This window comes from uncultured Polaribacter sp., assembly GCF_947503855.1.
Lineage (GTDB): Bacteria > Bacteroidota > Bacteroidia > Flavobacteriales > Flavobacteriaceae > Polaribacter.
This window is the reverse complement of record NZ_CANNFF010000003.1, coordinates 172059-229729: the sequence shown is the minus strand read 5'-3', so window position 1 is coordinate 229729 and position 57671 is coordinate 172059. Positions and strand designations below refer to the sequence as shown.

General features: G+C 31.1%; 47 protein-coding genes (2 of these 47 cut by a window edge). 29 read left to right on the top strand and 18 right to left on the bottom strand.

Annotation, left to right across the window (positions count from 1 at the left end; genetic code table 11):
- Together Q0662_RS04025 and Q0662_RS04020 are read left to right on the top strand one after the other, a co-directional pair.
- Positions 1–505, top strand: partial view of a sulfatase gene (locus Q0662_RS04025; RefSeq protein WP_298947379.1) — the end only. It extends 1085 nt beyond the left edge of the window; 505 of the gene's 1590 nt are visible here — the last part of the coding sequence; its start codon lies beyond the left edge, outside the window; it ends in the stop codon at positions 503–505.
- Between the two features lie 4 nt (positions 506–509).
- Complete coding sequence (locus tag Q0662_RS04020) at positions 510–1262, top strand: DUF1080 domain-containing protein (RefSeq protein ID WP_298947377.1); 753 nt, start codon at positions 510–512, stop codon at positions 1260–1262.
- 4 nt (positions 1263–1266) lie between these two features.
- On the opposite strand, the gene Q0662_RS04015 is transcribed toward Q0662_RS04020, so the two are convergent.
- Complete coding sequence (locus tag Q0662_RS04015; RefSeq protein ID WP_298947375.1) at positions 1267–2151, bottom strand: hypothetical protein; 885 nt, start codon at positions 2149–2151, stop codon at positions 1267–1269.
- Between the two features lie 185 nt (positions 2152–2336).
- Between Q0662_RS04015 and Q0662_RS04010 the strand changes: the two genes are divergently transcribed.
- Positions 2337–4055, top strand: coding sequence for a sulfatase-like hydrolase/transferase (locus Q0662_RS04010; protein ID WP_298947372.1), 1719 nt, complete (start codon positions 2337–2339; stop codon positions 4053–4055).
- 134 nt (positions 4056–4189) lie between these two features.
- Positions 4190–5101, top strand: a complete 912-nt coding sequence (locus Q0662_RS04005) for an IS1595 family transposase (RefSeq protein ID WP_298947370.1) — start codon at positions 4190–4192, stop codon at positions 5099–5101.
- 76 nt (positions 5102–5177) lie between these two features.
- On the opposite strand, the gene Q0662_RS04000 is transcribed toward Q0662_RS04005, so the two are convergent.
- Complete coding sequence (locus tag Q0662_RS04000; protein WP_298947367.1) at positions 5178–6056, bottom strand: IS982 family transposase; 879 nt, start codon at positions 6054–6056, stop codon at positions 5178–5180.
- Positions 6057–6118: 62 nt separating this feature from the next.
- Positions 6119–7090: a chemotaxis protein CheB gene (locus Q0662_RS03995; protein ID WP_298947462.1), complete on the bottom strand. Its 972-nt coding sequence runs from the start codon at positions 7088–7090 to the stop codon at positions 6119–6121.
- A 721-nt stretch (positions 7091–7811) separates the two neighbouring features.
- Here Q0662_RS03995 and rimP point away from each other — a divergent pair.
- The 3 genes from rimP (at position 7812) to infB (ending at position 12394) form a co-directional block, all read left to right on the top strand.
- On the top strand, positions 7812–8273 hold the full coding sequence (rimP, locus tag Q0662_RS03990; RefSeq protein WP_298947365.1) for a ribosome assembly cofactor RimP: 462 nt from the start codon (positions 7812–7814) through the stop codon (positions 8271–8273).
- Between the two features lie 12 nt (positions 8274–8285).
- Positions 8286–9542 (top strand): transcription termination factor NusA, encoded by a 1257-nt coding sequence (nusA, locus tag Q0662_RS03985; protein WP_298947363.1) that lies wholly within the window; start codon positions 8286–8288, stop codon positions 9540–9542.
- 68 nt (positions 9543–9610) lie between these two features.
- Positions 9611–12394, top strand: coding sequence for a translation initiation factor IF-2 (gene infB / locus Q0662_RS03980; RefSeq protein WP_298947361.1), 2784 nt, complete (start codon positions 9611–9613; stop codon positions 12392–12394).
- Positions 12395–12487: 93 nt separating this feature from the next.
- Here infB and Q0662_RS03975 read toward each other — a convergent pair whose 3' ends face one another.
- Positions 12488–12775: an SPOR domain-containing protein gene (locus Q0662_RS03975; protein WP_298947359.1), complete on the bottom strand. Its 288-nt coding sequence runs from the start codon at positions 12773–12775 to the stop codon at positions 12488–12490.
- Positions 12776–13080: 305 nt separating this feature from the next.
- Here Q0662_RS03975 and Q0662_RS03970 point away from each other — a divergent pair, with 305 nt between their 5' ends.
- The 13 genes from Q0662_RS03970 (at position 13081) to Q0662_RS03910 (ending at position 29405) form a co-directional block, all read left to right on the top strand.
- Positions 13081–14382, top strand: coding sequence for a c-type cytochrome (locus Q0662_RS03970; protein ID WP_298947357.1), 1302 nt, complete (start codon positions 13081–13083; stop codon positions 14380–14382).
- Positions 14383–14453: 71 nt separating this feature from the next.
- Positions 14454–17522: a TAT-variant-translocated molybdopterin oxidoreductase gene (locus Q0662_RS03965; RefSeq protein ID WP_298947355.1), complete on the top strand. Its 3069-nt coding sequence runs from the start codon at positions 14454–14456 to the stop codon at positions 17520–17522.
- Positions 17523–17544: 22 nt separating this feature from the next.
- On the top strand, positions 17545–19005 hold the full coding sequence (nrfD, locus tag Q0662_RS03960; RefSeq protein WP_298947353.1) for an NrfD/PsrC family molybdoenzyme membrane anchor subunit: 1461 nt from the start codon (positions 17545–17547) through the stop codon (positions 19003–19005).
- Positions 19006–19007: 2 nt separating this feature from the next.
- Positions 19008–19535, top strand: coding sequence for a DUF3341 domain-containing protein (locus Q0662_RS03955; RefSeq protein ID WP_298947351.1), 528 nt, complete (start codon positions 19008–19010; stop codon positions 19533–19535).
- 9 nt (positions 19536–19544) lie between these two features.
- Positions 19545–20093 carry a cytochrome c gene (locus Q0662_RS03950; protein ID WP_298947348.1) on the top strand — a complete coding sequence of 183 codons (549 nt, stop codon included), beginning with the start codon at positions 19545–19547 and terminating at the stop codon, positions 20091–20093.
- A 27-nt stretch (positions 20094–20120) separates the two neighbouring features.
- Positions 20121–21560, top strand: a complete 1440-nt coding sequence (locus Q0662_RS03945) for a quinol:cytochrome C oxidoreductase (protein WP_298947346.1) — start codon at positions 20121–20123, stop codon at positions 21558–21560.
- A gap of 35 nt (positions 21561–21595) precedes the next feature.
- Positions 21596–22603 carry a cytochrome c oxidase subunit II gene (locus tag Q0662_RS03940; protein ID WP_298947344.1) on the top strand — a complete coding sequence of 336 codons (1008 nt, stop codon included), beginning with the start codon at positions 21596–21598 and terminating at the stop codon, positions 22601–22603.
- 32 nt (positions 22604–22635) lie between these two features.
- Complete coding sequence (locus Q0662_RS03935; protein ID WP_298947342.1) at positions 22636–24417, top strand: cbb3-type cytochrome c oxidase subunit I; 1782 nt, start codon at positions 22636–22638, stop codon at positions 24415–24417.
- Between the two features lie 103 nt (positions 24418–24520).
- Positions 24521–25543, top strand: coding sequence for a Holliday junction branch migration DNA helicase RuvB (gene ruvB, locus Q0662_RS03930; protein WP_298947340.1), 1023 nt, complete (start codon positions 24521–24523; stop codon positions 25541–25543).
- Positions 25544–25546: 3 nt separating this feature from the next.
- A complete protein-coding gene (locus tag Q0662_RS03925) occupies positions 25547–27271 on the top strand; it encodes a SulP family inorganic anion transporter (protein WP_298947338.1) in 1725 nt (574 codons plus the stop codon).
- Between the two features lie 86 nt (positions 27272–27357).
- Positions 27358–28764, top strand: coding sequence for an MBL fold metallo-hydrolase (locus Q0662_RS03920; RefSeq protein ID WP_298947336.1), 1407 nt, complete (start codon positions 27358–27360; stop codon positions 28762–28764).
- A complete protein-coding gene (locus Q0662_RS03915; protein WP_298947334.1) occupies positions 28765–29133 on the top strand; it encodes a rhodanese-like domain-containing protein in 369 nt (122 codons plus the stop codon). It begins immediately after the preceding gene.
- 2 nt (positions 29134–29135) lie between these two features.
- Positions 29136–29405: a heavy-metal-associated domain-containing protein gene (locus Q0662_RS03910; RefSeq protein WP_298947332.1), complete on the top strand. Its 270-nt coding sequence runs from the start codon at positions 29136–29138 to the stop codon at positions 29403–29405.
- Between the two features lie 40 nt (positions 29406–29445).
- Here the strand turns inward: Q0662_RS03910 and Q0662_RS03905 are convergent, their stop codons facing one another.
- From Q0662_RS03905 to pnuC, 5 genes are all read right to left on the bottom strand, one after another.
- Entirely contained in the window at positions 29446–30309 is an 864-nt protein-coding gene (locus tag Q0662_RS03905) for an RNA polymerase sigma factor RpoD/SigA (protein ID WP_298947330.1), read from the bottom strand.
- A gap of 245 nt (positions 30310–30554) precedes the next feature.
- Positions 30555–32897 carry a TonB-dependent receptor gene (locus tag Q0662_RS03900; protein ID WP_298947328.1) on the bottom strand — a complete coding sequence of 781 codons (2343 nt, stop codon included), beginning with the start codon at positions 32895–32897 and terminating at the stop codon, positions 30555–30557.
- Positions 32898–33328: 431 nt separating this feature from the next.
- Positions 33329–33733, bottom strand: coding sequence for an alternative ribosome rescue aminoacyl-tRNA hydrolase ArfB (gene arfB / locus Q0662_RS03895; protein ID WP_298947326.1), 405 nt, complete (start codon positions 33731–33733; stop codon positions 33329–33331).
- 19 nt (positions 33734–33752) lie between these two features.
- The gene (locus Q0662_RS03890) at positions 33753–34349 is read right to left on the bottom strand and encodes an ATP-binding protein (RefSeq protein ID WP_298947324.1); all 597 of its coding nucleotides are present in this window, start codon (positions 34347–34349) and stop codon (positions 33753–33755) included.
- Complete coding sequence (gene pnuC / locus Q0662_RS03885; RefSeq protein ID WP_298947322.1) at positions 34310–34942, bottom strand: nicotinamide riboside transporter PnuC; 633 nt, start codon at positions 34940–34942, stop codon at positions 34310–34312. Before pnuC ends, Q0662_RS03890 begins: the two co-directional genes overlap by 40 nt.
- A gap of 305 nt (positions 34943–35247) precedes the next feature.
- Between pnuC and Q0662_RS03880 the strand changes: the two genes are divergently transcribed.
- Together Q0662_RS03880 and Q0662_RS03875 are read left to right on the top strand one after the other, a co-directional pair.
- Complete coding sequence (locus tag Q0662_RS03880) at positions 35248–35967, top strand: tRNA threonylcarbamoyladenosine dehydratase (protein WP_298947321.1); 720 nt, start codon at positions 35248–35250, stop codon at positions 35965–35967.
- A 62-nt stretch (positions 35968–36029) separates the two neighbouring features.
- Complete coding sequence (locus Q0662_RS03875) at positions 36030–36665, top strand: YceI family protein (RefSeq protein WP_298947319.1); 636 nt, start codon at positions 36030–36032, stop codon at positions 36663–36665.
- Between the two features lie 518 nt (positions 36666–37183).
- On the opposite strand, the gene Q0662_RS03870 is transcribed toward Q0662_RS03875, so the two are convergent.
- Positions 37184–37645, bottom strand: coding sequence for an Lrp/AsnC family transcriptional regulator (locus tag Q0662_RS03870; RefSeq protein WP_298947317.1), 462 nt, complete (start codon positions 37643–37645; stop codon positions 37184–37186).
- Between the two features lie 157 nt (positions 37646–37802).
- On the opposite strand from Q0662_RS03870, the gene Q0662_RS03865 reads away from it, so the two are divergent.
- Positions 37803–39002 (top strand): aminotransferase class I/II-fold pyridoxal phosphate-dependent enzyme, encoded by a 1200-nt coding sequence (locus Q0662_RS03865; RefSeq protein ID WP_298947314.1) that lies wholly within the window; start codon positions 37803–37805, stop codon positions 39000–39002.
- 221 nt (positions 39003–39223) lie between these two features.
- On the opposite strand, the gene Q0662_RS03860 is transcribed toward Q0662_RS03865, so the two are convergent.
- The gene (locus Q0662_RS03860) at positions 39224–40246 is read right to left on the bottom strand and encodes a metal-dependent hydrolase (protein WP_298947313.1); all 1023 of its coding nucleotides are present in this window, start codon (positions 40244–40246) and stop codon (positions 39224–39226) included.
- Positions 40247–40325: 79 nt separating this feature from the next.
- Between Q0662_RS03860 and nhaC the strand changes: the two genes are divergently transcribed.
- On the top strand, positions 40326–41795 hold the full coding sequence (gene nhaC / locus Q0662_RS03855) for a Na+/H+ antiporter NhaC (protein ID WP_298947311.1): 1470 nt from the start codon (positions 40326–40328) through the stop codon (positions 41793–41795).
- Between the two features lie 14 nt (positions 41796–41809).
- On the opposite strand, the gene Q0662_RS03850 is transcribed toward nhaC, so the two are convergent.
- Together Q0662_RS03850 and Q0662_RS03845 are read right to left on the bottom strand one after the other, a co-directional pair.
- Positions 41810–42052 (bottom strand): hypothetical protein, encoded by a 243-nt coding sequence (locus Q0662_RS03850; RefSeq protein WP_298947309.1) that lies wholly within the window; start codon positions 42050–42052, stop codon positions 41810–41812.
- 73 nt (positions 42053–42125) lie between these two features.
- Positions 42126–44033: a putative porin gene (locus tag Q0662_RS03845; protein ID WP_298947307.1), complete on the bottom strand. Its 1908-nt coding sequence runs from the start codon at positions 44031–44033 to the stop codon at positions 42126–42128.
- 136 nt (positions 44034–44169) lie between these two features.
- Here Q0662_RS03845 and Q0662_RS03840 point away from each other — a divergent pair, with 136 nt between their 5' ends.
- Together Q0662_RS03840 and Q0662_RS03835 are read left to right on the top strand one after the other, a co-directional pair.
- The gene (locus Q0662_RS03840) at positions 44170–44769 is read left to right on the top strand and encodes a ribonuclease HII (RefSeq protein WP_298947305.1); all 600 of its coding nucleotides are present in this window, start codon (positions 44170–44172) and stop codon (positions 44767–44769) included.
- Positions 44770–45030: 261 nt separating this feature from the next.
- Positions 45031–46083 carry a nucleoid-associated protein gene (locus tag Q0662_RS03835; RefSeq protein WP_298947303.1) on the top strand — a complete coding sequence of 351 codons (1053 nt, stop codon included), beginning with the start codon at positions 45031–45033 and terminating at the stop codon, positions 46081–46083.
- A 116-nt stretch (positions 46084–46199) separates the two neighbouring features.
- Here Q0662_RS03835 and lipB read toward each other — a convergent pair whose 3' ends face one another.
- Positions 46200–46901 carry a lipoyl(octanoyl) transferase LipB gene (gene lipB, locus Q0662_RS03830; RefSeq protein WP_298947301.1) on the bottom strand — a complete coding sequence of 234 codons (702 nt, stop codon included), beginning with the start codon at positions 46899–46901 and terminating at the stop codon, positions 46200–46202.
- 66 nt (positions 46902–46967) lie between these two features.
- Between lipB and Q0662_RS03825 the strand changes: the two genes are divergently transcribed.
- Entirely contained in the window at positions 46968–50255 is a 3288-nt protein-coding gene (locus Q0662_RS03825; RefSeq protein WP_298947299.1) for a reprolysin-like metallopeptidase, read from the top strand.
- A 69-nt stretch (positions 50256–50324) separates the two neighbouring features.
- Here Q0662_RS03825 and pruA read toward each other — a convergent pair whose 3' ends face one another.
- From pruA to Q0662_RS03805, 4 genes are all read right to left on the bottom strand, one after another.
- Positions 50325–51950 carry an L-glutamate gamma-semialdehyde dehydrogenase gene (gene pruA / locus Q0662_RS03820; RefSeq protein ID WP_298947297.1) on the bottom strand — a complete coding sequence of 542 codons (1626 nt, stop codon included), beginning with the start codon at positions 51948–51950 and terminating at the stop codon, positions 50325–50327.
- A 657-nt stretch (positions 51951–52607) separates the two neighbouring features.
- On the bottom strand, positions 52608–53603 hold the full coding sequence (locus Q0662_RS03815) for a DUF3667 domain-containing protein (RefSeq protein WP_298947460.1): 996 nt from the start codon (positions 53601–53603) through the stop codon (positions 52608–52610).
- A 137-nt stretch (positions 53604–53740) separates the two neighbouring features.
- On the bottom strand, positions 53741–54127 hold the full coding sequence (gene apaG, locus Q0662_RS03810) for a Co2+/Mg2+ efflux protein ApaG (RefSeq protein WP_298947295.1): 387 nt from the start codon (positions 54125–54127) through the stop codon (positions 53741–53743).
- A gap of 49 nt (positions 54128–54176) precedes the next feature.
- Positions 54177–55394, bottom strand: a complete 1218-nt coding sequence (locus tag Q0662_RS03805; RefSeq protein ID WP_298947293.1) for a DUF5103 domain-containing protein — start codon at positions 55392–55394, stop codon at positions 54177–54179.
- Positions 55395–55598: 204 nt separating this feature from the next.
- Here Q0662_RS03805 and Q0662_RS03800 point away from each other — a divergent pair, with 204 nt between their 5' ends.
- A complete protein-coding gene (locus tag Q0662_RS03800; protein WP_298947291.1) occupies positions 55599–56948 on the top strand; it encodes a Na(+)-translocating NADH-quinone reductase subunit A in 1350 nt (449 codons plus the stop codon).
- Between the two features lie 4 nt (positions 56949–56952).
- A protein-coding gene (locus tag Q0662_RS03795) for an NADH:ubiquinone reductase (Na(+)-transporting) subunit B (RefSeq protein ID WP_298947289.1) crosses the window boundary here: on the top strand, positions 56953–57671 show its 5' portion. The gene runs 481 nt beyond the window's last position; 719 of the gene's 1200 nt are visible here — the first part of the coding sequence; the start codon lies at positions 56953–56955; the stop codon falls past the right edge of the window.

Genomic DNA, 57671 nt, shown 5'->3' with positions numbered 1-57671 from the left:
TTTTTATCCCACGTTATTAGATTTAGCAGGTGTTCCCTTACAACCAGAACAACATATAGATGGCATTAGTTTAAAACCTATTTTAGAAGGTAAACACATCAATTTAGAGAGACCATTATATTGGCATTATCCACATTATGGCAATCAAGGAGGAGAACCTTCTTCTATCATTCAACAAAATGGCTGGAAATTAATACATTATTGGGAAGATAATAGAGAGGAATTATTCAAATTACCCTCTACAGAAAAAGACGAATTAAACGTAATTACAAAACATCCAAAAATTGCTCAAAAATTAAGCAATCAACTAAGATCTTGGTTACATGAAGTTGGTGCAAAATATCCTAAAAAGGATATAGAATTTGATAGTATTAAACGTCAAAAAAGACTAATAAACATCAAAACTAAAAAGTTAGAGTCTTTAGAAAAAAACAGGTTAAAAGTATTATCTAAAGATTTTAAACCCAATGAGAATTGGTGGAAAAGTAAAATTACTAAAGACTAAAAAAATGAGACAAATAATTTACTTGGTAATATTTAATATTACCTTTTGTTTTTTTTCTTGCCAGAACCAAAAAAAAGATGATTTTACATCTATTTTTAATGGAAAAAACCAAGAAGGTTGGAGTGGAGATGAAACCTATTGGTCTGTAAAAGATGGTATTTTAATTGGAGAAGTTACTCCAGAAACCATTCTAAAAAGAAACTCTTTTATCATTTATGAAAAAGAACAACCTCAAAATTTTGAATTAAAATTAGAATACAGAATTTCAAAATCAGGCAATAGTGGAGTCAATTATAGGAGTGAAAAGATAAAAAATAAACCATTTGCTTTAAGAGGGTATCAGTCAGATATTGACGGGAAAAATAAATATACTGGTCAAAACTACGAAGAAAAAAAACGAACTACTTTAGCCTATATTGGCGAGAAAGTGATTATTGAAGCAATGCCAGATAGTATTCCACCAACCAATATCAGAAAAAATGTAAAAAGGAATTGTTGGCAAACAAGAACTATTGTGGCTACTTTAGGTGATAAAAAAACATTAAAAACATCTATAAAAAATGAGGATTGGAATACCATGCATATCATTGTAAATGGTAATCGTATGCAACATTTTGTTAACGGTGTTTTAATGAGTGATGTTACAGATTTAGATACCAAAAACAGAAGTAAAAAAAGCTTTATTGGTGTGCAAGTACATGTTGGCCCACCAATGAAAGTAGAGTACAAAAATATATTACTAAAAAAAATAAAATAGCAACTTACTTCTTTTTTTTCCTTTTTGGGCCTCTTTTAGGTTCAGGATTTAATTTTATAAAATATAAAAGTATTTTTTTTACCACTTCAAGACCTCCAGCTTTTAAACCATTGTTAACGTTAGCACCAGTAATCCAATATAAAATCATACCAGCATCAGAACAATCCCATTTTCCTTTTTGAAATCGTACAACATTATCAACTTCTGCTAATTTTCCAATCGTCCATAGTAGTTGAATTCTAGAATCAGCGTGATTTTTAGCCCAATCCCAGTCTGAAATAGGTAATTTTAAATTTATATTTTGATCTGGAATTCGCACTTCCTCAATACCAAAATCTAAGATCTGTTGCCATGTATAAAAATCACCAGCATTATCATTTGCAGGATGATGCGTAATCACTTTTATAAATTTGTGTTTTTCTTTTGGTGTTTTTTGTAACGCCATTCCTATAATGTCAGGTTCACCCGCTTCAATTATCCATAAAGGGTTCTCTTTTGTAGAAGTATTTATTGCCCAACACAAATCGTTAATGGTTGCTTCTTTTTGCCAAACTGCATCAAAAAAAGTTAGGTGATTAAAAGCATCCCAACGTCTTGCTGTCATATCACAAGCAACTTGCATTAAATGATGACGTTCTTTTTCTGCTTTTTCAGAGATTCTATCATCTCTAACCAAATCGCAACTATGAGAATAATGTACCAATCTATCTTCTAAACCAGCAGCTTTAAGTAATGCAATAGTAATTGCTGTGCCTCCCAAATCATCTGGATCAGGTGAGTTTCCATCTGCAACTATGGCTATTCTTCCTTTTGGAGGGTTAATGGTTTGCGAAATACTTTGGTAAAAAGAAAATAATAGTAAAAATATAACGAGTACATTTTTTTTCATTTGATTATTTGTTTTGATATTCAAAAATAAAAATAAGACGATTTAACTAATTTGATACCCTGTGGTATCCTGCCAGAGAAAGTGTTTTTATAAACATTATCTTAACAATCGGTACAGTACAAGATACGTAAGTTTAAGTTAATATATATTTTGCAATAACTCACAATATCATAAATAAAGCGAATATGAAACAGTATATTTTTTTAATTTTAGTTATAATTCTTTTTGTCAGCAGTTGTAAACAAGAAAAAATAGCGCCTAAGAAACCTAATATATTGTGGTTGGTCACAGAAGATATGGGACATTACATCCCTTCTTTTGGAGATTCTACCATAGTTACTCCTCATTTAAGCAAATTAGCAAATGAAGGTGTAATTTATCCCAATTTATATTCTACATCTGGTGTTTGTGCCCCAAGTAGAGCTGCAATTGCAACTGGAATGTATCCATCTAGTATTGGTGCAAACCACATGCGTACTACTTCTTATAGTGAGGTAACTGGATTGCCTAAATATGGGGCAGTTCCTCCTCCAGAAGTAAAAATGATTAGTGAATTACTTCGAAAACAAGGGTATTATTGTACTAATAATTACAAAACAGATTATCAATTTAAACCTCCTGTTACTGCTTGGGATGAGAGTAGTCCTTATGCACATTGGAGAAATAGAGATAAAGACCAGCCATTTTTTGCTGTATTTAACTTTACTGAAACACATGAATCTGGTTTGTTTGAACCTTATGGATTTCGAGAAATTGAAACAAGACATTATCATGCTGGAGATAAATCGTACAATTGGAAAAACAAAGGAAAATCTCATGCTAAAAATAGAATGACAGAAGCAGAAACTCCTGTTCATATTCCAAAAGACACTAAATTTAAAGTGCCTCCATATTTACCAGATACTGATATTGTACAAAGAGATCTTTGGAAATTATACAACAATATTGCAGAAATGGACAGACAAGTTGGAGCGGTTTTAAAACAATTAGAAGAAGATGGGCTACTAGAAAATACTATAATTATGTTTTACGGTGATCATGGAGGGCCAATGCCTAGAGAAAAAAGACTGATTTATGATTCTGGTTTAAAAACCCCAATGATTGTACGTTTTCCAGGAAAAATACAAGCAGGAACAAAATTTAATCAATTGGTTAGTTTTGTAGATTTTGCACCAACATTACTTTCTCTAACGCATCAAAAACCGCCAGCATACATGCAAGGGCAAGCTTTTTTAGGAAAGTATCAATCAAAAAAACAACGAAATTATATACATGCAGCAGCAGATCGATTTGATGGTTTTACAGATGCAATTAGAGCTGTAAAAGACAAGCAATTTAAATATATTAGAAATTATAGGCCAGAGCAAGGATATTATTTGCCAATAACGTACCGCGAAAAAATTCCGACAATGCAAGAATTAATAAGGTTAAAAGATAAGGGTAAATTAAATGATGTTCAGATGCAATGGTTTAGAGATAAAAAGCCAAAAGAAGAATTATTCGATTGTATAAATGATCCTTTTGAACTGAATAACTTAGCAGAAAAGCCTAAGTATAAAGATAAATTAGCAGAATTAAGCAATGAAATGGATAGATGGCTTGCAGAAATTGGGGATGTACCTAACTTGCCAGAAAAAGAATTGGTAGCCAAACTTTGGGATGGAAAAAAAACAAAACCCAAAACAGCAAATCCAGTACCAGTTATAAAAAATGGTAAAATTGCAATTAGTTGCGATACAAAAGGAGCTTCTATAGGCTATAAAACAAACCCTAAAGCCAAGAGTTGGTCAGTTTATTCTGGGCCTTTTAAGATAAAATCTACAGAAATGCTAGTAGTTAAAGCACATAGAATTGGCTATGAGCCAAGTAAAGATGTAAAAGTTAAAATAACTATGTTAAAGTAGAATCAACTAAATTTTATCAATAAATAAAATATATATTCCTTTTTTTGATTTTTTCATAAAATATTAACTTTTTTCTGAATGTCCGTAATCACCCATAATTTTGTATATTTAAAAGAACGTAAAGTATATAGGAAATGAATCTTTTTACATTTAGTGCACATTTTGGAGATGAAGAAGCTTGTAGGCTTCATTTTAAACAAGAGCGTGATGAAATTGGAGTAAAATGCCGTAGATGTGGTCACGACCAGCATTATTTGATAAAGAGTGTATGGAGTTATGAGTGTAAATCATGTCGTAGTAGAACTTCACTATGTAGTGGTACAATTATGCAAGGTTCTAATTTGTCTTTTTTGATTTGGTATAGAGCTATGTTCTTGATGAGCGCAACAAAAAAAGGTTTTTCTGCAAAAGAGATGCAACGCCAGTTAGGTTTAAAGCGCTATGAGCCTGTATGGTCTTTAGTTCATAAACTGCGTAAAGCTATGGGCAAAAGAGATGCTCGTTATACTCTTGAAGGAATGATTGAATTTGATGAAGGTTATTTTACTGTTGAATCTAGTAAGGTAGAACAAAACAAAGCTAAAAGAGGTCGTGGTGCTGCTGGTAAAAGAAATGTTGCAGTAATGGCAGAAAGTACACCACTAGAAGATGTAGATAGTGGTAATAAAAGCAATCAAGTACGATATTTTAAAGCCAAAGTATTGAACACACATCTAGCAGATGAAATTAACGAAACTATACAGGAAGAACTAGATAATAAGACCATAGTCTTTTCAGATCAAAGCACATCTTATGTTAATATTGCCGATTTTATAGAATTACACGTCACTGAGAAGTCTACTAAAGAGTCTACCGAAGAAACTTTAAAATGGGTGCATATATTTATTAGTAATGCAAAACGTAATCTGATAGGGAACTACCATAAAATCAAAGGAAAGTACCTACAACTATATCTAGATGAGTTCGTTTATAAACTCAATAGACGCTATTTTGGAGACAGACTCTTTGAAAGAGTTGTTATTGCTAATATTACAGGTTATGAGTGATAACGGATATACAGTACTTTTTTTAATAAAAAAATATTTTTTAAACAATTAATACTGTAATAACCCGTTGTGCATTTTAAATAATGCTAATTTTAATATTATTAATATTCCTATCGAATATAAATTTATTGATGTACTGAACCGTTGTTAACGCTGTAATTTTTGATAATATTCTAGTTTTAAACCCTTGAAAAGTCTTTGCATAATTTCGTCTTATCATAAACTGATCGCAAAGTTGAGAAAATAATGTCTCTATCCTTTTTCTTTTTTTTCTAAAAACATAAGGCTGTTTTTTGTACTCTTTTTGATTACTTCTCATTGGTGTATTTAACTTTATATTGCAGGATTCAAACAAGTTAAGTTGAATCTCTGATGATAAGTAACCTCTATCTCCAATTAATGTACAATCACTTATTTGCAGTTTAATGTCTTTTAGATAATTGATATCATGTACCGAAGCTGGGCTCAAATCTATACTTTGAAAAACACCATTTACAGAGCAAACAGCGTGTAGCTTATAACCATAATAATTAGAACCTTGCGCAGCACAATAACCCTTGTCTGGAAACGCATAAGTATCTTCTTTACAGATTTTTGAACGGGAACTCCTTGATAATTTACAAACTTCTAAAGGCATACTATCTACAACAAAATAATTTTCAAACTCATTGAAAGATGATGCTAATTTTAATCGAATATCATTCAGCGAATTAGTGAGTCTTCTTCGTCTTCTATTGTAAACACTGCGTTCAATTTTTGATAAAATATGTTTTGGAAGTTTTCTAAACAAGTCATTTTCACTATCAATTCCCATAAATTCAGCAGTTAAACTCAAACTAATAAGTTCTAAATCACTAAATTTTGGTTGACGCCTTTGATAACTTAAAAGCTGTTCTTTTGATATTTTTCTTAATACTTCCAAAATTCTTTCGTAATTTGCATTTAAGTTGTTCATATTTAATGATTTGTGGTTAAATCAATTTACTGATTTTCAGTAATATGAACAACTTTTTTTTCTTAAATCATAATGCACAACGGGTTAATATAATCTTTAAATAGAATAGTCCATGTATAGGCTTCTTCTCCAGTGGCACAAGCAGGCACCCATATTCTAAGATTATTATTTTCGGTATTTGAAACGACTTTCTGAATTATATTTTTTTGAATATAATCAAAAGTGTCTTTATCCCTAAAAAAGCTAGTAACACTTATTAAAAATTCTTTGCACAGTGTATTCACCTCTGTACTATCATCTTCCAGTAATTTTACGTATTCTTCGAGGTTGTTTAATTTTTTCACTGTCAGTCGTCTATCAATACGCCGAAATATAGTATTTCTCTTATAGTCATTAAAATCGTTTCCGGTTTGGCCTTTTACAATATTAAAAATTTTAGTTAGTAATGTTTCCGACTGTTCATTAAAACTTATTTTTTTGAGTTCTTTAAATTCGTTTTCAATATAATTTAAAATTACATTGGGCATTTCCTCCACAGGAATTATATAGTCTATTAGTTTGGTATGTACTGCGCTTAAAGGCATTCCGTCGTATTCAGCAGTATTAGGTTCTTGTACAATTGTTAGTCCTCCTGCTTCTTTTACTTCTTTTATGCCATGCGTTCCATCAGAACCGGTGCCAGAAAGTATTACAGCTACTGACTTTTCAGCTAAACTGTTTTTCATCGACTTGAAAAATACATCGATAGGTAAGTTAATGCCTTTTTTTTCGGGTAGTTTTTTAAGGATAAGTTTATTATTTTCTAAAAGCACAAAATTTTTAGGAGGAATAATATATACATTTCCAGCCTGAACCCTCATATTGTTTTTGATTTGGCAAACATCCATTTTTGTATACCGTTTCACAATTTCTGCTAAAATACTTTTGTAGTTTGGTGATAAATGCTGAATAATTACGAAAGCGATTTTTTGGGTGCTTGGCATGTTTTTAAAAAAATTTTCAAATTCTTTTAAACCGCCGGCGGAAGCTCCTATACCTACTATTGGGGTTTTTTCATACTAATTAAATTAAAGTATTTTGCTATAGAAAGTTACGTATTCTTTCTGTAATACAAGTGTTTTTTATAACACTATTATAGGGATACCTTTTTTTTGGTGTAATTTATCTAGTTCAAAAGATTTTTTTAAGCCATTTTAGGAGGCGAAAAATAGTTTAAACTACTTCTTGTTTAAATCTTGAGTTCAGTAAAATTTACATAATTTTTTTTAACAATTTTTTTATATTCGTATTAAGATGTATTTTATTTGGTTTTCTAAAATCAAGGCTAAAATACATTTTTAAATTACTGTAAATATACAGTTTGTTTCCTTATTTTTCTAAGCTATCTCTTTGTTTTGATGGTTTCTAAAAGCCATATTTATATTTTAAATTTCTGCATATTCTTTTAGTGGTAACATTTTATAAAGGTTATATTGTTTCGTCATACTCATTATAACGTCATTGTTCTTTGCAATTTACGTAGCTATTTTACAGCAAATTCAAATGGTTTAGAAAAATCTGTAGCAATTAGTTTTTTTCAAACAGCAGTATTTTAAATAAAGATTTCTAACATAAATTAATATACAAAAAAATAATGAATGGCACTTGCTTTGGTAAATCGTAAACAATTCGTATATTTGCACCGAAAATAATGGTAAATGAAGAAAGAAGGGGACTTAAAGTCCCCTCTTTTTATACTTTATTTTAAGAATTAAAATGGATAAGAAAAAGGTACAAGATTTAGTAGATGAAGCTTTAGAGCTTAATAAATCGTTGTTTTTAATAGAGCTTTCTATCTCTGTAAATAACAAAATACAAGTGGTTGTAGATGGTGATAATGGAGTGCCTTTAAGCGAGTGTATTAGAATTAGTAGAAATGTAGAGCATAACTTAGATCGAGAAGAAGAAGATTTTTCACTAGAAGTTACCACTCCAGATATTGCACATCCACTAACAGAAAAAAGGCAGTATATTAAAAATATTGGCAGAATTTTAAAAGTAAAAACTGTAGAACAAGAATTTGAAGGAACTTTGGCAGAAGCAGACCAAGATAAAATTATCTTACAATGGAAAGCAAGAGAGCCAAAACCAATAGGTAAAGGTAAAATTACTGTAGAAAAAACAGTAACTATAGCGTATAAAGATATTAAAGAAGCAAAAGTGAAAATTGTATTTTAAGCAAAAAATGTAATGGAAAATATAGCATTAATTGATTCGTTTTCAGAATTTAAAGATAACAAAAGTATAGACAGAGTAACACTTATGTCTATTTTAGAAGAAGTATTTAGAGCAGCCTTAAAACGCAAGTTTGGTTCTGATGATAATTTTGATATTATTATAAATCCAGATAAAGGAGATTTAGAAATTTGGAGAAACAGAGTAGTCGTTGCAGATGGTTTTTCTGAAGATGATAACGAAGAAATAGAACTTTCTGAAGCAAGAAAAATTGAGCCAGATTTTGAAATTGGCGAGGACGTTTCTGAAGAAGTAAAGTTAATAGATTTAGGAAGAAGAGCTATTTTAGCATTACGCCAAAACTTAATTTCTAAAATTTACGAGCACGATAGTACAAATATATTTAAGCAATTTAAAGATTTAGAAGGCGATTTATATAGTGCAGAAGTACATCACATTCGTCATAATGCAATTATTTTGTTAGATGATGAAGGTAATGAAATTGTATTGCCTAAAAGTGAACAAATAAGATCTGACTTTTTTAGAAAAGGAGACTCTGTGAGAGGTGTAATAAAAACCGTAGAATTAAGAGGTAACAAACCCGCCATTATTTTATCTAGAACATCGCCCTTGTTTTTAACAAAATTATTTGAACAAGAAATACCAGAAGTTTTCGACGGTTTAATTACAGTAGAAGGCGTTGCAAGAATACCAGGAGAAAAAGCAAAAGTAGCTGTAGATTCTTATGATGATAGAATCGACCCAGTTGGAGCTTGTGTAGGTGTTAAAGGATCTAGAATACATGGTATTGTTAGAGAACTTGGTAATGAGAATATAGATGTTATCAATTATACAAAAAACGAACAATTATTCATCTCAAGAGCTTTAAGCCCTGCAAAAGTAACTTCAATGGAGATTGAAATGTTCGAAGAAGAAAAAAATGGTAAAAAAGGTCGTGTAAATGTACTTTTAAAGCCAGAAGAAGTTTCTAAAGCTATTGGTAGAGGTGGTGTTAATATTCGTCTAGCTAGCGAGTTAACAGGTTACGAAATAGATGTTAAAAGAGAAGGGTTAGAAGAAGAAGATGTAGAATTAACAGAATTTAGAGACGAAATTGAAGATTGGATTATTGCAGAATTTAAAAACATAGGGTTAGATACTGCAAGAAGTGTGTTAGAAACTACTGTAGAAGAATTGGTAAAAAGAACCGATTTAGAAGAAGAAACTATTTTAGATGTTCAAAGAATTTTAAAAGAAGAATTCGAAGAGTAGTATTAAAAATTGAAAAAGAAATCGTAAAAAAGTATATTTTTACAAAATTAAAGGCTAAAAAATAACATATGTCTGAAGGCAAAATAACGAGGCTTAATAAAGTTTTAAGAGAATTAAACATTTCTCTTGATAGAGCAGTAGAATACTTAGCAGATAAAGGTCATGAAATAGAATCTAGACCTACTACTAAAATTTCTGGTGAAATCTATCAAGTTCTTCTAGATGGTTTCCAAACAGATGCTAGCAAAAAAGCAGCCTCTAAGGAAGTTGGAGAGGAAAAACGAAAAGAGAAAGAAGCAATTCGTGCAGAACTTGAAGCTAAGCAAGAGAGAAAAAGGATAGAAGAAGCCCAAAAAGAAGAAGTTTTAAAAGCGAAAGCCGAAAAATTAGAGTTAAAGACTGTTGGTAAAATAGATATTGAGAAGGCAGGTAAAAAAGCCGAACCCAAAACAGAAGAAGTTAAAGAAGAAGCACCAAAAGTTGCAGAAACTAAAGCAGCACCTGTTGCAAAAGGGGCAGTAAAAGAGCCAGCAAAAGAAACTCCTAAAGTAGAAGCTCCAAAAGCGAAGAAAGAAATTTCTAACATAGAAAAAGAGTCTACAAAAAAAGAACCTTCAAAAAAAGCATATGCAAAGCCTGCTGCGAATGAAGAAAACTCTTCAGAAGTAACTGCAGAAAATGCAGAAGCTATAAAAACACAGTACAAAAAGTTAGATGGTCCAAACTTTACAGGTAAAAAAATCGATTTAAAACAATTCGAAAAACCTAAAAAGAAAAAGCCAGAAGCTAAAAAAGACACCAAATCAGACCCAAGAAAAAAACGTAAGCGTATTAGTAAACCTGGGTCTACAGGAGGCGCTGCAAGAGGTAATCAAGGTGGTAGAGGTTCTAATAGAGGTGGCTTCAAAGGAAGAGGAAATACTAGACCTGCTGTTAAAAAAGAAGAACCAACAGAAGCAGAAATCCAAAAACAAGTTAGAGAAACCTTAGAAAAATTACAAGGGAAATCTTCTAAAGGTAAAGGAGCAAAATATAGAAGAAATAAAAGAGAAGCACACAGAGAACAAACAGAAGCAGAATTAGAAGCACAAGCATTAGACAATAAAATTCTAAAAGTAACAGAGTTTGTTACGGTTAGTGAAGTTGCAACCATGATGGAGGTTCCTGTAACCAATATTATTTCTGCATGTATGTCTTTAGGTATGATGGTAACAATGAATCAGCGTTTAGATGCAGAAACATTAGTAATTGTTGCAGAAGAATTTAATCATAAAGTAGAGTTTGTTGGTGCAGAAGTAGAAGAGTCTATAGAAGAAGTAGAAGATAAACCAGAAGATTTAATTACACGTGCACCAATTATTACCGTAATGGGTCACGTAGATCATGGTAAAACATCTTTACTAGATTATATTAGAAAAGCAAATGTAATAGAAGGCGAAAGTGGAGGTATAACACAACACATTGGAGCCTATTCTGTAAACGTTGGCGATCAAAAAATTGCCTTTTTAGATACACCTGGTCACGAAGCCTTTACAGCCATGAGAGCACGTGGAGCGCAAGTAACAGATTTAGTAATTATTGTGGTGGCTGCAGATGATGATGTAATGCCACAAACTAAAGAAGCAATTTCGCATGCACAAGCCGCTGGAGTACCAATTATTTTTGCAATTAACAAGATTGATAAACCCAATGCGAATCCAGATAATGTAAAAACACAACTTTCTGCAATGAATTTATTGATAGAAGAGTGGGGTGGTAATATTCAGTCGCAAGATATTTCTGCAAAAACAGGAGAAGGGATACCAGACTTGTTAGAAAAAGTTTTACTAGAAGCCGAAGTGTTAGAACTAAAAGCAAACCCTGGTAAAAATGCAGTAGGTGCAGTAGTAGAAGCATTATTAGACAAAGGGAGAGGGTATGTAACTACTATCTTAGTACAAGCAGGAACCCTAAAAATTGGAGATTACTTATTAGCTGGTAAACACAGTGGTAAAGTAAAAGCCATGTTTGATGATAAAGGAAATAATTTAAAAGAAGCAGGTCCATCAACACCAGTATCTATTTTAGGTTTAGATGGTGCACCACAAGCTGGTGATAAATTCAATGTATTTGATGATGAAAGAGAAGCAAAACAAATTGCCTCTAAACGTTCTCAATTACAAAGAGAACAATCTGTTAGAACACAAAAAACATTAACCTTAGATGAAATCGGGCGTAGAATTGCATTAGGAGACTTTAAAGAATTAAACATCATCCTAAAAGGAGATGTAGATGGTTCTGTAGAAGCATTAACAGATTCTTTCCAAAAATTATCTACAGAAGAAATTCAAGTTAATATATTACATAAAGGTGTTGGTGCCATTACAGAAAGTGATGTGTTATTAGCAACCGCATCAGATGCAATTATTGTTGGTTTTAACGTAAGGGCACAAGGAAATGCAAGAATAGTTGCTGATAGAGAGGAAGTAGATATTAGAACATATTCTATTATTTATGATGCAATAAACGACTTAAAAGATGCTATGGAAGGTATGTTGTCTCCAGAAATGAAAGAAGAGGTAACAGGTAACGTAGAAATTAGAGAAGTATATAAAATCTCTAAAGTTGGTAATATTGCAGGATGTATGGTGATGTCTGGTAAAATCTTTAGAGATTCTCAAATTAGAATTATTAGAGATGGTATTGTTGTGCACGATGGTGTGTTGTCTTCTTTAAAACGTTTTAAAGACGATGTAAAAGAAGTTGCTAAAGGATATGACTGTGGTCTTCAAATTAAGAATTATAATGACATTCAAGAAAGTGATGTTATAGAAGCTTATAAAGAAGTAGCTGTAAAAAAGAAATTAAAGTAAATATATTTTAATATAAAAGTAAAGCCGAAATTCGTAATGAATTTCGGCTTTTTTATTGCTATATATTTTAAATTATATCAGCAGAAAGCTAAATTATTTTCCCACAGGAATTACAATAGTTCCAGAAAACTCTTTACTAAAAATTAAATTTGCCCTATCAGCTTCTAATGTTGTTTTGTAACTTCCAACCTGTACTTTCCAATACGGATTGTTGTAAACTAACTTTTTAGGAATTTTTGGATATAAAACACCAAACTTTGTGTAGGTCCTTTTTGCGGTTTTTTCATTGCCATAATATACCTGAATTGTATAACCAAAACCAAATTTTTTATTGTAATTTCTCTTTTTTTCTATCAATTTATCAATAGAATCTTCTGTCAATTTATTAATCGAATCGCTGCTAATTATCTTGTTTTGAGCACTTAGACTTAAAGTAAAAGTAAAGAAGCAAAATAAAAAAAGTGTTAAAAATTTTAGGTTTTTCATCTATAAAAATCTTTTTACAAAAATAACAACTTGTAATAGAATATATTGAGTTATTATCTTATTTAGAATTATTATAAATTGATATTTAACATTCTATTCGCTTTTCAGAATTTAGCAATATGTAGTACTTTTGTATGACTGTTCAGAATCATGTTTTTTGAACGAAATTATACACAATACTAAAATTATAGTTTGTACATATGAAAAGTGTAACATTGCAGAGTAGACTAACTTCAGTACTTCTTAAAAGTCTTACAATACTTTTGTTTTTTGCGTTTAGCGTATCTTCTTATTCTCAAGATGTAGATGAAGCTCGTCAAAAAGCTGGAAAAAAATTATTCAAATCCTTGTGTGCTTCTTGTCATAAATTAGATAAGAAATTGGTAGGTCCTGCCTTGGGTGGTGTAGAAGAGCGTAGAGAAAATTCTTGGTTAAAATCTTGGATTAAAAACAACGCAGAGTTTCAAAAAGTTAATGCAGAAGCAGCAGAAGCAGCACAATACAGTGCAACCGCTATGAATGCTTTTCCTCAATTAAATGACGCTCAAATTGATGATATTTTATACTATACAACTGTAGGTGAAATTAAAAAAGCACCAGCAGCTGGAGAAGTAATGGTTGGAAATCAAGTATTAGAAAAAAATGGTGCACCAGACTGGTTGGTATATTTATTAGCCGCAGCAATAGTTGTAGCTTTTTTAATGATTGCTAGTTTATTAAAACAAGTAAGCGAATTAAAAGGAACTAAAAAACCAGAAGTACAATCTAATCTAAGAAGAGATTTACAAGAATTATGGGTTGGTGTTAAAAACAATACGTTCTTAAAAGTATTAACTACAATATTTTTACTATTAATTGGTGCTTATGTAGTGTTTGGTATGTTATTTACTGTTGGTGTAGATCAAGGATATCAACCAATACAGCCAATTGCATTTTCACATAAGATACACGCAGGAGAAAATAAAGTAGATTGTCAATATTGTCACTCTTCAGCAAAACACAGTAAGCATTCTGGTATTCCTTCAGTAAATGTTTGTATGAACTGTCATAAAGCAATTTCAGAAGTAGCAGAAGGCACAGAAATAGAGTGGAATGGTCAAATCTATGGTAAAGAGCAATTAGATAAAGAAATTGCAAAAGTATATGATGCTGCAGGCTGGGATCCGGATGAGTTAGCTTACACGGGTGAAGAAAAACCAGTAAAATGGATTCGTATACATAACTTACCAGATTTTGCATACTACAATCATGCACAACACGTAACTGTAGCAGGTGTTAAATGTCAGAAATGTCATGGACCTGTGGAAGAAATGGATGAGATGTATCAATACTCTCCATTAACAATGGGTTGGTGTATAGACTGTCATAGAGAAACAAATGTAGATTTAAAAAGTAATGATTATTACGCTAAAATTCATGATGAGCTAGCAAAAAAATACGGAGTAGAAAAAGTTACTATTTCGCAGCTAGGTGGTTTAGAATGTGGTAAATGTCATTATTAATAAAAGAAGAAAGATAGTTTTTGTATAAGTAACACTTAAACTAAAAACTAAAAACTAATAACTATAAGTAAATGGCTTCAAACAAAAAATACTGGAAAAGTGTTGAAGAACTAAAAGACGGTTCGGTTGTTGAAACGCTGAGTAAAAATGAATTTGTAGAAAATATTCCTACAGATGATTTTTTAGGTGATAAAGATACACTTGAGACATCTTCTACATCTCGTAGAGATTTCTTAAAGTATGTCGGTTTTACAACAGCAGCAGCTTCATTAGCAGCTTGTGAAGGACCTGTGGTAAAATCGATACCTTATGTTGTAAAACCAGACGATATTATTGCTGGTGTTGCAGATTGGTATGCTACCTCTATGGCAGATGGTTACGATTTTGCAAATGTGTTGGTAAAAACACGCGAAGGTAGACCAATTCAAATCATGCCTAATAAAGAAGCGAATGGAACAACAAGTGCAAGAGTTCAAGCAGCTGTACTTTCTTTGTATGATGAGAAATTAAGGTTAAAAGAGCCAACTAAAAATGGAAAAGCCATTTCTTGGGCAGATGCAGATAAAGAAATTGGTGCAGAGTTACTAAAATTAAAAGAAGCTGGTAAGCCAGTTGTATTCTTAACAGGTACTCTAGCTAGCCCGTCAACCAAAAAAATTATAGAGCAGTTTACTACAGCAAATTCAAATATTACACATGTAACTTATGATGCTGTTTCAGAAGCTGCTGCAACAGATGCTTTTGAAGCCGTGTATGGTAAAAGAGCTTTACCTAACTATAAATTAGAAGATGCTAAAACTATTGTTTCTTTTGGAGCAGACTTTTTAGGAGATTTTCATGGAGGTTTCGAAAAAGCATATGTAAATGGTAGAAAGCCAGAAACAGGTAGCATGTCTCACCACATTCAAGTAGAGAGTAACATGTCTTTAACTGGTGCAAATGCAGATAAGCGTATTGTAGCTAAACCTTCTGACGTTGTTTTTGCTTTGGTTAATTTGTATAATGCAATTACAAATCAAAACGTTGCTTCTCAGGCAACTCCAATAGATAAAGAGATACAAGAAATTGCAACAGAACTTAAAAAATCAGGTTCTAAAGGTGTGGTAATGACGGGTATTAATGATGTTAATGCACAATTAATTTCATTAGCAATAAACAAAGCTTTAAACAGCGAAATTTTAGATGCTAACAATGCTTTGAATGTTCGTCAAGGAAGTTATAAGCAAGTTCAAAAATTAGTTTCAGATATCAAGTCTGGTGCTGTAGCAGGTTTAATAACTTATAATGTAGATCCAGTTTATACATTAGACAATAGTGCTGTTTTTGTAGAAGCTTTAAACAAATTGAGTTTAAAAGTTGCTTTGTCTACAGAAAATAGTGCAACTGTAAATGCAATGGATTATGCATTGCCAACACCTCATTTCTTAGAATCTTGGGGAGATACTCATTTTTCTGAAGGTAAGTTCGGGTTGATACAGCCAACTATTAAACCCTTATTTGATACACGTCAAATTCAAGACAGTTTATTAAAATGGTCTGGTAGTACTACATCTTATTATGATTACCTTAAAAATTACTGGTCTACAGAGATTTTAAATGGTGCTTCATGGAACAAAGCTTTACACAATGGTTATTTTCATAAAGAAGCAACAGCTACAAATAATAAGTCTGTTGCATCAACAGATATTTCTATTGTAGAAGTAGCAAAAAATTTAAAACTAAATACAACTCCTTCAGCAATGGAGTTGAATTTATATACAACAACAGGTTTAGGAGATGGTAAACAAGCAAATAACCCTTGGTTACAAGAGTTTCCAGATCCAATTACAAGAGCTTCTTGGGATAATTATGTTACTATTTCTATTGCAGATGCAAAAGAGATGGGGTTCTCTAATCCTGTAAAAGATAATGGTGCTATTAACGGAGATTATGCAAACGTTACCGTAAATGGTGTTACAGTTTCTAATGTACCTGTATTAGTTCAACCAGGTCAAGCCAAAGGTTCTATCGGTTTATCATTAGGTTATGGTAGAAAATTTGGTTTAAAAGAAGAAATGCAAGTAGGTGTAAATGCTTATCCTTTGTATAAAGGAGGTAACAACATTCAATACAATGTTTCTTTAGAAAAAGTTGCTGGTACACATAAATTTGCTTGTACACAGGTTCAAAAAACAATAGCAGGACGACATGATATTTTAAAAGTAGCGTCTTTAAAAGAATACAAAACTGTAGATCCTAAAGATCATCATCATGGTTGGAACAAACCAGCATATGTTTCTTATGATCATAGCGAAGTAGAGGCTAATACCATAGATTTATGGGATGAGCATAATAGAGAAATGGGTCATCACTTTAATTTATCTATAGATTTAACCTCTTGTACAGGTTGTGGTGCCTGTGTTGTTGCATGTCATGCAGAAAACAATGTACCAGTTGTAGGTAAAAACGAAGTTAGAGTTGGTAGAGATATGCACTGGCTGCGTATTGATAGATATTATTCTTCAACAGTAGAAACTAGAGAAGATGCCAAAGAATTAGGTTTAAGTAGAGGAGAAACTTATGAGGCTTTAGAAACCGAAGCAGAAAATCCAGAAGTTACTTTTCAACCTATGATGTGTCAACACTGTAACCACGCACCATGTGAAACTGTTTGTCCAGTTGCTGCAACCTCTCACGGTCGTCAAGGGCAAAACCAAATGGCATATAACAGATGTGTAGGTACAAGATATTGTGCAAACAACTGTCCTTATAGAGTTCGAAGATTTAACTGGTTTAATTATGCAAATAATAACGAGTTTGATTTTAACATGAACAACGAGTATGGTAAAATGGTTTTAAACCCAGATGTTGTTGTACGTTCTAGAGGTGTTATGGAAAAATGTTCTATGTGTATTCAAATGACACAAGCAACTATTTTAAAAGCTAAAAAAGAAGGACGTAAAGTAAATACAGACGAGTTTGAAACAGCTTGTTCATCTGCTTGTACTACAGGTTCTTTAGTTTTTGGTGATGTAAATAACAAAGAAGACAAAGTAGCTGCATTGGCAGAAGATAAAAGAGCTTACAATGTATTAGATTATCTTCAAACGAAGCCTAATGTAATATATCAAGTAAAAGTAAGAAACACAAACGAAGCGTAATTAAATTTTAAGATATAAGAATATGTCTCATTACGAAGCACCCATAAGGGAACCTTTAGTATTAGGTGATAAAAGTTACCACGATATTACTGAAGATATTGCGAAACCTATAGAAGGTAAAGCAAATAAAAATTGGTACATGGCTTTTTATATTTCTTTAGCAGCAATGCTTTGGGGATTTGGCTGTATTTTTTACACTGTAGGAACAGGAATTGGAGTTTGGGGATTAAGCAAGAACATTGGATGGGCTTGGGATATCACAAACTTTGTATGGTGGGTAGGTATTGGACACGCAGGAACATTAATTTCTGCAGTACTTTTACTATTCCGTCAAAAATGGAGAATGGCTATAAACCGTTCTGCAGAAGCAATGACAATTTTTGCCGTTTTTCAGGCAGGATTGTTTCCAATTATTCACATGGGACGACCTTGGAATGGTTACTGGGTAATGCCAATACCAAATCAATTTGGTTCTTTATGGGTAAACTTTAACTCACCATTGTTGTGGGATGTTTTTGCAATTTCTACCTATTTATCAGTTTCATTAGTTTTCTGGTGGACAGGTTTATTACCAGATTTTGCCATGATTCGTGATAGAGCTGTAAAACCTTTTCAAAAGAAGATTTACGCATTATTAAGTTTTGGTTGGTCTGGTAGAGCAAAAGATTGGCAACGTTTTGAAGAAGTATCACTAGTGTTAGCTGGTTTAGCAACACCATTAGTACTTTCTGTACATACTATTGTATCCATGGACTTTGCTACTTCAATTAACCCAGGTTGGCATTCAACAATTTTTCCACCTTATTTCGTTGCAGGAGCAATCTTTTCAGGATTTGCCATGGTACAAACCTTATTAGGTATTATGAGAAAAGTTACAAATATGGAAGATTATATCACACGTTTACACGTAGAATATATGAACATCGTAATTATCTTAACAGGGGGTATTGTAGCGGTAGCTTATGCAACAGAATTTTTTATTGCATGGTACACAGGATCACCTTATGAAAATTACACCTATTTATCAGTTGGTGCTGCAACAGGCCCTTATGCTTGGGCATTCTATTCATTATTATTCTTTAACATATTAACACCTCAGTTGTTATGGTTTAAGAAAATTAGAAGAAGTTTTATATGGTCTTTCATCATTTCAATATTTATTAATATTGGTATGTGGTTTGAGCGTTTCGATATCATCGCAATTGTATTAAGTAAAGGTCATTTACCATCTACTTGGTGGCGTTTTGAGCCAACGTTTGTAGATGTAGGTATCTTTATTGGTACTATAGGATTCTTCTTTGTATTATTCTTATTATACGCAAGAACTTTCCCAGTAATTGCACAAGCAGAAGTAAAAACTATCTTAAAATCTTCTGGAGAGTTTTATAAAAAGAGAAGAGAAGAAGGTATTCCTACAAAGCCATCTATTGTAGCTAACGCAAAATCTAAGGAAGTTAACCCTGATAATAATAAAAAAGGATAATTATGGAATCATCAAAAGTTATTCATGCATTTTATAATGATGATGAAGTTTTACTTGATGCAGTAAAAGCTGTAAAAGCAAAACATCATCACATAGAAGAAGTATTTTGTCCTTTTCCAGTACATGGTTTAGACAAAGCAATGGGTTTAGCACCCACAAGATTAGCAATTACGGCATTTTTTTATGGTATTACAGGCTTAGCTGTTGCCATTTGGATGACAAATTATATAATGATACAAGATTGGCCACAAGATATTGGTGGTAAACCAAGTTTTTCTTGGATTGATAACATGCCAGCATTCGTACCAATTATGTTTGAATTAACAGTTTTTTTTGCAGCCCATTTAATGGTAATCACTTTTTATATGAGAAGTAGAATATGGCCATTTAAAGAAGCAGAAAATCCAGATCCAAGAACTACAGACGACCATTTTTTAATGGAAATTCCTGTAAGCGATAATGTAGATGCATTAACAGCTTTATTAACAGAAACTGGCGCTGTAGAAATTAATATAGTAGACAAGCACTAATATAAAGTTATGAAGAAATTTAAATTAATTATTGCTTTAATTGCCATTACAACTTTAAGTTCTTGTAATGACAAAACAACAAGACAAGCACAATACATGCCAGACATGTACGAATCTGTACCATATGATGCAGATGGCGCTAATGGTCTTAAAGGAGCACCTGTAAATAGTAAACCTGTTGCCGGTACTATTCCAAGAGGAGGCGTACCTGCTTATGATATACCAGACACTATTGATGGTTACGAAAAAGCAAAAACAGCTTTAAAGTCTCCTTTAGAGAAAAACGAGAAAAATTTAGAAAATGGTAAGAAAATGTATACAATTTATTGTGTTTCTTGTCATGGTAAAAAAGGAGATGGACAAGGGTATTTAGCAACTTCAGAAAAGTTTGCTGGTATACCTAATTATAAAGATAGAGATATAACAGAAGGTAGTATTTATCATGTTTTAATGCATGGTAAAAACTTAATGGGATCTCATTCAGGTCAATTAACTTATAAAGAACGTTGGCAAATAGTGCAATATGTAGAAGTATTGCGTAACGATTTGTTAAAATAGTATACAAAAAGATAGAATACGAAAGATATGTATCAATTCTCAGGTAAATTAAAAACATTCTCATTAGCACTAATTTTAATTGGTATAATAGGAATTGCATTTAGCTTTTATAGTGCTTCTAACAAAACTTTAGAAGATGCAAAACATGCAATAACAGCATCTCACGATGATGGTCACGGCAGTGGTCATACAGACGATCATGGTAGTAAAGTTGTAGAGGGTAATCATGATGCTTCAGGAGTACATGATACAAACGAACACACAAAAAAAGAAATGAGTGCACATGGTACTCATGATGATGATTCTCATGCAACACATGTGTTACATCAACTACAAAATAGACCTTGGTCTGCAGTATATGTAGCCTTATTTTTCTTTTTAGGTATTTCGCTTCTAGTACTTGCCTTTTATGCAGCACAAAGAGTTGCACAATCTGGTTGGTCTATAGTCTTATTTAGAGTGATGGAAGCCATAACAGCCAATTTAGTACCAACATCTATTATTATGTTAGTAATTATTGGTTTAACTTTAGGACATTACAATCATATGTTTTCTTGGATGACCCCTGGAACTTTTGACCCAGCAAGTACTAATTACGATCCAATTGTAGATGGTAAATCTTGGTGGATGAATGTTCCTGGTTGGGCAATAAGAAGTGTTATTTATTTATTACTTTGGAATCTTTACAGATGGTTTATTAGAAAAAATTCAATTGCAGAAGATACAGCAAATGACGGACACAAAACCTACAAGAAAAACTATAATGCTTCAGTTATATTTCTGTTTATATTTATGATTACAGAAAGTATGATGTCTTGGGATTGGATTATGGGATTAGACCCACACTGGTTTTCTACATTATTTGGTTGGTATGTACTAGCAACTTTATTAGTAAGTGCTTTAACAGTAATAGCCTTTGTTACAATTTATTTACGTTCTAAAGGAGCTTTACCACAAGTAAACGATAGTCATATTCACGATTTAGCAAAATTCATGTTTGGTTTCTCAGTATTCTGGACCTACTTATGGTTTGCACAGTTTATGTTGATATGGTATGCAAACATTCCAGAAGAAACTACTTACTTTGTTGCAAGATTTAATGAGTATAAGTTACCATTTTTAGCAATGGTTGCTATGAACTTTATATTCCCAGTATTATTATTATTAAATAGTGATTTCAAAAGTATCCCTTGGTTTGTAGTCATTGGAGGTATTGTAATTTTAGGAGGTCATTATATAGATGTATTTATCATGGTAATGCCAGCTACTGTTGGTGGTCAATGGGGCTTTGGTATTGCAGAAATAAGTGCACTATTATTTTTCTTAGGAATATTTATATACACAGTATTTAGCTCTTTTGCAAAAGCAAGTGCGGTACCTAAAGGGAATCCATTTTTAGAAGAAAGTGAACATTTTCACTACTATAATATCGAACATAGAGGTGAAGGATCAGCAGATCATCATTAATAAATAATTGAATTAAAAATTAAGACAAGATAAATATGCTAGCTCTATTTTATATTTTTATAGGTGTTGCAATCGGTGTAAGTGTTTGGCAAATTACTAGAATAATGAACTTTAGAAGTTCTATTGCCAACGATAAAGATAATGCTGCTCAAGGTAAATACGCAATTGGTTTTTTAGCGTTTTTATATGCAATGATGATTTATTGTTTAATCTTCATGAATGTAATTATGTTACCAGAATCTGCTTCATTTGAAGGAGAACATGATGATAATTTATTTAATATTACATTTTGGTTAATAGGTATCGTTCAATTTATAATGCAATTTTTAATCTTCTATTTTACTTTTAAATATAAAGGAAAAGAAGGTCAAAAAGCAAAATTTTATGCAGATAGCCACAAATTAGAATTTATTTGGACAGTTACACCTGCTATCGTTTTAGTTGGTTTAATTGGTTATGGTTTATGGCAATGGAATAATGTAATGGACTTATCTGATGCAGAAGACCCAATTGTAATAGAAGTTTATTCTCAACAATTTAGATGGGATGCACGTTATGCAGGAGCAGACAATACATTAGGTTTAGGAAACGTAAATTTTATCAAAGGGATCAACACTATGGGTGTAGATATGTCTGATAAAAATGCTGCAGACGATAAACAAGTAACTGAATTATACCTTCCAAAAGGTAGAAAAATCCATTTTAAATTTAGATCTCAAGATGTATTGCACTCAGCGTACATGCCACATTTTAGAGCTCAGATGAATTGTGTTCCTGGAATGGTTACAGAATTTGGTTTTACACCAAAATACACTACTGAAGAAATGAGAAACAATTCTGAGGTAATTAAGAAAACCATCGGTATTAATAAAATTAGAAGAGCAAAAGGAGAAGATCCTTATGTTTTTGATTACCTGTTATTATGTAATAAAATTTGTGGTGCATCTCATTACAATATGCAAATGAAAATTACTGTTGTAGAACAAGATGAATACGATAAATGGTTGTCTGAGCAACCAACATTAACTGAAGTTATTAAATAAATTAAAAAAAACATACAAATAAAATTAAGATTATGTCAGATCATCATCATAAAGAAACATTTGTAACGAAATATATTTTTAGTCAAGATCATAAAATGATTTCTAAGCAGTTCTTGGTAACTGGTATGTTTATGGGAATCATTGCAGTTATGATGTCTATGTTATTCCGTTTACAACTTGCGTGGCCAGATACCTCATTTACAATTGTTGAAGCATTTTTAGGACCTCATCAAACAGATGGTATTATGAATCCAGATATTTATTTAGCTCTGGTTACAATACATGGTACAATTATGGTCTTTTTTGTTTTAACAGCTGGTTTAAGTGGTACTTTTTCTAACTTACTAATTCCATTGCAAATAGGTGCAAGAGATATGGCTTCTGGATTCCTAAATATGGTTTCTTACTGGTTGTTTTTCTTATCTAGTATTATTATGGTTATTTCTCTTTTTGTAGAAGCAGGTCCAGCCTCTGCTGGATGGACTGTTTACCCACCTCTTAGTGCATTACCACAAGCAATACCAGGTTCTGGAACAGGAATGACTCTTTGGTTAGTTTCTATGGCTATATTTATTGCATCTTCATTAATTGGAGCTTTAAATTATATAGTTACGGTACTAAATTTAAGAACCAAAGGAATGAAAATGACAAGATTACCTTTAACAATTTGGGCATTTTTTGTAACTGCAATTATAGGTGTAGTTTCTTTCCCAGTACTATTGTCTGCTGCATTATTATTAGTTTTTGATAGAAGTTTTGGCACCTCTTTTTACTTATCAGATATTTTTATGTCTGGTGAAGTATTACATTATCAAGGCGGTTCTCCAGTGCTTTACGAACACCTATTTTGGTTCTTAGGACACCCAGAAGTATATATTGTATTATTACCAGCTTTAGGTATTACATCAGAAATTATCTCTACAAACTCTAGAAAACCAATATTTGGTTACAGAGCTATGATTGGTTCTATTATGGCCATTGCATTTTTATCTACAATTGTTTGGGGTCACCATATGTTTGTTTCTGGTATGAATCCTTTCTTAGGTTCTGTATTTACATTTACAACCTTATTAATTGCAATTCCTTCTGCAGTAAAAGCATTTAACTACGTTACAACTCTGTGGAAAGGTAATTTACAATTAAATCCGGCTATGTTATTTTCTATAGGTTTGGTATCAACATTTGTAACAGGTGGTTTAACCGGTTTAGTTTTAGGTGATTCTGCTTTAGACATTAACATACACGATACTTATTTTGTGGTAGCTCACTTCCACTTAGTGATGGGTGTTTCTGCAATTTTCGGAATGTATGCAGGTATTTATCATTGGTTCCCAAAAATGTATGGTAGAATGATGAATAAAACTTTAGGTTACTGGCATTTCTGGATCACAATTATATGTGCTTATGGCGTTTTTTGGCCAATGCACTTTATAGGATTAGCTGGTTTACCAAGAAGATATTATACAAATACAAATTTTCCAATGTTTGACGACTTAGCAGACATAAACGTAGTTATTACAATTTTTGCGTTAGTAGGTGGTATTGCTCAAATATTTTTTATTGCAAATTTCTTTATTTCAATGTATAGAGGAGAAAAAGCAACAAAAAATCCTTGGAAATCGAATACTCTTGAATGGACAACACCTGTAGAACATGTACATGGTAACTGGCCAGGAAAATTACCAGAAGTTCATAGGTGGGCTTATGACTATAGTAAACGTGTAGACTCTAATGATGACGATAGCGATTATTTACATGGTCAAGACTTTGTTTTACAAACAACACCTTTATTAGATGGCGAAGAACCTTCATAAATAATAAAATAGAAATAAAAAAACCTCTCCTATATGGAGAGGTTTTTTGCTTTGTAGCAAAAGTTACAAAAATGCTATTTCAAATATTATTATCTTTGTTTTAATGAATGAAAACTTAAATCCTGAAAACAGTAACCTATCTAACGAAGACTTCGATGTAGAAAAAAAGTTACGTCCACTTTCTTTTGATGATTTTACAGGTCAAGACCAAGCAATAGACAATTTAAAAGTTTTTGTAGAAGCAGCCAATCAAAGAGAGGAAGCTTTAGATCACACGCTTTTTCATGGTCCCCCAGGTTTAGGAAAAACAACCTTGGCACATATTTTAGCCAACGAACTACAAGTGGGTATAAAAGTTACTTCTGGCCCCGTTTTAGACAAGCCAGGCGATTTAGCAGGTTTACTTACAAATTTAGATGAAAGAGATGTTTTGTTTATTGATGAAATACATCGTTTAAGCCCCATTGTAGAAGAGTACTTGTATTCTGCTATGGAAGACTATAAAATTGATATAATGATAGAATCTGGCCCAAATGCCAGAACAGTACAAATCAATTTAGAACCCTTTACTTTAATTGGAGCAACTACACGTTCTGGTTTGCTAACAGCACCAATGAGAGCAAGATTTGGTATTAGTAGCCGTTTACATTATTACAAAACAGATTTATTAACCACTATTATACAAAGAAGTGCTCATATTTTGGGTGTTCCAATTTCTATGGAAGGCGCAATTGAAATTGCAGGAAGAAGTAGAGGAACACCAAGAATAGCCAACGCATTGTTAAGAAGAGTTAGAGATTTTGCACAAATAAAAGGTGATGGAAATATTAGTGTAGAAATTGCAAAATACGCTTTAAAAGCTTTAAATGTAGATGCACATGGTTTAGATGAAATGGATAATAAAATATTGGCAACTATTATAGATAAGTTTAAAGGAGGTCCTGTAGGTATTTCTACAATTGCTACAGCAGTTAGTGAAAATACTGAAACTATTGAAGAAGTATACGAACCTTTTTTAATTCAACAAGGTTTTATAATGCGTACACCAAGAGGAAGAGAAGTTACTGAGTTAGCGTATAAACATTTAGGTAGAACAAAAGGAAGAAATCAAGGAGAGTTGTTTTAAAATATGAACATAAAAAAATTAATACCAATTTTAGAGTGGTTGCCTAACTACAATACCTCTTTATTTAAAGGAGATTTAGTAGCGGGTATCACAGTAGGTATTATTTTAATTCCACAAGGTATTGCCTATGCATTAATAGCAGGTTTGCCCCCCATTTACGGTTTGTATTGTGCTTTGGTACCCCAAATTATGTATGCTGTTTTTGGTTCTTCTAGGCAAGTAGCAATTGGGCCCGTTGCTATGGATTCTTTAATTGTGGCAACAGGAGTTTCTACCTTAGCACTAGCAGGTTCAGAAAGTTATATTTCTATCGCTATTTTATTAGCACTAATGGTAGGTTCCATTCAGTTTATAATGGGAGTTTTTAGTTTGGGTTTTGTAGTTAATTTTTTATCAAAACCTGTAATTACGGGTTTCTCATCTGCAGTAGCATTAATAATTGGATTTAATCAATTTAGAAATTTATTTGGGGTAGATTTTGTACAAAGTGATCAATTACAAGTAATTATAGAAGATATTTGGCATCAAATAAGCAATTATAATTATCATACAACAATAATTGGTCTTTTATCTGCACTTATCATCATCATTTTTAGAAAGATAAACAAAAAAATACCCAATGCACTTATTGTAGTTGTAATAGGTATTGTAATCATGAAATTTTTTGGGAAAAGTTTTTCTGATGTTTCTATTGTAAAAGACATTCCATCTGGTTTGCCAAATTTTGGTGTACCAGATTTAGATTTCGAACAAATTAAAGAACTATTACCCATTGCACTAACTTTAGTAATGGTGGGTTATTTAGAAACTATTTCTATCGCAAAATCATTAGAAGCCAAACAAGACGAATATAGAATAAGACCCAATCAGGAATTAATTGCCTTAGGTTTAAGTAATATTGCAGGTTCTTTTTTTAAGGCATATCCAAGTACTTCTAGTTTTTCGCGCTCTGCAATCAATCAAGAAAGTGGCGCAAAAACAGGTATGGCAGCTTTAGTTTCTGTGGTAATGGTTTTGATAACCCTCTTATTTTTAACACCACTATTTTATCATTTACCAAAATCGGTTTTAGCAGCAATTATTATTGTAGCAGTATTTGGTTTGGTAAATATAAAAGAAGCAAAATTTTTATGGAAAGCCAACAATTTAGATTTTTGGTTAATGTTAATTACTTTTTTAGCAACATTATTATTAGGAATTAAATATGGTATAATTATCGGAGTAGGTTTATCATTAATCATACTAATTTTTAGAACTTCTAGACCTTATGTGGCTGAGTTAGGCAAGGTGCCAGATTCTAATTTTTATAGAAATAAAAATAGATTTGAAGAAGTTATTATAGAAAAAGATATTTTGGTTTTTAGGTTTGATGCACAATTGTTTTATGCCAACTCTAACTATTTTAGAGATCGTTTAGATGAAATGATAGACCAAAAAGGCAATGCCTTAAAATTAATTGTTTTAGATGCAGAAAGTATCAATAGAGTAGATAGTACAGGTTTAGAAATGCTAAAAGAAAGAGTAAAGTTTTTTCAAAAAAAAGGCATTAACTTCTATTTTGCCGGTGTTAAGGGGCCTGTAAGAGACGATTTATTTAGAAGTGGAATTTTAGATATTATAGATATCAAACATTTCTTTATGAGGGTTAATCAAGCAGTAAAATTTTATAAAACTGGTGATAGAACTCATCAAGAAAAATACGCAAAATACATCCATCAAGCCAATTAATTTTTTTGGTAATAAATGTTACAAAAAAAAATATTTTTTTATCGTTATTTTGTTGTTTAGTAAAAGATTAGTAAAAGAAGGATATTATGATCATAGAACAAATTTACACAGGTTGTTTAGCACAAGGAGCATATTACATAGAAAGTAATGGTGAAGTTGCTATTGTAGACCCATTAAGAGAAGTACAAGATTATATAGATAAAGCTAATGAAAATAATGCGAAAATTAAATACATTTTCGAAACACATTTTCATGCAGATTTTGTAAGTGGACATGTAACACTAGCAGAAAAAACAGGCGCTAAAATAGTGTACGGACCAACAGCTAAAACTAATTTCGAAGCAATTACTGCCCAAGATAATCAAGTTTTTAAAGTTGGAGATATCACGATAAAAGTTTTGCATACACCAGGTCATACCATGGAAAGTGCTTGTTACTTATTAAAAGATAAAGAAGGTAAAAATCATGCCCTTTTTAGTGGAGATACTTTATTTTTAGGAGATGTTGGTCGCCCTGACTTGGCACAAAAAGGAGATATTACAGAAAAAGATTTAGCAGGTTTTTTATACGAAAGCTTACAGACCAAAATTATGCCATTAGAAGATGATGTAATTGTATATCCAGCTCATGGTGCAGGTTCTGCTTGCGGTAAAAATTTAAGTAAAGAAACGATTGGTACCATTGGAGAGCAAAAGAAAACCAATTATGCCTTAAGAGCAGACATGACTAAAGAAGAGTTTATAGAGGAAGTTACAGATGGTTTATTACCACCACCAGCTTATTTTCCTTTAAATGTAAAGTTAAATAAAGAAGGCTATAAAGATGTAGACGACATTATTAAAAATAGCGCAAAACCATTATCTGTAAAAGATTTTGAGTTGATTGCAAACGAAACCAATGCGTTAATTTTAGACGTTCGTCATCAAGATGAATTTGTAAAAGGTTTTATACCACAATCTATTTTTATAGGAATTAATGGTGGATTTGCACCCTGGGTTGGTGCTTTAATAAAAGATATTTTACAGCCTATTTTATTAATAGCTCCTGTTGGAAAAGAAGAAGATACCATTACAAGATTATCTAGAGTTGGTTTTGATAACGTTTTAGGTTATTTAGATGGAAGTTTCGATTCTTGGAAAAAAGCAAACAAAGAAATTGATAGTATAGATTCAATTTCAGCAGCAACCTTACAACAAAAACTAGACAATAAAGAACCTGTTTTTGATGTTAGAAAACCTGGAGAATATGATAGTGAACATATAAAAGTAGCAGAAAACACACCCCTGGATTTTTTAAATGATTACATTGAAAAATTTCCTAAATCAGACAATTTTTATATACATTGTGCAGGGGGTTATAGATCTGTTATTGCAGCTTCCATTTTAAAAGCAAGAGGCTTTCATAATGTTGTAGATATTGCAGGAGGTTTTGCTGCTATTAAAAATACTGATATAGAAAGAACAGATGCTGTTTGTCCATCTACATTAAAATAAATGATGAGGCAGTTATTTTACATTTTATTTGTTAGTTTCTTTTTTATAAATTGTGATAAGCAACAAGATATAAAAACAATTTCTACTAAAGAATTAAAAATGCTATTGGCAAAAGAAAATATCCAATTAATGGATGTTAGAAGTCCACAAGAAATTAAACAGGGTTTTATAAAAACAGCTGTTTTTGCAAATTATTTTGATACTGATTTTCCAGAAAAAGCAAGTAAATTATTAGATAAATCTAAACCTGTATATTTGTACTGCAGAAGTGGCAACAGAAGTGGTAAATCTGCAATTATTTTACAAGCAAAAGGCTTTCAAGTATACAATGTGCTTGGAGGTTATCATCAATGGAAAAAAGAAAACTAATTATGAAGACAACAACAATAGAAATAGAAAACTTAAAATGCGGTGGTTGTGCAGCAACAATAAAAAAAGGTTTACTGTCTTTAGAGGCCGTAAATGATGTAGCTATAGATGTAGAAAAATCTTTGGTCAGTATTACATCAGAAAATGAAGATGATAGTTTCGTTAAAGAAAAATTATCTAAATTAGGGTATCCACCTGTGGGAGACAAAAATACAGTGATACACAAAGCAAAATCTTTTGTAAGCTGTGCAGTGGGTAGAATAGACTCATAAAAAATAAAAAAGCAAGCTAAATAGCTTGCTTTTTTATTTTTTAACCCAAATATGCTTTTAGCATTTGTGTTTTAGATCTAGATTGCAATCTTCTAATTGCTTTTTGTTTTACTTGTCTTACACGTTCTCTAGACAAATCAAAACGCTCACCAATTTCTGTTAAACTTGCTGCAGTTTCATTGCCAATACCATAAAACATTTTAATTATTTTTGCTTCTTTAAAAGTTAAGGTATCCAAAGCTCTATCAATTTCTATAGATAAAGATTGTTTCATTAACTCTTTGTCAGGCTTTGGCGATTCGTCAAACTGCAATACATTGTATAAGTTAGAATCTTCTCCTTCTTTAAAAGGTGCATCCATAGAAACATGTCTACCAGAATTTTTTAAAGATTGTTCAACCTCATGCTCTGTCATATCTAATTGCTTTGCAATTTCTTTATTGGTTGGCATACGTTGTTCGTTTTGTTCTAAACGTGCATATATTTTTTTAATTTTACTAATACTAGCAATTTTATTTAAAGGCAATCGCACAATTCTAGATTGCTCTGCTAAGGCTTGCATAATGGCTTGTCTAATCCACCAAACAGCATATGAAATAAATTTAAAACCTCTGGTTTCATCAAAGCGTTTTGCAGCTTTTACCAAGCCAACATTTCCTTCGTTTATTAAATCAGATAGTTTTAAGCCTTGCCCTTGGTATTGTTTTGCAACAGAAACAACAAATCTTAAATTTGCACTTACCAAAGTATCTAAAGCTTTGGCATTTCCTTTTTTAATTTTTAAAGCCAACTCTACTTCTTCATCTGCAGTAATTAACCCAATTTTACTTATTTCTTGAAAATATTTTTCTAATGATTTAGCATCTCTGTTGGTTACTTGCTTTACAATTTTAAGTTGTCTCATATAGTTTTTTAGGTTTGTATTATTTAAGTGATAAAAGTGTAACAATTCTAAAAAGTATTTTTAGAAAATTAGGACTAAGTTTGTAAGATATTTGCGCTAAAAAAAATAATATTTTTACTTTTCTTTCAAAAAAAAGAAACACTTTTTTACCAATTTTCAATTTAAGAAAAAAAGAGCGATTTTAACTAAAAATCGCTCCTTTTCACCCTTTTTTAGCTAATTTTTAACTAAAAATGGCTGTTTTTTTAAAATTTCAGGGTTACACCAATTAGAAAATTTCTGGTTGCTTGTGGGTAATAACCTGCTCCATTCTCGGTAATAGTTGTACCTGGTGTAGTCCAAGTATCATCAAAGGTATAATAATAACCTCTATCTACATATGTTGCATTAAAAATGTTATTTATTAAAGCAGTAAATGTAATTGACTTAAATATTTTATTAGGCGAAATCTGATATACCAAATTTAAATCGCTTGTAAAAAAAGAATCTAACACATCATTTGTAGAAATGTTACTACTTAAATTACTTAAAGATTGTTTGCCTACATATTTAGATAAAAATGAAAACTGTAAATTATCTAAAGGTTGGTAAGTTAAAATATTACCAGCTACTACATTGGGTGAAAATGAAATGTCTGTATTTCCTAAATTTTCTAAATTACCATTTATAGAAGTTACAAAATCTCTGTTTTTATTATTGCTAAATGCTACATTAGGTTTTATTGTAAAAACATCGTTTAAACGAATATCTGCATCAACTTCTAAACCTAATCTGTAACTGCTACCAGAAGTAGCTCTAACAGGTGCACCCACATCATCTAAAGCGCCTGTTAATACCAATTGATTTTTATAATCCATATAATAGATATTGGTATTTAGCTTTACATTTTCAGACTTTAAACGCCAACCAAATTCGTAATCATTTAAGGTTTCTGGTGTGCTAACGCCGTTTTCAAAATCGTTTCTATTAGGTTCTCTGTTTGCTATAGCAAAAGACGCATATAAATTGTTGTTGTTATTAATATTATAGGTAAAACCAAATTTAGGGTTGTAAAAATTAAAACTAGCATCTACATCAATAGATACTCTATCAGAAGTTAAACCTTTGGTTTGATAACTTACAAATCTACCTTGTAAATCTATGTATGTAGATAGGTTTTCACTCAATTCTAAAGTTGCTTTAGAAAATAAAGAAAAGTCTGTTTTTTTTGCATCAGAAAAATAATAACGATCTCTTATACTAACATTTGGTGCTAAATCGTCTCCCCAAATTACTTCACCAAAATGGTCTCCTGTATAATTAGAATAAGAAATACCCGAAACTACATTTACACCTCTAGTTTTATAAGTTGCATTAAAATTTGCTACGTAAAAATCGTTGTCTAACCAACGTCTTACAATTAGGTCGCTATCATCTTCTATAAGATTGTTAAAATCTGCAGCACTTTCCTCTTCTTTAAACTGTTCAAAAAAACCAGCTCCTTTTGTGTAATTTAAAGCCAAATTTGTAGCCCAATTATTATTAATTTTTTCGTTCCAATGTAATTGATAATGGTTTTGTTCATAATCATCAACTTCATTGTCATACGTATATGGGTTTTGCCTTCTGTTTTCCTCTAATTGTTGTGCAGTTAAACCAAACCAAGCTTGGTAAGTTCTTTCCTTTCCACCAAAAGTAACTGCTTTAATTAAGGTGTTTTCATCCGTATAAGAACCTTGTAAATAGTATGATTTTAAATCTGCAAATGCTCTATCTACATAACCATCTGAATAAATATTAGACAAACGTCCTGCAATTTCTATATGATTATTTAGTTTTCCTGTACTAAACTTTACAGTATGCTTTCTGGTATTAAAGGACCCGAAAGAATTCGATATTTCTCCAAAAGCCTCTTCAGAAATAGCATCAGTTAAAATATTTAAACTGGCACCAAAAGCTCCAGAACCATTGGTAGACGTTCCTACACCACGTTGTAATTGTAAGTTTTGTGTAGACGATGCAAAATCGCCTAAATTTACCCAAAAACTACCATGACTTTCTGCATCATTGTAAGGGATACCATTTACAGTTACATTAATACGTTCTCCATTAGAACCACGGACACTCATATAGGTGTAACCTACCCCAGCACCAGCATCTGAAGACGAGACTACGTTTGGTAAATAATTCATTAAAACAGGAATGTCTTGCCCTAAATTACGTTTAGCAATTTCTTTTTTAGACAAATTAGAATAGGTAATCGGGATGTCTGCATTTACTCTAATGGCAGATACCAAAATTTCTCCTAAAAGTGTAGCGTCAGGTTTTAACTGAATCATATATTCTTCGTTTTTTGTAATGGTAATTTTTTCTGATATAGTTTTATAACCCATAAAAGAGGCCTGTACTGTGTACACACCTTTTAAGAGTTGTAAACTAAAATTACCACCAAAATCAGAAGAAGTTCCTTTTTTAATGCTTTTAATTAAAATAGTAGCACCAGGTAAAGGTTGCTTATTTTCATCTATAACTTTACCAGAAAGTTTAAATGCTTGGGCGTTTGCAAGTATACTTGCAAACAAGAATAAAAAAAAAGTGATTTTTTTCATTTTAAAGAATTTAAAACGAATAAAAAGAGGTAATTATTCTTGCGATTAATATTGAATAATTAAACTTTCGACATTATTTCTAATGTCACTCAGTCCCTAAACAGCATTATCTGTTCTAGGTTCATTGGGTATGATCTCAGCCAAATTAGTTGTTAGTCTTTCGTTGTTAGTTTTAGTTTGTTTTTCTAATGGCTAACGTCTAAAAGCTATAGTCTAAAAAAGCACCCCTTTATGAGAACGTTGCAAAATTAAGGTGGAAAATACAATTGTGAAACAAAAAAATGATTTTTTTATTAGAAGCTATTTCACGCTATCCACTATATCTTTTTATTTTTTCCTAGATAAACCACGCAAAAAAGCGCGGCACTCGAACTAACAATAAAAAGGATGTCGTTCCTATCGTGGCTAAACTTGTTTGCTATCCTTTGCTTTTACGCTAATTTTGGCTTTTTTCTATGCGCTTTTTTTAATGAGTTTCTTTGTTTGCTTTCTGCTTTTCTTTTAAGAGAAGCTCTACTAGGTTTTGTTGGTTTTCGTTTTTTCTTACGAGTTAAATTGGTTTTAAGTAAACTTAAAAATCGTTTAATGGCTAATTCTTTGTTTTTGTGTTGAGAGCGTGTTTCTTCACAAAAAAGAATCAATACATTTTCTTTGGTAAGTTTAGACGAGAGTTTATTTTTCAGTAATAATTTTTCGCTTTCGGTTAAAGACAAAGAGTTTTGCAAATCGAATGTTAGTTCTATTTTAGAAGAAGTTTTATTTACATGTTGCCCACCAGCGCCAGAGCTTCTAATGGCCTTAAAACTTAATTCTTTAATAATGTTTTCTCTGTGCATATTTCTAAGAAATTGTCAGTTACAGTGCCTCTGAAAACGAATGTAAATTTTCTTTATTTTTTAAAATTTTATCAATAGCTTTTGTAGCATCTTTTAAACGTGCTTCCTTACTACCTTTTAATAGAATATAGTTTTTGTTGTACTTTTTTAAAGCATTTTCAAAAGCTGTAAACATTTCTAAACGTTGTTCAGGTCTATCTCTTAAATCGTCTGCTTCCCATGGGGTATCTATGTAGGTTAGCAAATACAAATCATACTTGTTTTCTTTGGCTGCTTTGTTTAATTTATCATCTACATAGCCATCATAAAACTCTTCTGAATATACTTTAGTTTCTAACAAATCTGTATCGCAAATTAAAACTTTATCTGCTTTTTTTGCTAATTCATTTTCTAACTTCATTTGCCCAATTGCAATGGGCAGCAAATCCTCTTTTTCGCAAATTTTCCGTTCGTTATTCCATTTTTCTTGTAAATAATCTCTTGCAAATTCTGGTGCCCAAACTGTGTTGTAATAACGTGCTAAATGTCTAGAAAGTGTTGTTTTCCCTGTAGATTCTGGCCCAAATAAAACAATTTTTACAATGTTAATGGGTTCTTGTGTAAGTTCTTTTTCCATGCTAAATAGCCAAAAATGGCAATAAAAGTAAATCCAAAATATTGAAAGCTTGTAAATGTAAAGCCCTTATATAAGTATAAAGGTACAGAAATAAGGTCTCCAATTATCCAAAAAAACCAATTTTCTATTTTACGTTTTGCCATTAACCACATACCTACAAAGAAAATTGCTGTGGTAATAGTATCTATATAAGCAACCCAAGAAATCCATTTATCAAAATAATTATATACAACATACACAAAAACTAGGGTTGCAATAAAAATTAGAAATGCTGTTTTTTTCTCTTTTAGGGTGGTCTTAGAAATTGGTGTAAGATGCGTTTCGTCTACTTTACGTGTCCAAATATACCAGCCATAAATGCTCATTATAAAGTAATATATATTTATCATCATATCACCTAAAAGAGCCCATTTTAAAAGTAAATAAACAAAAATGGAAGTACTAATCATTCCTGTTGGAAATACCCAAATTTTATTTTGTTTTGAAAACCAAACAGATAAAAAACCAAAAAATACAGCAATAATTTCTAAAACAATATCTAAAGTTTCGTAGGTTTTGTATTGCTCAAAAAGGAAGTTAAAAATGTCTGACATTCGGTTTTGTTTGAAGTTGTAAAAGTAGTCTTTTCTATTATTTCTGCGAAGGCAGGAATCTAAACTAAGTATTAAAAGTAATGTTTGTTGTTTTTTTTAGACTTAATTGAGATTTTGCAATTTTTATTATGGATTTCTACCTACTTAGTATTAACAAATTAATTTCATGTTTTAAATTATTAATAAAGCATTTGTCATTTTCAAAAATAGCACCAATAACTAATAAATCTGCATTAGCAGAAAATACATTATCTAATTAGTAAATATGTTTAATTTTGCTACTTTATTTTTAAAGTATATATCTTATGAGTTGGTTAGAACGTACTGAATTATTAGTACAAAAACAAGGGTTAGAAAAATTACAAAACGCCCATATTTTAATTGTAGGTTTGGGTGGTGTTGGCTCTTATGCTGCAGAATTTATAGCAAGAGCTGGTGTTGGTAAAATAACAATTGTTGATGGAGATGTATTTGATGAAACCAACATCAACAGGCAATTACCAGCATTACAATCTACCATAGGAAAATCGAAAACCAGTATTTTATCTGCAAGAATCAGGGATATTAATCCAAATATTCAACTAATTGCTTTAGAAGAGTTTTTATCTCCAGAAAGGGCATTTGAAATTGTAACTAAAGATTATGATTACGTTTTAGATTGTATCGATAGTATTACCCCCAAAATAAATTTACTTGTAGCCGCAAGAAGAAAAAAGGTGAAAATAATTTCATCTATGGGAGCAGGAGGTAAGTTAGATGCTACTAAAATTAAAGTGAAAGATATTAGCAAAACTAAAAATTGCACAATGGCTAGAGTTTTACGCAAACGTTTAAAAGAAAGAAAGGTAGACAAAGGTGTAAAAGCAGTATACTCTGAAGAGGTTCAAATCCCTGCAAGTGTAAAAATAACAGATGGTAGCAATTTTAAAAAATCATATTATGGTACAATTAGCTATATGCCAGCTGCTTTTGGCCTACAAGCTGCTGCACATGTTGTTAATTATTTATTAAAAAGCAAAAAATAGTTTCCAGGGAAAATAAATTACATATATTTGTGCAACTAATAATTTTAAACGATAAAATAAATATGAAAAAAATAATTTTAACACTCGCAGTTGTAGCATCAGTTTTAACTGCATGTAAAGGCGAAAAGAAAGAAAAAGTAGAAACTAAAGAAGAAGTAAAAGTTGAAAAACTTGCAGCTTTAAATAATGTAGATACAGCTAACTCTGAAATTACTTGGAAAGGTACAAAACCAACAGGAGCTCATAATGGAGTAATACTATTAAAAGAAGGTTCTTTACTAATAGAAAATGGTACTTTAACAGGTGGAGAATTTGTAATTGACATGTCTTCAATTAAAAATTTAGATATTCCTGCAGATAATGATGGAAATGCTAAATTAGTTGGGCATCTAACTTCTGCAGACTTTTTTGATGTTGCTACATACCCAACTTCTAAGTTTGTAATTACAAATGTAGAAGAGAAAGAAGATAAATTACACGTAACAGGAAACTTAACAATTAAAGATGTTACAAAAAGCATTACAATACCTGCAATGTTATCAACAGAAGGAGATACAACTATTTTTAAAAGCGAAACTTTTAATGTAGATAGAGCAGATTTTAATGTAAAATATGCTTCTAAATCATTTTTTGATAATTTAAAAGACAAGTTTATCGATGATATGATGGAATTATCTTTTACTGTAAAAACTAAATAATTATTTCTTTCTTGTAAATAATTATTTTACAAATCAAAAGATCCAAAAAATTTATTTTTGGATCTTTTTTTATCTATAATAACCACTAAAACTACAACAAAGCTCCCATACTAGTAGTGTACACAAAACAACCACGAATTGTATGTTCTAAATAACAATTCTTGAGGATACACAGATAATAAGGTGAAAATAACTAAGAAGAGCAATCAAATCTTAGGCTTGTTTACAAACTTCTGTAAAAAGACTATTTGTATCTGTATACCAAACAAAAAGTATTGTAGAAATGGCAATGATTAAGAACTTTAATAAAGTACTTTTCCAAAAGCTTTTCCAGTTGATGTTTTTTTTGATTGTAAACCGAACACTTTCTATTTTTAATAATACAAATATCACATAGATAAATCCCAACAGACCTAGAACCAATTTTATTATTGGTAAAAAATTGAAGTTAAAATAAATAGTAATTTATACAAAAATATATATAAAGCGCGGTAAGAATTTATGGTATAGATTTTACTTTAGTCTAGGTTTATTTCTGTAGTATTTTTTACATTTCCTATGGTAAAAATACTATGCGTACTGCCAATATATTTTATGGCAGTTAATTTGGTAATCATAAAATCTCTGTAAGCTTCCATATTTTCTACATAAATTTTTAAAATATAATCATAATCTCCACTTACGTGGAAACATTCAGAAACTTCTGCTAATTCTATCACTTCACGTTCAAAAGTAGTTACATATTCTTTAGCATGCTGTACCAATTTAATGTGACAAAACACTAAAAAAGACTTTCCAATTTTATTTTTATTTATGATTGCAACATAGTTCTCTATCACTTTTTCTTTCTCTAATTTTTTAATACGCTCATAAACTGCAGTAACAGATAAGTTTAATTGCAAAGACAGTTTTTTTGTAGTCTGTTTGCTGTCTTTTTGTAATAAATTAATTAGTTTTTTATCGATGTTATCTAATACCATACTTAAAAATTTTCTAAAAAAAGAGTAAAGTTGATTTTATAATAGTTTTTAAAACTATATAAAAATATAAATATAGAAATAAAATCTATATTTATTGTAAATCATTGATTAATTATCTGTATCTATTTAATTTTGAACTAAACTAAAAACAATAATTATGAAATTCGACCCTGCAGATAAAATTCAAGATTTACAATATTTTAGCGAGTTTGGTGGTGTAAACCCGTCCATTTCAGATTCATCAACCTACACATTTACATCAGCAAAAACCATGTTCGATACTTTTGAAGGAAATGCAGACGGTTGTTACTTATATTCACGCCATTTATCACCTAGTAATTTATATTTAGGCGAAGCTTTAGCAGCTATGGAAGGTACAGAAACAGCCAATGTTTCAGCTTCAGGTATGGGAGCCATTACCCCCGTTTTAATGCAATTGTGTGGCGCAGGAGATCATATCGTTTCTAGTAGAACTATTTATGGAGGTACTTACGCATTTTTAAAAAACTTTATTTCAAGATTTGGGGTAGAAACTACCTTTGTAGACATTACAAAATTAGAAGTTGTAGAAGCAGCAATTACAAAAAACACCAAAGTTTTGTATTGCGAATCTGTAAGTAATCCCTTACTAGAAGTTGCAGATATTGTAGGGTTATCAAAATTAGCTAAAAAACACAATTTAAAATTGGTAGTAGACAATACGTTTTCCCCATTATCAATTTCCCCAGCCAAATTAGGGGCAGATATAGTTTGCCACAGTTTAACAAAATTCATCAATGGTTCTTCAGATACTGTTGGTGGTGTGGTTTGTGCATCCCAAAAAATTATAGATAATTTACGAAATGTAAATAACGGCGCAAGTATGTTGTTGGGTTCTACTATGGATAGTTTAAGAGCTTCATCCGTTTTAAAAAATCTACGAACCTTGCATATTAGAATGAAACAACACAGCTTTAATGCAGCATATTTAGCAGATAAATTCCAAAAAGACGGTTTAAAAACGGTATATCCAGGTTTACAATCACACCCATCTCATCAACTATTTAAAAGTATGATGAATGCAACATATGGCTTTGGAGGCATGTTAACTATAGATGTAGGTTCTCTAGAAAAAGCCAACGAATTAATGGAGCTAATGCAACAAAAAAATTTAGGTTGTTTAGCAGTAAGTTTAGGCTTTTACAAAACCCTATTTTCTGCTCCAGGAAGCTCTACATCATCAGAAATACCCGAAGAAGAGCAAGCGGAAATGGGTTTAAGCAATGGTTTAATTCGTTTTTCTATTGGTTTAGATGCCAACATAGAAAGAACTTACCAAATCATGAATTCTTGCATGCATCAAGTTGGGCTTTTATAAATTTTTTAGGGCGTTTCCTTTCAGGTCAGGCTTTCACACTCGCTTTTTTTGTAAAAAACAAAAAAGAGCTCAAACAATTGCTCAATCCTTAACGCATATTGAAACCCCGAAAAAACAGTAATTTAAAAATACAATTACATTTTTAGAGTTTACAGGTTTTTGAGCTGAATTTATTTCAGTATCTAAACCTTTGAGTTTTTTTAAAATAAAAATAAAAATTTTTAAATTCCCCAAAAACGTTTTGTAAATTTTGCAAAATCTTCTTTACTGGGTGTATTTCCATCAAAAGGTAAAATATCCCATTCACCATTTTCAAGATATACGGTAAAATTAAAAATCGAGGTGTTTACATCATCAGGATTTACCATAGGATATCTTAAATCAGTATATTTAAAAGTACTAATTTTTTCTTTTTTATGAATTGTAAAATAATCATTACTAAACCATGCTAAGGTTTGTAAATTTTTATCATTCATATCAATAACCTCATGATTTTTAGTAATGGTAATCATTTTATCTGCGGTGGTACTTTTATCAAAATGAGAGTAAAAGGTAAGGTGATATTCTGTGGCTGTTTCTGCAACTGCATACCATAAAATATTGTTTAAAATAGTGGGTTGTGCAGAAAAACGCTGAAAAGAAATACCTGCTTTTTTAAAAGATTTTTTAAAAACACGATTTATATAAAACTTATTAAACAGTGTAAAAACCATGTAAATACTACTTATGTAAATACCAACTTTGGTCCATTGTAATCTTTTTAAGTTCGTTCTTTTCAAAAAAAGTACAACAATCATACAAAATAGAAAAGGCAAGGTATATAATGGGTCAACAACAGAAATATTATTAAAAGCGACTCTGTAATTAGAGAAAGGGGCAAAAAGTTGCGTTCCATAAGGAGTAAAACAATCTAAAAGCGGATGTGTAAAAATGGCCCAAAAGAACAACAGAATCCAATCTTTTAATTGGGTTGTACCAGTTCTTTTTTTTGTATTGTAGAGTTTGTATGTAATCCATCCAAAAGCAAAACAACCCAAAACAGCAAACAGAATAGAGTGCATAAAACCTCTATGAAAAGCCATGGCTTGTATTTCGTTATTGTACAAAAAACTTCCAATAAAAACATCTAAATCAGGAATGGTACCACCAATGGCTCCAAATAATAATGCCTTGTTGCCAATCTTTTTGCCTAAAACAAGTTCTCCACAAGCAGCACCTAAAACAATTTGCGTTAATGAATCCATAAGCGTAAAAATAGTGTAACCAAATCAATTTGCATAACTTCTTGTAAAATCGTAACATTACAGAACAAAAATTTAAAGAATGTCAGAAAAAAAGAATCTTTCAGAAATAGATATTGAAGGTCAAAAAATGATAGATAATAAAGAGTTAAACCTTTTAGAGTCTTTAATTCCTGTGGTAATTTTAATGTGTTTATTGGCATATAATATCTTTTTTGTAGAAGATCAAGAATGGTTTGGTGCCTATACCAATCAATACATATTATTAATGGGAGCTTTGGTTGCAGCAGCTGTTGGTTTTTTTAATAAAATTTCTGTTGGCAATATGATTGCAGAGGTTTGGGAAAACTGGAAAAGTGTTTTTGTACCGATAATGATTTTGTTTTTAGTAGGTGCATTAGCAGGTTCTTGGTTGGTTAGTGGCATTATACCAGCAATGGTGTATTATGGCTTACAGGTTTTAAGTCCTGAAATATTTTTACCAGCAACTGTAATAATAGCAGCTATTATTTCTATTGCAACTGGAAGTTCTTGGACTACTTCTGCAACAGTGGGTATTGCTTTAGTAGGTATTGGTAGTGCTTTGGGTATATCTCCAGGAATGATTGCTGGAGCCGTAATTTCTGGAGCGTATTTTGGTGATAAAATGTCTCCACTTTCAGATACTACAAACTTAGCGCCTGCCATGGCAGGTACAGATTTGTTTACACACATAAAATACATGGCAATTACAACAGTACCAACAATTTTGTTTACTTTAATTGTTTTTGCATTTTTAAGTAGTACAATAGATACTAAAGGTAGTGCAGATATTAGTAATTTATTAGTAACTATAGATACCACTTTTTATATTTCTCCTTGGTTGTTTATAGTTCCAGGAGTTGTAATTGCAATGATTTTATTAAAAACCAAACCTTTAATAGCTTTAGGAGTAGGAGTTATTTTAGCAGCAGTTTTCGCTTTTATTTTTCAAAGTGATGTTTTAGCAAACTTATCTGAAACGAAATTTACCTCAATTATAAATGCAATTTTAACAGACACAAGCATAGAAACTGATAATGATAAATTATCGGAACTTTTTTCATCAGGTGGAATGAAAGGTATGTTATGGACCATCTTTTTAATTATTTGCGCTATGGTTTTTGGTGGTGTAATGGATGCCATTGGAGCTTTGGCAAAAATTACTAAAAGTTTATTAGCTGTTGCAAGCTCTGTTTTTGGTTTGTTTGCAAGTACAGTAGTAAGTTGTTTAGGTTTAAATGCAATAGCGTCAGACCAATATTTGGCAATAGTTATACCCGGTAAAATGTTTAAAAAAGCTTATGAAGATAAAGGTTTAGCACCAGAAAATTTAAGTAGAACTTTAGAAGATTCTGGTACGGTAACTTCGGTTTTAATTCCGTGGAATACCTGTGGTGCTTATCAATCTGGAGTTTTAGGTGTTTCTGTAGCAGATTATTTTGTATATGCTATTTTTAATTATTTAAGTCCGTTTACAACGCTGTTGTTTGCTGCTTTAAACATTAAGATTAAGCAGTTAGTTAAAAAGTAATTTTTTCATTTTAACTAATTATTTTTTGTTTTAAAGATATTTAAAACTCCAGAAATTAGCAATAAAACCCAGGGAGTTCCATGCAATACAACATCAAACCAATCTTGGGCTTGCATTGCATCTTTACCAGAAAAAGCATTTCCACCTAAAATCCATTGAATTTTACCCCAAATATGTGGTGGATTAAAAGGGGCTAAACCTAAAGTTAAACTTGCTATTAAAAAAAGTTTCCAGTTATTTATAAGTTGATTTTTCATGTTAAAACTTTTTGATATAATTTTTTTATTGTTTAAAAGTTACTAAAAGTAACAGTATATAGTTTGATGATTTTTATATAAACCAATTCCAAACCAAACCAAAACGAATGGTAAAATCTCTATAAGGGTAATTGGGTGCAGTAAAATAGTTCTTTTTTGTAAAACCAGCGGTAGCATTGTCTATTTTAAAGTAAATACGAGTTCTTCGCACTTGTGCATTAAAAAATACATCAAAAGTTGGAAAACCTATTTCTTCATCATTTTGTATTCTAAATTCGCCTAAAAGCGGATTGTAAGCATTGGCATTATATGCTGTAAAATACTTAAAAGTAAACCCCATATTTACCAACATCGGTTTGCCTTTAAACCAATAATCTGTATAGTAAAAAGTATTTCTAGTTACAAATTCTGGTACCCTAAAAACAGAACTACCACTGCTAACATTTTGGTACATAAATGTATTGTCTAAAGCAAATTTACCCAATCTAAATTCTCTGTTTGCTTTTACTTTTAAGTATACTATTTGGTCTGTAAATTGTTCTGGTTGGCTAGCTTCATTAAAATAGGTGTAGTTATCTATATTGGTAAAATTTAACGAAGTATTTAACCATTTAGACTGTAAGCTAAAACCTAAATCTCTAGTGTTTACATTGCTAAATGTTTCATTTTGCCAGTTGTAATTATCATATTCACTTTGGTGTAAAAGTGTATTAAAATTGGGCGATTTAGAACTCAATAATAAAGTACCTTTTAAAGAAAAAATACTATCTTTTTTATAAACAGCTTCTCCTTTAATATAATTACCAGATAGTCTTCCAGTTCCTGGGGTAATACTTGCATCTGCATTTAGCTGAAAGTTTTTAATTTTAGCTTTCCAATCTGCGCCAAAAGAAATGGCATTTCCCTCTATTTTTAATTTGTTGATATTGCTATTACTATTTAAAATAGTATCATAACCATATGTATAACTAGTTAAGTTTGTTTTTGCTTTAAATTTTCCTAAAACATATTTAGAGTTAAATTCTAAATTTAATTCGTTGTTGGTAATGGTACTTTGTGCTTGTTTGTTATTGGGGTCAGAAGAACTTGCATCACCAAAAAAAGTAGGCGTTAAAGAAGTTTGTATAAACTCGAAAGATTTATTTTCTTTGGTTAATATATGCCCAATTTTTAAATTGCTAAAATCTTTATTAGTAATGGTATCTTTACTTGCAACAAGTTTATAGCTGTGTTCTAAAAAAAATCTATTTGAGTCAAACTGACTTTCAGTATCTGTTAAGTTTACATCTAAACGTGCTCTTGTTGTAAAATCTGGAGCATCATCTATAAAATTCTGTAAAGCACCTGGTGTTAATCCACCATTTTCTTGATGAAAAAAATCTTGTGTAGTTAAATGCGCCCTTATTTGATATTGATTTTCTTTAGTTCTGTAATGAAAAGTACCTCTAAAATTACCATTACTAACCAACGCTCTTCTATAAGCACCCAAAGAGCGCAAGCCTTTATAAGAAAGAGATACATTTAATCTTTTAGAAAAATTTATGGTAAACAAAGCATCTAAAACTTGCCCTTGTTGTAAACCAGTTCTGTACAATATTTCTGTGGTTGTTGTAGGTACTTCATAATATTTTATGTCTTCTACATCTAAATAACTAACTTGTTTTGCAGAAAAACCAATATCTGGCAATCTATGAATAGAATTAAAACTATAGCCTAAATTATTTAATGTTTGCCCTTGGTTATGAAACTCTAAAAACTCAAATAAATCTTTACGTAAATAATTAAACTTATACTCTTTTTTGATAGAAAGTGTAGTGTCTATATAAGTGGTGTCTCTTTGATGAGAAAAGATTTTGTAATCTGTATATTTTGTTTTGCCAGAAAGCGTAACATTTACTTTTCCTTTATTATTGCTATTAGTATTTGTATTACCTCTTTGAATACCCCCTAAACTGCGCTGAGAAAAAGTCGTACTTATCATTAAAAGACAAAGACACAAAAAAGTAAAAAGTTGTTTATTCATACTAATAATATACAAGGACAAATGTAAAATAATAAAACGAAAATAATAGCCAATAATTATTTTGAAAACTGTTAATTCTTCTTTTCTTTGTAAAATGCTAAAATTAAATTACAGTGGTTACACTTTAGAGGCAGGTACAGACGAAGCTGGTAGAGGTTGTTTATCTGGACCAGTTGTGGCAGCAGCTGTAATTTTACCTGCAGATTTTTCACATCCTTTTTTAAACGATTCTAAGCAATTGTCAGAAAAACGAAGAGAAGAATTGCGCCCTTTTATAGAGAAAAATGCTCTTGCCTACGGAGTTTCTTTTGTTTGGCAGCAAGAAGTTGATCAAATTAACGTTTTGCAAGCTTCTATTACAGGAATGCATCGTTCTATAGAAATGCTTAAAATTGAGCCAGAATTTATAATCGTAGATGGCAATAAGTTTAAAAACTACAAGAAAATTCCGCATAAAACTATTGTAAAAGGTGATGCAAAATACTTAAGCATTGCAGCAGCATCTGTGTTAGCAAAAACTTATAGAGATGAATATATGTCAAAAATACATCTAGAGTTTCCCATGTATAATTGGCAAAAAAACAAAGGGTATCCTACCAAACAACACAGAAACGCCATCAGGCAGTTTGGTGCCACAGATTATCATAGAAAATCTTTTAAGTTATTGCCAGAACAACTAAAATTAAAGTTGTAATTTTTTAGAAGCTATTTTCTGCTTTTACTACTTGCTTTTTTATGCTTAATTTAATTTATCATCTTTTTTATAAAGGAGTAATTTTATTATTTAGAACAAATACTAAATAGAGTTCAGCGTAAAAAAAAAAGAGCTCAGACATATAATTTATCTTTAACTCAACAAAAAGTTCAATTAGGGCTAAACTTGTTTATAAACTTTTAGAAATAACCTTAAACTATTTAAAAATTCAATTATTTTTACGCTCCAAAATTCTTACTGATGATAAAAAAAACCAGAGCAGAAATTACCAAATGTATACTTCATAAAGTGGCAAACAAATTTAATAGTGGGCACAATGTTTTTTCAGAAGATTTAATTCGTTTCGACCAAGAAAGTTACGATTTAATGAAGAGTTTTCTGTTAAAACCCTTTGGTAGTTTAACGCAAAGTTATCGCTTTACACATCATGCAGATGTGCGCTTAAATGAGATTAATAATTACGCATCAGAAGTGTTTAAAGAAGAAAGCACGTTTGTAGAATATTCTAAAAACATTGTAAATCATTTGTACGAACAATCTAATTCTGCGCAAATAAAAACGGGTGATGTTTTGGTCGTTTTCATAGAAGGTATAGAGTATAAAGATGTATTAACCGAAGCAGTAGGGATTTTTAAAATAGAAAATAAAGTAGATTTTTTTCAAACCTATTTAGACGATAACGAAAGTTGGGATGTGGTGGTTCAAAAAGGAATTTCAACTAGAAAAATAGACAAAGGTTGTTTGGTTTTAAATACATCAGACACAGAAGGTACTGTTGTTTTTTCTGTAGATAACAATAATTACGATGCCCAATATTGGATAAAAAATTTCTTAGGTGTAAAATTAGCAGACGATTACAATTCACATACACAAAGCTATTTAGAAATGTGTAAAGAGTTTTCTGAAGAAGTGCTAAAACCAGAATTAGGCATGCAAGAACAAGGTAATTTTTTAGCAAATACAGTAGATTATTTTAAAGAACACGAAGCTGTTGACTATCATGATTTTAAAGAGGAAGTTTTTGAGCAAGATAAACACAAAGAGTTGTTTGATGATTATAAAAAACACTTCGAAACCTTAAATGATGTGTTAATTAGAAACAATTTTGATGTTTCTGGAGTAGTTTTAAAGAAAGAAAAAAGCAAGTTAAAAACAGAAATTAAATTAGATACCAACATCAATATAAAATTAGATGTAGATGCACCAGAAGCAGCTTCAGAATATTTAGAAAGAGGTTATGATGAAGAGAAAAAAATGAAATATTACAAAGTTTATTTTAATGAGGAGAAGTAGGTTTGTTAGTTGTTAGTTGTTAGTTGTTAGTTGTTACTTGTTAGTTGTTAGTTGTTAGTTGGGGATTTTTTTAATTTTTAACTTCAAACTTCAAACTTCAAACTTCAAACTTCAAACTAATTTAAAAAAGCATCCACCTCAAAAAGGTTTTTAAAGTGCTTTAAAATTTTAAGTTTTACTTCTTCTTGGTCTAGCTTTTTACCCAATTCAGCCTCCATAGAAGCAACTGCTTTCCCACGAATTCCACAAGGAATTATATTGTCAAAATACCCTAAATTGGTGTTTACATTTAAAGCAAAACCATGCATAGTTACCCAACGTGAAGAACGAATGCCCATAGCACAAATTTTACGAGCAAAAGGAGTATCAACATCTAACCAAACACCAGTTTCTCCTTCACTTCTTTCGCCTTTTAAACCATATTCTGCAATGGTTAAAATAATGCTTTCCTCTAACAAACGCAGGTATTTATGTATGTCTGTAAAAAAGTTTTCTAAGTCTAAAATAGGATAACCCACAATTTGCCCTGGGCCATGGTAGGTAATGTCGCCACCTCTATTTATTTTGTAAAATGTAGCCCCTTTTTCGGCCATTTGTTTTTCAGAAAGTAATAGGTTGCTTAAATCGCCACTTTTGCCTAAAGTATATACATGAGGATGCTCTACAAATAAAAAATAATTATCTGTAATTTTAGAAATATTTTTTCTACGGTTTTCAATTTTAACATCTACAATTTCTTGCAAAAGTTTAGATTGATAATCCCAAGTTTCTTTATAATCTTTAACCTTTAAATCTTTAAGTAGTATGTTTCTGTTCATAATCTCAACAACAAAGATAAATATTTCCTTATATTTGAAAGATTGATATCTACTAAATTGTTATTTATGAAAACGAAACAATTTTACTTATTAAACGTTTTTGTTCTAATGCTTTTTACAGCCTCTATAAATGCGCAAGATTTATGGCAAAAAGTTGACGGAGAAAACTACTATACTTCAAAAAAAAAAATACGTAGTTTTAAGAATTTTCCCAATAAATACAAGCTTTTTTCTTTAAATACCAATACGTTACAAGCCATATTAAATAGCAATTTAAAGTCTGCAAATATGCAAATTAAATTACCAAATGAATTAGGTAATTTAGAATCATTTATCATTACAGAATCTTCTAATTTTAGTCAAAAGTTATCTGCTAAATTTCCAAATATAAAATCGTACACAGCTATTGGTGTAGATAATCCAACATCTTATGCAAAAATAAGTATGGGTACAGATGGTTTTCATGCAATTATTTTTACAGCAGAATCTAAAACTATTTACATAGACCCTTATACGGTAAATAACAATGACTTTATTGTTTATAAAACATCAGATTTAAATAAAGAAGACAAAGCTTTTAAGTGTGATGTTGAAGCAACTTCAAAAAATCAATATTCACCTAATTTAAAATCTAATATTGTAAACGATGGAAACCTAAGAACTTTTCGTTTGGCATTGATTTGTAGTGGAGAATATGCTCAATTTCATCTATCAAACCAAAATGTACCAGCAACAGCAACAGAACAAGAAAAAAAAGCCGCTGTTTTATCTGCAATGAATACCTCTATAACAAGAGTTAATGGGGTTTTTGAAAAAGAACTGGCTGTAAAAATGGAAATTGTTGACGATAATGATAAAATTATATTTTTAGAGGCATCAACAGACAATATTACTGATGGAGATCCTAATGAAATGATTGATGAAAGTCAATCAATTGCAGATACTCAAATAGGAAATGCAAATTATGATATTGGACATATTTTTAGTATTGGTGGTGATGGTTTAGCAGGTTTAGGTGTTGTATGTGTCACTAATCAAAAAGCAAAAGGAGTAACAGGTAGAGGCGCCCCTATTGGAGACCCTTATGATATAGATTTTGTTGCGCATGAAATTGGGCATCAATTTGGTGCAACACATACACAAAATAACGATTGTAACAGAACAAATGAAACAGCTGTAGAGCCTGGTAGTGCCTCTACAATAATGGGGTATGCAGGTATATGTTTGCCAAATGTACAAGGGCAAAGTGATGATTATTTTCACGCAGTAAGCATTGCTCAAATGCAGAATATTTTACAATCTTCTGGTAACTGTGCAACATTAACTCCAAACGGAAATAGTACACCAGTAGCAAATGCGGGTTTAGATTACAGTATCCCAAAATCTACACCATTTGTTTTAAAAGGAGAAGCAACAGACACAGATGGTCTAAATACATTAACTTACAATTGGGAGCAGATAGATAATGAAACTGCTACAATGCCACCATCATCATCTAACTCTGTTGGCCCTATGTTTAGGTCATTTCTTCCAGTTACTAACCCAGAAAGATATTTCCCAAAATTAGAAACTGTAATTAATGGTAATATATCTTCTACTTGGGAAGTAATACCTGCTGTAGCCAGAGAACTTAATTTTTCTTTTTTGGTTAGAGATAATAATGCAACGGGTGGTGCTTTTAATAGAGATGATGTAACAGTTACAGTTACAGATGCAGAAGCTTTTGTAGTCACATCACAAAACTCTGCTGCTACCTGGAATGCAGGAAGCTCTCAAACCGTTACTTGGAATAAAGGAACTACAGACATTGCACCTATAAATTGTTCGAACGTAACTATAAAAATGTCTACAGATGGTGGAGTAACTTTTCCAATCATTTTAAAAGAAAATACACCTAATGATGGTTCAGAAGTTATTTTAGTACCCAATAATGTAACTACTGAGGCTAGAATTATGGTGATGGCTTCAGACAATATTTTTTACAATGTAAATAGTACTAACTTAGAAATACTTTCAACAATACCAACTTTTATAATTACAAATGAAAGTACAAACGTTTCTGCTTGTAATGCTGGAAACCAAAGTGTAGATTTTAATTTAAACCTAGATTTTATTAACGGTTTTACAGAAAATGTTACACTTTCTGCAACTGGACAGCCTGCTGGTTCTCTGGTTAGTTTTAGTCCAACTACATTATCAGATGATGCTACAGTTGTTATGAATGTGTCTAATTTAGATGGTGCTATAGCACAAGAGTACACCATAAATGTGTTGGGTACATCAACTTCAGTCAGTCAGAATTTAGACGTTTTTTTAAAAGTTACAGCATCTAACTTAACACCAGTTACGCTATCATCACCTACAAATGGCGCAACAGGTGTGGCTTTAACACAAAATTTAATTTGGCAAGCAGATGCAAATGCAATTTCTTATGATGTAGAAGTTGCAAGTGATATCAACTTTAATAATATTGTAGCAAGTGGAAATGTAAGCACAAGTGAGTACACCTTGAATAATGTAAGTGGAGATACCAATTACTTTTGGCGAGTAAAATCTAAAAACAATTGTAATGAAAGTGCTTTTTCACCTACATTTAGTTTTACAACAGAAGTACCAAGTTATTGTGTTTCTTTATTTACAGATGAAGCAAATGGATCAGAGCATATAACCAATGTGACTTTTGCAGGTATAAATAATAATTCTGGGAATGATACATCAGATGGATATCAAGATTTTACAAGTATAAATGCAAATGTGTTAAAAGATACAAACTACACTATTAGTGTAACTTTTGATACGGCTGGTTATCAAGACCATTGTTATGTATTTATTGATTGGAATCAGGATTTTATTTTTGACAAAGCTACAGAAAGGTATGATTTAGGAACAAAATTAGAAGACGTTGCAACAGCTACACTTTCTATTAATGTACCTGCAGATGCAAAATTGGGTCAAACAAGAATGCGAGTAATTATAGAATATGATGATCCAACAGATGGTTTTGGAGATGGACCCTGTGATGCAGATCACTTAACAGAATGGGGGGAAACTGAAGATTACTCAATAATTGTAGATAATACAGCTTCAATACTAGATACTTCTTTTGCTAATTTTAATATATATCCAAATCCGAATAACGGAACTTTTAATTTAAATTTAGAAGTAGATATTAATAACAAGGTTCTTATTCAATTGTTTGATGTAAGGGGTAGATTGGTTTCAGCAAAAAAGTATGCTACTACAAAAACAAGCTTTTCTGAAAAAATTACTTTTGAAAATACATCTTCCGGATTGTATTTATTGAAAGTAATCAATGGTAAAAAACAAACTATACAAAAGCTGCTTATAAAATAGAAAGTCTACAAAATAGAAAAGCCTCATTAAATTAAAAATGAGGCTTTTTTTATGAATACTTTTTTATTTCTATCCTAAGAAAGGGTATTTATAATCTTTTGGAGTTACAAATGTTTCTTTAATTAATCTTACAGAGGTCCAGCGTAATAAGTTTTGTGCAGAACCTGCTTTGTCATTTGTACCAGAAGCTCTAGCACCACCAAAAGGTTGTTGTCCAACAACTGCTCCAGTTGGTTTATCATTTATATAAAAGTTACCTGCAGCATTTTCTAAAGCTTTAGAAGCTTTTTCTACAATATACCTATCCGTAGAAAAAATTGCACCCGTTAATGCATACTCTGTTGATGTATCTACCAATTCTAAAGAATGTTCCCATTCATTATCTTCATATAAATAAATAGTAATTACAGGGCCAAATAACTCAGTTGTCATGGTTGCATATGTTGGCGATTTTGCCAAAATAACAGTGGGTTCTATAAAATAACCTACAGATTTATCGTGGTTACCACCTAAAATAATCTCTGCATCACTGTCTTCTTTTGCGGCGTCTATATATTTAGATATTTTATTAAAAGAACCTTCGTGTATAACAGCGTTTACAAAGTTAGAAGGGTCTTCTGGAGAACCCATTTTTAATTCGTTTACTTGTTTTGTTAAATGCTCTTTAACTTCTTTCCACATAGAAGTTGGTATGTAAGCGCGAGAAGCTGCAGAACATTTTTGACCTTGATATTCAAAAGCACCTCTAGTAATTGCTGTAGCTACTTGTAAAGGGTTTGCAGAATTGTGTGCCCAAATAAAATCTTTACCACCAGTTTCTCCAACAATTCTTGGGTATGTTTTGTAAGTATGGATGTTGTTACCAATTTGTTTCCATAAGTTTTTAAATACAGTGGTAGAGCCTGTAAAGTGCAATCCAGAAAAATCTGGAGAAGCCAAAACTGTATCAGAAATCATAACAGGATCTCCGTAAACCACATTAATAACTCCATCTGGCAGGCCAGCTTCTTTAAATAAATCTACAATTACTTGTGCAGAATAAGCTTGATGATCAGATGGTTTCCAAACCACAACGTTACCCATTAAAGCAGCAGCTGCTGGTAAGTTTGCAGCAATTGATGTAAAGTTAAAAGGAGAGATTGCATACACAAAACCTTCTAAAGGTCTGTACTCAACTCTGTTCCAAATTCCTGGTGCAGATTCTGGTTGATCTTTAAAAATATCTGTCATGTATTGTACATTAAATTTAAAGAAATCAATCATTTCGCAAGCGGCATCAATTTCTGCCTGATGTACATTTTTAGATTGTGCAATCATAGTTGCTGCATTCATTTTTGCTCTGTAAGGTCCTGCTAATAATTCTGCAGCTTTTAAAAAGATAGAAGCACGTTCCATCCAACTAACACTAGACCAAGCTTGTCTTGCTGCTAGTGCCGAACTAATAGCTTCATCTACATGTTTTTTTTCTGCTGTATGATATTGTCCAACAATATGTTTATGGTCATGAGGTGGTGTAATATTTCTAGTATTTCCTGTTCTTACTTCTTCACCATTTATATGCATTGGGATATCAATATTATCCTTGTACATGCTTCTATAGGTATCTAGTAACTCTTTCCTCTCAGGAGAGTTAGGTGCATAACTTTTTACGGGTTCGTTTACCGCAATTGGTACATTAAAAAATCCTCTTGCCATAATATTATAAGTTTTTAAATTTATTCGTTTAATTTGTAAAATGTAAAGTTACAATTTTTGTTTCAATAATTTTAATAGATGTTTATCATGTTTTATTGCATTAAAACCAAAAATATCTCTAAAAATTAAAATTAATCATAATTTATCATTTGTGCAATTACCTATCTACCTTTAGCTAAAAATTTTTTATACTAACCTCCGATAGAGATGAAATGTATTAAGAAAAATCTTATCACCAAGTAGTTGTATGGAAGAAGCTTAAAATTATCCTATCCAAAAGATAAATTGGCTGGTGTTGCATAGATTGGTATTAGCGAAAAACATGGTTGATTTGTTTGTTAAATGGTCGTTTTAAAATTTATAACCGAAAAGCAAATTACCATATGAGTAGAGGTGTAATTTTAAAAAATATTTTATCTACTATAATGTAGTAGCTTTTATTCATAATTTTAATGATATTGAGCTATTTGCCATAATTTTGGTTGATTGGCATAAATATATAGCAACCTTTGAATTGCTCTGGGATGGAGATAAAAAGCACTTAAAAAAACTAACTCAAGCACTATAAAATAGGATCTTCATCAAATTTGTACACCAAAAAAATCAAGCGTTTAAGAAAAGATAGTTTTGTACGTTGGCTCTCTAAAAACAAAGATTTTAAAACAACATTAGAGATATAATAGATAGTAAACTAAAGCCGATAATTGCTAATAAGGAATAGCTGAAATTTAGTAGACAGAATTTTATAATTGTTTTTAAATAACCTTGTTGGTAAAATTTTTTCATTGCAATAATTAGGTACATTAGAAACAGTGCTAAGAAAATCCATGTTTCTGGAGTTATGTCTAATATTTCTAAGATAAAATAAATTGAAAACAACATAAAAAATACAGTTTGTATATGGAATACAAAAATCAAATGATCTACATAAGTGTATTTTCTTCGGATATAAAAAAGTTTTAAAAATAAGGTAAAAAAGGGTAATAAAATAAATAGTGCAACAGAACTGTATGAAACTATTTGGCTTAAAAACTCTTCTCTACTATCTTTAGTTGCCAAAGAATTTACAGCTTTTGCTCTGGTATACAAAAATCGATTTGTAAAGTTTTTTTTGAAACCTAAAGAGTCTAAAGCTACATTTATTGCTTTTTTGGGATTTTCCTTTTGGTATTTTAAAAAACTATTTAGTCTATTGTTTTCCTCATTAATAGTAATGTTAAAGTTATTGTTTTCTTTTTTAGTAGTGTCTTTATCTTTCTTAATTTCCTTTTCTACTTCTTCTAAAACTTTTTCTTTTGTTTTTTTAGAAAGAGGAATAAAAGATTTTTCTAGCACTTTAGCTACATTGTTTTTTACAGAGTCGATCTCTTTTTCGTTAAACTCTTTTTTTGCTTTTTCTTTGTTTATTTCGTTCACAATTTTGTCTGCACTATCTTCTGCTAAAACTTCATATTTATCTTTTGTCATAGAAATACCTAAAATTAAAAAGAAAATAATTGAAACCGTTAAGTAAAAACGAAATGGGTTAGAGTACCTGCTTCTTTTACCATCAATATAGTTTTTAGAAACTATACCGGGTTTCATTAGTAAAGGTATAATAGTGTTCCAAAATTTGGCATCAAAATTAAATAGGCCATTAAAAACTTCGTTTATAAAACTTTTAAATGTAATGCTGTTTCCTTTGTTTGCCTGCCCACATTCTGGGCAAAATTTTTCTTGTCCAAAAAATGGATGACCACAATTTAAACACGATGGATCTTTAATTTTAGCAACCTTATTTTTAGATTTTGTTAGTTTAATAAGTCAGGTGTTGTTAGTTGAAACGTTGGTATATAAACTTTAAATTGTTGATAATCATCTAAATTAATCATGGTGTAAAAACCTCTCATAGCGCCTGTATTAGATGCTAAAAAGCATCCAGAATTATAAGTGTATTTGTCATTTGGTTTTAAGGTAGGGGTTTGCCCAACAACACCTTCTCCACTTACAATTTCTGTGAGATTTAAAGAATCGTAAATTTTCCAAAAACGATCTGTAAGTTTAACGGTGTGTTGGCTATTATTTTCTATGGTAATTTTATAACTAAAAATATGATATCGTTTTTTGCTTTTAAAACTGGTACCTTTATAATTAGTTTCAACAGAAATTTTAATGCCTTTTGTAATTTGCTGAATCATACAGAGTAAATGTACCTTTTTTGATTTGTTTTTGCAAATAAAATAGGGGCTATCTATTTTGATTAAAAAAACCACTGCCTACACCTATAACTCTGTCATACAAACTACCAAAAGGTTTGTAGTAGGTAATTACAGTGTATTGGTTTTCTGTTTCAAAGAAAGAACCGTTAATTTGATGTGTGTTCACCAAACCATCTGCACCAATTGTTGCATAAGTATAGTTGTAAAATCCCTGTTTTAAAAGAATAGAAGCATTGTATGTATTTGTATTCGGGTTAAAATACATTCTGTTTGTATCAGAAATTGAAAAATCATTAAAAGCACCATACACATACACTTCTTTTTCTGTAAACATTTCGTCTACTTGTAAAGTAAAATGCATTAAGGCATAATCTGCTTCTGTATCATTATCATTACCTTCTAAAGTTCGTATCACAAATTGCCCATTGATATCTGGGTTGTAGGTATATTCTAAAAACTCATTATACACATGTGGATATAAATAATGATTAAAAACATCATCTTTTGTAATTTTTACAATGTTTAAACTTTTGTTTCTAATAATTTTACTATCAAAATTTAAATATTCATTATCACCCCAAAAATTTGTTTTGTTGGTGTAAGTATATAATAGCTGATTTGGTTTAAAAAAAGTAGGCTGTAGATTGGAAATGGTTTCGTTCCAGTTATTATTTTTTATGATAGCCACGTTTATTTCTAAACCAGGATTGTTAATTTGAATGTTTGGGTGATTTACAGAAAACTGAATGGTTTGCTGCGTGTTTACTGTTTTGGTATTTCTGCTTCTACCTACAGAAACTCCAATGGTTGTTAAATCTTCATAAAGTACAAAACGTCTTGTAAAAACTACTTCATTAGAAGCATCTATAACAGATAATAAATAATTACCACTTTTAGTAATAACCGTATTTACATTGGGTATTTTAACCTCATAATGACTGTAACTTTGAAACGTATTAAAAGAATTGGTTACATTATTAATGTAATTTTGGTCAAAACCATTTATGTATTGGCTAGAAAGCAATCTGCTTTTTTGCCAATCATGTGTCATGTGCTCTATTTTGTATTGATACTCTTTACTATCAGCACCCAAATCATCAAAAGATAAGACTAAAGCAGTACCTAAAGGAACGATTGCAGAAAAATTATTTTCCTGTAAAGATCGTAGTTGAATAGTTTTAATATTTTGAGCTTGTAAAAAACTAACAAAAATTAAAAAAAAATAAAGTATTCTCTTTTTATACATATCGCAAAAGTATCAATCATTTACCATAAAAATCAATTTTTAAGCCAAAAATTAATTACGATAAGCTTTTCTTTAAATCATTTATTTAGAATTATTATAAATAAGATTATTTTAGCAATATTATCATCCAATTATATGACTCTTCATTTCCAAAATCTTTAAATTTGCATGATTTTTTTAGATAACTAAATATTCCAATTTACTATGTCAAAAGACATTCGTATTAAAAAAGGCTTAGATATTAAGCTTGTTGGCATTGCAGAAAAAACAACTAAGATTAGTAATCAAAGTAGTGTTTATGCAGTTAAGCCAGAAGATTTTCACGGAATAATACCCAAATTAACAGCCAAAGAAGGTACAGAAGTAAAAGCAGGAGAAGCACTTTTTCATTTAAAAAGTGATGATCGTATTTTATTTCCAAGTCCTGTTTCTGGTAAAGTTACAGAGGTTATTCGTGGAGCAAGAAGAAAAGTGTTAGCAGTAAAAATAGCTGCAGATGCAACACAATCTTATAAAGATTTTGGTACTAAAAACGCAAGCGAAATGTCTGCGGATGAAGTAAAAAATTATTTATTTGAAGCTGGTTGCTGGCCATTTATAAAGCAACGTCCTTACGACATTGTTGCCAATCCAAATCAGGCACCAAAAGCTATATTTGTATCTGCCTATGCAAGTGCACCGTTAGCAGCAGATTTAGACTATACTTTGGCTGGTAAAGAAGCAGAATTGCAAGCAGCAATTTCAGCAATATCAAAATTAACAGAAGGTAAAGTACATGTTTCTGTTGGTGCTAATTCAAACTCGCCATTGGCAAGTTTAAATGGTGTAGAATTGCATAAAGTTTCTGGACCACATCCATCAGGTAATGTGGGTACACAAATAGCTAAAATAGACCCTATAAATAAAGGGGAAGTGGTTTGGATTGTTACACCACAAGATTTAGTGGTTATAGGTGAATTGTTTTTAACAGGTAAGTTAAATTTAGCAAGAATAGTTGCTTTAACAGGTTCTCAATTTAAAAATCCACAATATGTAACTGCAATTGCTGGGGCAAGTATTGCAGATATTACAAAAAATAACCTAAATAACGATAACACTAGAATTATTAGTGGAAACGTTTTAACAGGAAAAGAAGTTAAAGAAGACGAATTTTTAGGGTATTATGACAATCAAATAACAGCAATTCCAGAAGGAGATGATTACGAATTTTTCGGATGGAATAAACCTGTTTTTGATAAAGTATCTACCTCTAGAGCATTAACTTTTTCTTGGTTAACGCCTAATAAAAAGTATGATTTAAATACGAACACAAATGGAGAACATAGAGCATTTGTGGTTACAGGTTCTTATGAACAGGTATTTCCTTTAGACATATATCCAATGCAATTATTAAAAGCATTTATGTATAAAGATTTAGACGAAATGGAAGCTTTAGGTGGTTACGAAGTAGCCCCAGAAGACTTTGCATTAACAGAATTTATTTGTGTATCTAAACAACCTCACCAAAAAATAATTCGTGAAGGTTTAGATTTAATGAGAGAAGAATTAGGATAAGATTATGGGCTTAAAACAAAACTTACACAATTTAAAAGAAAAGTATAAAGGTACAAAAATGGCACCTGCGTTTAACGCAATCCATACTTTTTTATACTTACCAAATGAAGTTACTCATGGAGGAACTCATATCAAAGCAGCAGACGATTTAAAGCGTACGATGAATACAGTAATTACGGCTTTAATTCCTATATTAATTTTTGGTATGTTTAATGCTGGTTACCAACATTATGCAGCTATAGATCCATCACTTAGAACAAATGTTCTAGCAAACTTTTTTACGTTTGATAACCTTTGGATTGGGATAATTAAAGTATTGCCACTTGTAATTGTTTCTTACGGAGTTGGATTGATTGTAGAATTTATTTTTGCAGTTATAAAAGGGCACGAAGTAGAAGAAGGATACCTTGTAACAGGTATGTTAGTACCCTTAATTGTACCTGTAGATACACCACTTTGGATGCTATCAGTAGCAGTTGTATTTGGTGTAGTAATTGGTAAAGAGGTTTTTGGTGGTACAGGTATGAATATCTTAAACCCAGCATTAACTATTAGAGCATTTTTATTCTTTGCATACCCAACGTGGATGTCTGGAGACAAAGTTTGGGTATATGATGCAGTAGAAAGAGCTGGAACTGCTGATGCAATTTCTGGTGAAACCATTTTAGGTAGCTACGCACAAGGACAAGAAGTAATTTATTCTAATTGGGATAAATTTATGGG

Excerpts from the sequence above, each read along its gene's own strand:
- Q0662_RS03910 (WP_298947332.1), top strand. The coding sequence starts at position 29,136 with ATGAAGACAACAACAATAGAAATAGAAAACTTAAAATGCGGTGGTTGT.
- Q0662_RS03800 (WP_298947291.1), top strand. The coding sequence starts at position 55,599 with ATGTCAAAAGACATTCGTATTAAAAAAGGCTTAGATATTAAGCTTGTT.
- rimP (WP_298947365.1), top strand. The coding sequence starts at position 7,812 with ATGGATAAGAAAAAGGTACAAGATTTAGTAGATGAAGCTTTAGAGCTT.
- Q0662_RS04020 (WP_298947377.1), top strand. The coding sequence starts at position 510 with ATGAGACAAATAATTTACTTGGTAATATTTAATATTACCTTTTGTTTT.
- Q0662_RS03935 (WP_298947342.1), top strand. The coding sequence starts at position 22,636 with ATGTCAGATCATCATCATAAAGAAACATTTGTAACGAAATATATTTTT.
- nhaC (WP_298947311.1), top strand. The coding sequence starts at position 40,326 with ATGTCAGAAAAAAAGAATCTTTCAGAAATAGATATTGAAGGTCAAAAA.
- nusA (WP_298947363.1), top strand. The coding sequence starts at position 8,286 with ATGGAAAATATAGCATTAATTGATTCGTTTTCAGAATTTAAAGATAAC.
- Q0662_RS03925 (WP_298947338.1), top strand. The coding sequence starts at position 25,547 with ATGAACATAAAAAAATTAATACCAATTTTAGAGTGGTTGCCTAACTAC.
- Q0662_RS03955 (WP_298947351.1), top strand. The coding sequence starts at position 19,008 with ATGGAATCATCAAAAGTTATTCATGCATTTTATAATGATGATGAAGTT.
- pruA (WP_298947297.1), bottom strand. The coding sequence starts at position 51,950 with ATGGCAAGAGGATTTTTTAATGTACCAATTGCGGTAAACGAACCCGTA.
- infB (WP_298947361.1), top strand. The coding sequence starts at position 9,611 with ATGTCTGAAGGCAAAATAACGAGGCTTAATAAAGTTTTAAGAGAATTA.
- Q0662_RS03805 (WP_298947293.1), bottom strand. The coding sequence starts at position 55,394 with ATGTATAAAAAGAGAATACTTTATTTTTTTTTAATTTTTGTTAGTTTT.
- Q0662_RS03870 (WP_298947317.1), bottom strand. The coding sequence starts at position 37,645 with ATGGTATTAGATAACATCGATAAAAAACTAATTAATTTATTACAAAAA.
- Q0662_RS04005 (WP_298947370.1), top strand. The coding sequence starts at position 4,190 with ATGAATCTTTTTACATTTAGTGCACATTTTGGAGATGAAGAAGCTTGT.
- nrfD (WP_298947353.1), top strand. The coding sequence starts at position 17,545 with ATGTCTCATTACGAAGCACCCATAAGGGAACCTTTAGTATTAGGTGAT.
- Q0662_RS03950 (WP_298947348.1), top strand. The coding sequence starts at position 19,545 with ATGAAGAAATTTAAATTAATTATTGCTTTAATTGCCATTACAACTTTA.
- Q0662_RS03860 (WP_298947313.1), bottom strand. The coding sequence starts at position 40,246 with ATGGATTCATTAACGCAAATTGTTTTAGGTGCTGCTTGTGGAGAACTT.
- Q0662_RS04010 (WP_298947372.1), top strand. The coding sequence starts at position 2,337 with ATGAAACAGTATATTTTTTTAATTTTAGTTATAATTCTTTTTGTCAGC.
- Q0662_RS03825 (WP_298947299.1), top strand. The coding sequence starts at position 46,968 with ATGAAAACGAAACAATTTTACTTATTAAACGTTTTTGTTCTAATGCTT.
- Q0662_RS03970 (WP_298947357.1), top strand. The coding sequence starts at position 13,081 with ATGAAAAGTGTAACATTGCAGAGTAGACTAACTTCAGTACTTCTTAAA.
- Q0662_RS03890 (WP_298947324.1), bottom strand. The coding sequence starts at position 34,349 with ATGGAAAAAGAACTTACACAAGAACCCATTAACATTGTAAAAATTGTT.
- Q0662_RS03965 (WP_298947355.1), top strand. The coding sequence starts at position 14,454 with ATGGCTTCAAACAAAAAATACTGGAAAAGTGTTGAAGAACTAAAAGAC.
- Q0662_RS04015 (WP_298947375.1), bottom strand. The coding sequence starts at position 2,151 with ATGAAAAAAAATGTACTCGTTATATTTTTACTATTATTTTCTTTTTAC.
- arfB (WP_298947326.1), bottom strand. The coding sequence starts at position 33,733 with ATGCACAGAGAAAACATTATTAAAGAATTAAGTTTTAAGGCCATTAGA.
- Q0662_RS03850 (WP_298947309.1), bottom strand. The coding sequence starts at position 42,052 with ATGAAAAATCAACTTATAAATAACTGGAAACTTTTTTTAATAGCAAGT.
- Q0662_RS03875 (WP_298947319.1), top strand. The coding sequence starts at position 36,030 with ATGAAAAAAATAATTTTAACACTCGCAGTTGTAGCATCAGTTTTAACT.
- apaG (WP_298947295.1), bottom strand. The coding sequence starts at position 54,127 with ATGATTCAGCAAATTACAAAAGGCATTAAAATTTCTGTTGAAACTAAT.
- pnuC (WP_298947322.1), bottom strand. The coding sequence starts at position 34,942 with ATGTCAGACATTTTTAACTTCCTTTTTGAGCAATACAAAACCTACGAA.
- Q0662_RS03840 (WP_298947305.1), top strand. The coding sequence starts at position 44,170 with ATGCTAAAATTAAATTACAGTGGTTACACTTTAGAGGCAGGTACAGAC.
- lipB (WP_298947301.1), bottom strand. The coding sequence starts at position 46,901 with ATGAACAGAAACATACTACTTAAAGATTTAAAGGTTAAAGATTATAAA.
- Q0662_RS03945 (WP_298947346.1), top strand. The coding sequence starts at position 20,121 with ATGTATCAATTCTCAGGTAAATTAAAAACATTCTCATTAGCACTAATT.
- Q0662_RS03865 (WP_298947314.1), top strand. The coding sequence starts at position 37,803 with ATGAAATTCGACCCTGCAGATAAAATTCAAGATTTACAATATTTTAGC.
- Q0662_RS03940 (WP_298947344.1), top strand. The coding sequence starts at position 21,596 with ATGCTAGCTCTATTTTATATTTTTATAGGTGTTGCAATCGGTGTAAGT.
- Q0662_RS03920 (WP_298947336.1), top strand. The coding sequence starts at position 27,358 with ATGATCATAGAACAAATTTACACAGGTTGTTTAGCACAAGGAGCATAT.
- Q0662_RS03845 (WP_298947307.1), bottom strand. The coding sequence starts at position 44,033 with ATGATAAGTACGACTTTTTCTCAGCGCAGTTTAGGGGGTATTCAAAGA.
- Q0662_RS03900 (WP_298947328.1), bottom strand. The coding sequence starts at position 32,897 with ATGAAAAAAATCACTTTTTTTTTATTCTTGTTTGCAAGTATACTTGCA.
- ruvB (WP_298947340.1), top strand. The coding sequence starts at position 24,521 with ATGAATGAAAACTTAAATCCTGAAAACAGTAACCTATCTAACGAAGAC.
- Q0662_RS03915 (WP_298947334.1), top strand. The coding sequence starts at position 28,765 with ATGATGAGGCAGTTATTTTACATTTTATTTGTTAGTTTCTTTTTTATA.
- Q0662_RS03835 (WP_298947303.1), top strand. The coding sequence starts at position 45,031 with ATGATAAAAAAAACCAGAGCAGAAATTACCAAATGTATACTTCATAAA.
- Q0662_RS04000 (WP_298947367.1), bottom strand. The coding sequence starts at position 6,056 with ATGAACAACTTAAATGCAAATTACGAAAGAATTTTGGAAGTATTAAGA.
- Q0662_RS03880 (WP_298947321.1), top strand. The coding sequence starts at position 35,248 with ATGAGTTGGTTAGAACGTACTGAATTATTAGTACAAAAACAAGGGTTA.
- Q0662_RS03905 (WP_298947330.1), bottom strand. The coding sequence starts at position 30,309 with ATGAGACAACTTAAAATTGTAAAGCAAGTAACCAACAGAGATGCTAAA.